This is a genomic window from Streptomyces sp. CB02414 (assembly GCF_001905385.1).
Classification (GTDB): Bacteria; Actinomycetota; Actinomycetes; order Streptomycetales; family Streptomycetaceae; genus Streptomyces.
Map to the genome: position 1 here is coordinate 1 of NZ_LIPF01000003.1, position 57,080 is coordinate 57,080.

The window sequence follows — 57,080 nt, forward strand, 5'->3', positions numbered from 1 at the left end:
TTTGGCACGCTGTTGAGTTCTCAAGGAACGGTCGCTTCCTTTGTACTCACCCTTTCGGGCTTTCCTCCGGGCGCTTCCCTTCGGTCTTTCGTTTCCGACTCTATCAGATCTTTCCGATCCGATTTCCTCGGTGCTTTCCAGGTTCCCGCTTTCGCGTTTCCCTTTCCGGCGGTTCCGACTCTATCAGATCCTTTCGGGCCCTGATTCCCAGTCAGAGGGGGTTGTCTTCCCGGCTGTTGGGCCGTTCCGACGTCCCAAACCTTAGCGGACTTTCCCGGCGTTTCCCAATCGGTGTCGAGCGGGTCGCCGAGTCCCTTCGGAATTGAATTCGGACATGCCGAAACAGTTCCCAGAGGGAGGTCGTGCTGGTGGTTGGGTGCCGCTTACGCGGCGGAAGGTGTTGCCGCAGAACCGTTACGGCCCGGTGGCAACCCGAAGAACCTTACGGATCGCCCAGGGGGCTGTCAAGCGTCCCTGTCAAGATCTTTTATTCGAGGTCGCTGAGCCGGCCGCCGGCATCGGGCTGGGCGTGCTCGACCCTGCGCAGCAGGCGGGTCAGCACCTCACCGAGGGCCGACCGCTCGTCCGCCGAGAGGTCCTGGAGGAGGTCCTCCTCGAAGACCGTGGCGAGGCGCATGGCCTCCAGCCACTTCTCCCGTCCCTCCGCCGTGAGCTCGACGATGACGCGTACCCGGTTGGACTCGTCCCGGTCCCGGGTTACGAGCCCCTCTCCCACCATGCGGTCGATGCGGTGCGTCATCGCGGCCGGGGTGAGACCGAGGCGCTTGGCGAGGTCGCCCGGGCCCAGGCGGTAGGGGGCGCCGGAGAGGACGAGCGCCTTCAGCACCTCCCAGTCGGTGTTGCTGATGCCCAGGTCGGCGGTCTGACGGCCGTACGCCACGTTCATGCGGCGGTTCAGGCGGGAGAGCGCCGAGACGATCTTCTCGACCTGGGGGTCGAGGTCCTGGAACTCGCGCTGGTAGGCGGCGATCTGTTCTTCGAGTGTCGGCTCGCCGGCGCCGGAGGTGTCGCCCATGGCCCGCAGTATGGCACGGGACTCCTTTGCCTCGAAGTCCTTCGCTGTGTACTCTTTATCTTCGAACTTTAGCTTCTAAGTCTTCAGCTTTAACGGCTGGAGCATCGACCCAGAGAGGGTGAACGTGACCAGGGCAATGGGCGCAGCGATGCGCCGGATCCATGTGGGCAACGCACTCAGCGCGTTCGGGCTCGGCTTCACCGTCCCCTACCTGTACGTCTATGTGGCGCAGGTACGGGGACTCGGTTCTGTGACGGCGGGTCTCGTACTCGCCGTCTTCGCCGTGGCCGCGCTGATAGTGCTGCCGTTCGCCGGGCGGGCCATCGTCCGGCGGGGCCCGCTGCCGGTACTGCTGGTCGCCCTGGTCACCGCCGCGCTCGGTGCGCTGAGCCTCGGCCTCTCGGCCTCGGCCACCACCGTGCTGCTGTCCGCCGCCGCGCTGGGGGCGGGGCAGGCCGTGATGCAGCCGGCGCTCGCGACGATGATCGTGGACTGCTCGACGACCGAGACCCGGTCGCGGGCGTTCGCGATGCAGTTCTTCCTCCAGAACCTGGGTCTGGGTGTCGGCGGGCTCATCGGCGGGCATCTGGTCGACACCTCGAAAGCCTCGTCGTTCACGCTGCTGTTCGCCATCGAGGCGGCGATGTTCCTGGTGCTGGTCGCCGTGATGGCGACGGTGCGCGCGCCGCGCGCGCCGCGTGTCGAGGAGGCCCCGGGACAGTCCGCCGGTGGCAGCTGGAAGCAGCTGCTCGGCAACCGGGCCATGGTGCAGCTGTGCGTCCTGGGCTTCGTGCTGTTCTTCGCCTGCTACGGGCAGTTCGAGTCGGGGCTGAGCGCGTACGGCGTCGAGGCGGCCCGGATCTCCACGTCCGCGCTGGGGACCGCGCTGGCGGCGAACACGCTGATAATCGTGGTCGCGCAGTTCGCGGTGCTGAAGTTCGTGGAGCGCCGGAAGCGGTCGCGCGTGATCGCCTCGGTGGGGCTGATCTGGGCCGTGGCGTGGGCCGTGGCCGGGTATGCCGGGCTCGGGCACGGCAGCCAGGCGATGGCGACGGCCGCCTTCATCTCGACGTACGCGCTCTTCGGGCTGGGTGAGGCGCTGCTGTCGCCGACACTGGCGCCGCTGGTGGCGGACCTGGCGCCGACCGGTCTCGCCGGGCAGTACAACTCGGCCTTCGCCCTGGTCAAGCAGCTCGCGCTGGCGATCGGGCCGGCGGTGGGCGGGCCGCTCGGGGCCTCGCTGCACGCGCCGTACATCGTGGCCTTCACGCTGATCTCGCTGGGCATCACGGTGCTGGCGGTGCGGCTGGGGCGGCAGCTCACGGACGTACAGAACCAGCCGTCGCTCGCGCGGAGCCGGGTGGTCACGCAGGGCAGGGCGCCGGCCGACGCGGTGGCGGCCGCGGAGGCGTGACCCGAGCGGTCGGGTCGAGGCGGTGAGGCCGTGACGGGCGGGTGCCCGTCACGGCCTCACCGTCTTACTGCCTTCTGCCTTCTGCCTCCTGCCTCACGGCTTCGGCAGGAGGAATTCGCACCAGACCGCCTTGCCGCCGCCGGGCGTGCGCCTGGACCCCCAGTTGGAGGCGATCGTCGCGACGATGGCGATGCCCCGGCCGGACTCGTCGCCGGGTTCCGCGCGGCGGCGTCTGGGCAGGTGGTCGTCGCCGTCGGTGACCTCGATGATCAGGCGGCGGTCGGTGCGGCGCAGGCGCAGCCGCATGGGGGGCGTGCCGTGCTGGAGGGAGTTGGCGACCAGTTCGCTGGTGGCCAGGACGCCCAGGTCGTGCAGGTCGGTGGGGAAGCGCCAGCTGGTGAGGACGCCGGAGGCGAAGGCACGCGCGCGTGGGGCCGCTTCGACGCCGCCGAGCAGTTCCAGGGCGGCGTTGCGGAAGCGTTCGGCCTCGGCGCCCTTGCGGGCGGGGTGCTGAAGGACGAGGACGGCGACGTCGTCGTCGTGGTCCGGGGTGACGCCGGCCGAGCGGACCAGGCGGTCGCAGACGACCTGGGGGCTGCCGGTGGCGCCGGACAGGGCGCGTTCCAGGGCGGCGATGCCCTCGTCCAGGTCCTCGTCGCGGCGCTCCACCAGGCCGTCGGTGTAGAGGACGGCGGTGGAGCCGGGGGTGAGGGCGATCGAGCCGGACGTGTGCATCCAGCCGCCGGTGCCGAGCGGGGGGCCGGTGGGTTCGTCGGCGCGCTGGACGGTGCCGTTGTGGTCGCGGACCAGGATGGGGAGGTGGCCGGCGGACGCGTAGACCAGGCGACCCTCGTTGGGGTCGTGGATGGCGTAGACGCAGGTGGCGATCTGGTTGGCGTCGATCTCGGTGGCGAGGCCGTCGAGGAGCTGGAGGACCTCGTGCGGGGGCAGGTCGAGGCGGGCGTAGGCCCTGACCGCCGTACGGAGCTGGCCCATGACGGCCGCCGCGCGGACGCCGCGTCCCATGACGTCGCCGATGACGAGGGCGGTGCGGCCGCCGCCGAGGGTGATCACGTCGTACCAGTCGCCGCCGACGGCGGCCTCGGTGCCGCCGGGGTGGTAGGTGGCGGCGACGCGCAGGTCGTCGGGTTCCTCCAGTTCCTGCGGGAGCAGGGAGCGCTGGAGGGTGACGGCGGTCTCGCGCTGGCGGCCTTCGCTCGCGCGGAGGCGGGCGGCGGCCTCGGCGTGGTCGGTGACGTCGGTGGCGAAGACGAGGACACCGCGGTCGCCGTCGCCGGCGTGGGGCTCGGTGACCGGGGTGCAGGTGAAGGTGTAGGAGCGGCCGTCGGGGGCCTTGCGGGACTTGAGGGTGCGAGGTCTGCCGCTGCGCTGGACCTGGTCCAGGAGGGGGAAGAGGCCCAGTTCGGAGAGTTCGGGCAGGGCCTCGCGGGCTCGTTCGCCCAGGGTGCGGGGGCCGAAGGCGCCGACGTAGGCGTCGTTGACGTAGGCGAGGCGGTGGTGAGGGCCGTGGACGAGGGCGACGAGGGCCGGGACACGGTCGAGGACGTCGCGTACGGGCAGTTCGTCGACGGCGGGTACGGGCGGGGCCTCGTCGGTCAGCTGTTCGGCGCGGGCGGCGGGTACGGAGCCGTCCGGCCGGCGGTCCGGGGTGAGCGGCGGGTCGGTCCGCGCTGCGGCGCGGCGCTGCGTTCCGGGGAGCCGGGCGCTCCAGCGCGTGAAGTTCACGAATCCTTGCCTCGTGTCCTTGCCTCGTGTAGTTGTCGGCCGCAGTCTGGCAGGGTGCGGGCCGGACCGACATCCGTCAGACGCCGGACCTGCCGGGGGAGTTCCTCAGTCCGGTCAGGACGACCCCTTCGGGTTGTCCGGGGGCTCCTGAGAAGGCTTTCCACCGGCCGCGAGTTCGAACTCGGCTCGCGGATGTTCGAGTGAGCCCAGGGAGACGATCTCCCGTTTGAAGAGTCCGGCGAGGGCCCATTCGGCCAGCACGCGCGCCTTGCGGTTGACGGTGGGGACGCGGCTGAGGTGATAGGCGCGGTGCATGAACCACGCGGGGTAGCCCTTCAGCCGGCGCCCGTAGACGTGGGCCACGCCCTTGTGGAAGCCGAGGGAGGCGACGGAGCCCGCGTATGTGTGCTCGTACGTCTCCAGGGGCTCGCCGCGCAGGGTGTGCGTGATGTTGTCGCCGAGGACCTTGGCCTGGCGGACGGCGTGCTGGGCGTTGGGGGCGCATTCCGCACCGGGCGCGGCGGCGGTGACGTCGGGGACGGCGGCGGCGTCTCCCGCGGCCCACGCGTGCGGGGCGCCGTCGACGGAGAGGTGGGGGGTGCACCTGAGCCGGCCGCGTTCGTTCAGGGGGAGGTCGGTGGCGGCGAGGACGGGGTGGGGTTTGACGCCGGCCGTCCAGACGACCGTACGGGTCGGGAAGCGGGAGCCGTCGCTGAGGACGGCGACGCGGTCGGCGCAGGACTCCAGGCGAGTCTGGAGGCGTACGTCGATGTTGCGGCGGCGCAGTTCGGTGACCGTGTAGCGGCCGAGTTCCTCGCCGACCTCGGGCAGGATGCGGCCGGAGGCCTCGACGAGGATCCACTTCATGTCGTCGGGCGTGACGTTGTGGTAGTACCGCGCGGCGTAGCGGGCCATGTCCTCCAGCTCGCCGAGCGCCTCGACGCCCGCATAGCCGCCGCCGACGAAGACGAAGGTGAGGGCGGCGTCGCGCAGGGCGGGGTCGCGGGTGGAGGAGGCGATGTCCAGCTGTTCGAGGACGTGGTTGCGCAGGCCGATGGCCTCCTCGACGGTCTTGAAGCCGACGCCGTGGTCGGCGAGGCCGGGGACGGGCAGGGTGCGCGAGACCGAGCCGGGCGCGAGGACCAGTTCGTCGTACGTCAGTCTGCGGACGCCGGCGCCCTCCTCGGTGGCGAGGGTGGAGACGGTGGCGGTGCGGGTGGTGTGGTCGACGGAGCGGGCCTCGCCGATGACGACGTCGCACTGGTCGAGGACGCGGCGCAGCGGCACGACGACGTGCCGGGGGGAGATGGAGCCGGCCGCCGCCTCGGGGAGGAACGGCTGGTACGTCATGTAGGGGTCGGGTGTGACGACCGTGATCTCGGCTTCGCCGCGACGCAGTTCGCCTCTCAGGTTCCGCTGGAGGCGCAGGGCCGTGTACATCCCGACGTAGCCGCCGCCGACAACGAGAATGCGCGCACGTTCCTTCACCATCCCATGACGCACCCGGCGCTTGCGTTTGTCCACAGGCTCGTCGATTTGTGTGACCGGAGACGGTGGCGGCGGGTGTTCGGCGCAATGGCTTCGGTGTGGAGAGGACGCGCAGGTCAGTGGGGGTGGGAGCGGGGCCGGAGGGCGAGGTGTACCGGACGTATACGATCCGTGCTCCGGTCGGGGGACCCACCGTGCGGAACCTGCCCCTTCTGAATTGACCCCCGCTCAACTATGTTCTTTCCCACGGAGCGTAGGGGGATGTGCTCATCGGGTCCGCGACGGGCGGACCGGAAACCGAGCCTGTTCCGCCGCACTCCGGCTTTCGATGGCGGGGAGAGTCTCCGGGGGGAGACGTCATTACCGGGGGATTGGCTATGCATGTTCAGGGCTCTCATTGGTCGTCCACGTCCGCTGTCGCGCCCGGTGGCGCGATGAGCGCGGCACCGGGCGGCGGACGTGGGGACGGAGCGCGGACCGCGCCGTTGCGCGTGGACGCCCAGCGCAATCTGGAGCACGTGCTGCGCGCGGCTCGTGAGGTGTTCGGCGAGCTGGGTTACGGCGCGCCGATGGAGGACGTGGCGCGGCGCGCGCGGGTCGGTGTCGGCACGGTGTACCGGCGCTTTCCCAGCAAGGACGTCCTGGTGCGGCGAATAGCCGAGGAGGAGACGGCCCGGCTGACCGATCAGGCCCGGGCGGCGCTCGGGCAGGAGGACGAGCCGTGGTCGGCGCTCTCGCGCTTCCTGCGGACGTCGGTGGCCTCGGGTGCGGGCCGGCTGCTGCCCCCGCAGGTGCTGCGGGTCGGGGTGTCCGACGAAGGCGACGGCGGTGACGGCGGTGCCGTGAGCGGCGAGCCGCGGGTGCCTCAGCAGCGGATGCAGCCGGGCTCCGGCGAGCTGCGGCTGGTGCCCGAGAGCACGGCGTCCGCGGGGTCGGCCGGTGCGTCGGTTTCCATGGTGGACGACGACGGGGCGGCGGCGCTGCTCGAGGTGGTGGGGCGGCTCGTCGAGCGGGCGCGGGCGGCGGGCGAGCTGCGGCCGGACGTGTCGGTGTCGGACGTACTGCTGGTGATCGCCACGGCGGCGCCCTCGCTGCCGGACGCGGCACACCAGGCGGCCGCCTCGGCCCGGCTGCTGGACATCCTGCTGGAGGGCCTGCGGTCGCGTCCCGCGTCGTGACGCGGAAGTGCGGTCGGTCCGGGGGGGTGACCCCTCCCTGCCCGAACAACTGATCGTCATTACCGGGTTTCGGGAAGTCCCCACAGACGAGTGATGGCGTGCACTGCGGTGTCCTGGCCAATGGCCGATATGGCACGCTGACCCGATGTTCGGGACTGGGCGGGCAGGTGGCGGGGGCTATCCGCGATGAGCGTTGACGGGCGGGACGGATCACTCGGCGAGGACGGCACCGGACCCGGCGAGCCGCCACCGCAGGTGCCGGGCCAGGCCGGGCCGTCCCGGATCCCGGACGAGCCGAATGAGGATGCCGGAACCGCTGAGGACACTGGACCGGCCGCAGCGGCCGTCCCCGCTCAGCGGGAGCTGCACGAGGACACCGTTCTTCCGGCGTCGCGCGAGGTGCGTGACGGGGGAATCCTTCCGTCGCCGCGGGACGTGTACGACGGAGGTGTCCTGCCGCCGCCGCGGGAGGTGCCGGAATCCGACGCGGAGCTGATCGGGCGGATGCGCTCGGGCGACGACACGGCCTACGAGGAGCTGTACCGGCGCCACGCGGACGCGGTCCGCCGGTACGCGCGCACCTGCTGCCGCGACGCCCACACCGCGGACGACCTCACGGCCGAGGTCTTCGCCCGCATGCTCCAGGCGGTGCGCGGCGGCTCGGGCCCCGAGCACGCCGTACGCGCCTACCTGCTCACCGCAGTCCGCCGGGTCGCCGCCGGCTGGACGCGGTCGGCCGGGCGGGAGCAGCTGGTGGACGACTTCGCGGTGTTCGCCGCGCAGGCCGCGCACTCCGCCAAGGCGCCGGACGACGACACCCTGGAGCTGGGCGCTGACGTCCGGGCCATGCACGAGGCCGAGCAGTCCATGGCCATGCGGGCCTTCCGGTCGCTGCCCGAGCGGTGGCAGGCCGTGCTGTGGCACACCGAGGTCGAGGACGAGTCGCCGAGTGAGGTCGCCGTGCTCTTCGGGCTCGACGCCAACGGCACCCGGGTGCTCGCCAGCCGCGCCCGGGAGGGCCTGAAGCAGGCCTATCTCCAGGCCCACGTCAGCGAAACCCTCGCCGCCGACGAGGAATGCGCCCGCTACGCCGACCAGCTCGGCACCTACGCGCGCGGCAAGCTGCGCATCCGGGCCGAACGAGGGCTGCGCAAGCACTTGGAGGAGTGCGCCCGGTGCCGGCTGGCGGCCGGCCAGATCGCGGAGGTCGCGAGCGGCATCCCCGCCGTGGTGCCCGTCGCGGTCATCGGCTGGTTCGGTGCCGCCGGGTATGCCAAGGCGGCGGGGATCGTCGCCGGCGGCGCGGGCGCCGGTGCGGCGGGCGCGGCGGCCGCCGCGGGCGGAGGTGCGTCCGGTGGGGCGGGGGCCGGGGGTGGCGCGGCCGCCTCCGAGGGGCTGGGCGCCCCGGTGAAGGCCGGCATCGCGGCCGGAGTGGTGGCGGTGGCCGCCGCGGCGGCGCTGGTCTTCGCCCTGGTCGGCGACGACGCGCCCGCGAAGCAGCCGCCGAAGGCGGGCCCGCCCGCCTCCTCGCCGGCTGCCCAGCCCGCCCCGGACACGCCCACGCCCACGCCCCGGCCGCCCCGCCCACGCCCACCGGTGGCCGCCCCCGAGCCGAGCCCGACGCCGACACCCACCCCCAGTCCGACGCCCGAGCCGTCACCGCCCCCTTCCCCCACGCCGACGCCCACTCCGGAACCGACGCCGACCCCGACGCCCACGCCCACGCCGACCCCGCCGCCCGCCCCGGCCGTCTACCGGTGGAGCGAGCTGGCGTACGACGTCACCGGCGACGGCAGCGGCCCGGAGATGCGGCTGGGCGAGAGCGGCTGGGTGTGGCAGCGCTCGGCGCTCTCGATCGGCGGCGAGCGGTACGCGCACGGCGTCACGGTGCACGGGCGCTCCAGCACCGTCATCGACCTCAACCGCTCCTGCTCGTCCTACGACGCCCTGGTCGGCGTGGACGACCTGACGCTGAAGCTGGGCAAGGTCTACTTCGCGGTGTACGCCGACGGCGTCCGGCTGTGGAGGTCGGAGATGGTCAAGGGCGGCGACCCGGCCGTGCCCGTCCACGTGGACCTCACGGGACGCGAGAGCGTGACGCTGGCCGTGGAACCCCACAACCACCTCGACCGCGTGGCACTGGCCGACTGGGCGCAGTCCCGGTTCACGTGCGCGTAGGGATCAACGAGCAGGGCGACCGGGGCGTCCGGGACCACCCGCGGTCCGGTCGAACGGCGCCCCACGCCCCTGCGAAGCCTCCCGCGAAGCCGCAGGTCACCCCCGCCGCACAACCGCCCCCGCCCCGCCCAGCGCCCCCCGCTGCGGCGCGATCCCCGCGGGCACCGCTCGCTGCCGGGCGGGCGTGCCCGTCCAGCAGGTGCCGCGCCGGGCGAGCAGGCGGCCGAGCCACAGCTCCAGGGAGACCAGGTCGGCCAGCCCGTCCAGCGGCAGTGCCTCACCCGCAGCGGCGGCCCGCACCGCCTTGCGCACGACCCGCGCCTCCACCAGCCCCGCCTCCGCGAGCAGCGGCGTGTCGAACAGCCCCATCAGGGAGTCCGCCGCGACCCGCAGCCCGGTCCGCGCGGCCGAGGCGGCCACCGCCTGACTCGGCGTCCCCCACCCGCTCGGCAGCTCGCTCACGCCCGCCCCTTCCAGCACCGTCCGCAGGATCGACGCCCGCGCCCCCGGCTGCACCCGCAGCGCCTCCGGCAGGGCCCGGCATGCGCGGACGACCTGGTTGTCGAGGAACGGCGTGTGCAGCCGCTGGAAGCGGATCTCGGCGGCCTGCTCCAGTACCCGTACGTCGGCCGCCTGCCGCGCCAGCGCCGCCCGCGCCCGGAAGTCACCGGGCCGCTGCCCCGGCCCCACCCCCGATCTCTGGGACGACGTCTGGAGGCGAACCGATACTTCAGCCAGCGCCTCCCCGGTCAGCCACCGTGCCGCCGGCCCCGGCCCGGCCCAGGTCAGCACGGCCAGCGACGCGTCCGTCGCCCCGTCGCCGGGCGCGTCGAAGCGGCGCCGCAGCAGCCGCTCGGAGAGCGCCTCGAGACCGCTGCGGTACGGCGTCCGCGCCAGCCGCCGTGCCGCGGCGTACACCCGCGCGGGCACCAGTACCGAGCCGTCCGCCTTGGCCATCGCGGCGACCGGACGCACGAGGTGGCGCCGTTTGCGGTCCATCAGCAGGTCGGCGAGGCGCGCCGGGTGCGCGTCCAGGACCTGCCGCGCGCCGTACCCGGTGAAGTGGTCGGCGCTGCCCGCCGCGAGCCGCGCCCGGTGCCGTGCCGCCGCGATCAGGGAGGAACCCGGTTCGTCGGTCAGCGGCCCGTCCAGGACGCCGTACGGCAGCATGTCCTCGCCGCCGGTGACGACGACGTGGTGCAGCCGCGGGTTGGCCGCCAGCGCTCCCGCCCGCGCCAGTTCGGCCTCCTGCCCGCCGACGGCGAGGTCGTTGAAGGTGACGGCCAGCAGCCGCTCCCCCGCCCCCGTGCCGTGCCCGAGCACGGTCCCCGGCGTCCCCGGCAGCCCGGCGGCCAGCAGCGCCAGCGTCCCCGAGGCCGGTCCGCCGGACAGGTCGGCGCCGATCCCCGGGACCGGCATCCCGCGCGCGGCACGCCGTTCCGCGGGGCCCATGCCCGGGACCGGTCCGGGGTCGATGCCGTCCCCGGGGACGTGCCGGGGCGCGGCGAGGCGCGTGCGCACGGCCTCCACCAGGGCGTCCCGTACGCCGTCCACCGCGCGGTCGGGGTCGGCGGCGGGCGCCGCGACGGCGAGGGAGGCCACCGGTTCGTACCCGGCGATCTCGCGTGCCCCGGCGCGCAGGATCAGCGCATGCCCCGGCGGAATGCGCTTCACGCCGTCGTACGGGGTGGAGTCGTCCAGCGCGGCCGGCACGTCGGGGGCGGCGAGCAGCGCGGCGAGGTGTCCGAAGTCGAGGTTGGCCTCGACGAGGTCGGCCAGGGGCAGCGCGGCGGTCGCGTAGGCGGTGCCGCACGCCCAGGGGGTGTGGAACACCGGTCGCACGCCCGCGAGATCGCCGCAGACGGTGATCCGCCGCCCGACCTGGACCACGGCCGTGTAACTCCCCGGCCACGCGGTCAGGTGCCGCAGGGCCCCGCCCCGCGCGGCGAACAGGCCGACCCGCAGCTGCTCGTCGCTCGCCCCGCAGATGCCGAGCACGGCGATGCGGGTCTGGGGGTCGGCGGAGACGACGCGGACCTCGTCGGGGCGCCAGTCACCGACCGCCCACAGGGGATCGGGGTCGCCCCACAACAGCTGCGAACCGACGGGCTGCACGGTCTCACCGTCGTACCCGGTGGCCCCCGCCGAGCCGGCCGCACCGGCGATTCCACCGGCCCCCACGGCGGCGCTGCTCCACCCCACCAACCACCGCATCGACGCCTCCACAGGCTGGGGACAACCAGTGCACCGTACGAACTGGTCCCATGCTGCCATGAAGGGCGCGCCGCAGAGCAGCGGCGGAGCCGCATGTGCTCCCATGAATGCGCCCCCGCGGGTGTCCACCCGCGAAGGCCGACGGCCTGGTCGGAGGGCGTGAAGACGACGCGAATGCGCCCCCGCAACGCGCCCCTTGGCTACCCAACGCGCCCTCAATTTCCATGGTGAGGGCGGTGACACCCCGGAAACGCCGGGGTCGATTTTCAGCCAATTCGACGTTACGAAAGCACGCTCGGACACGCTCCGTACAGGCTTTGCGCACCGTCCGGCGGCGCGCAGTCCGGGAGGCGAGGCACACCCCCCGGACCGGTCCGCCGCCCGCGGGGATGTAGGCGGCGGTGTCCCCCAGCCCACTGGATCCAGTACAGCGGGCCGACCCACGCACCGCCCATGGAACCGCTCCCCGTATGGCCGGAGAAGAGCGCACGGCCGGGCGCACGGCCACACAGCGGGAGCACGCGGCAACGGACCGTGCTGAAGCCGCACTTGAGTACGGGCCACAATCCCGCCATCCGGAACAATGCCTCTTAACGCATGGGATGCGGCGAACTACGCTGGGTTTACGAATGCCGCGTGGTTATGCCAGCGCGGCAGCCGTCTGTGTCGAGGGGTGGCGCATGTCCAGGGAGCAACGCGGGCCGAACGAAAAGCTCGGCGCCGTTCTCGCCCTCGCGGGAATCAGCAACGCAGGTCTCGCCCGGCGCGTCAACGACCTCGGCGCCCAGCGCGGGTTGACGCTTCGCTACGACAAGACGTCGGTGGCGCGGTGGGTGTCGAAGGGCATGGTGCCGCAGGGTGCGGCGCCGCACCTCATCGCCGCCGCCATCGGCCAGAAGCTCGGCCGCCCGGTGCCGCTGCACGAGATCGGCCTGGCGGACGCGGACCCCGCTCCCGAAGTGGGCCTCGCCTTCCCCCGGGACGTCGGCCAGGCGGTCAGGTCGGCCACCGAGCTGTACCGTCTCGACCTCGCCGGCCGCCGCTCCGGCGCCGGTGGCATCTGGCAGTCGCTGGCCGGGTCGTTCGCGGTGAGCGCGTACGCGACGCCCGCCTCTCGGTGGCTGATAACCCCGGCCGACAGCTCGGTGGCGCGCGAGGCGGGCCCGGCCGAGGGCTCCGGCGCACCGCTCAAAGTCGGCCACAGCGATGTGCAGAAGCTGCGCGAGGCCGCCGAGGACGCGCGGCGCTGGGACTCCAAGTACGGCGGTGGCGACTGGCGTTCGTCGATGGTCCCCGAGTGTTTACGCGTCGAGGCGGCGCCGCTGCTCCTCGGCTCCTACTCCGACGAGGTCGGCCGCGCCCTGTTCGGCGCCTCGGCCGAACTGACCCGCCTGGCGGGCTGGATGGCCTTCGACACCGGCCAGCAGGAGGCGGCGCAGCGGTACTACATCCAGGCGCTGCGCCTGGCCCGCGCGGCGGCCGACGTCCCGCTGGGCGGCTACGTGCTGGCCTCCATGTCCCTCCAGGCGACCTACCGCGGCTTCGGCGACGAGGGCGTGGACCTCGCCCAGGCCGCGCTCGAACGGAACCGGGGCCTGGCCACGGCCCGCACCTTGAGCTTCTTCCGGCTGGTCGAGGCGCGCGCCCACGCGCGCGCGGGTGACGCCCCGGCGGCCGGCGCCGCCCTGAAGGCCGCGGAGAGCTGGCTGGAGCGTTCCCGGCCGGGCGACAGCGACCCGACGTGGCTGGGTTTCTACTCCTACGACCGGTTCGCCGCCGACGCGGCCGAGTGCTACCGCGACCTGAAGGCACCACGCCAGGTCCGCCGCTTCACCGAGCAGGCCCTGTCGAAGCCGACGGAGGAGTTCGTACGCTCGCACGGGCTCAGGCTCGTCGTCTCGGCGGTGGCCGAGCTGGAGTCCGGCAACCTGGACGCGGCCTGCGAGCAGGGTGTGCGGGCGGTCGAGGTGGCCGGCCGCATCTCCTCGGCCCGCACCACCGAGTACGTCAAGGACCTCCTGCACCGCCTGGAGCCGTACGGCGACGAGCCGCGCGTGGTCGAGCTGCGCGAGCGCGCCCGCCCGCTGCTGATGACCACGGCCTGATCACCGCCGCCTCCCGGGTTTGAAGGCATTGTCAGTGGCGCAGTGCACTATCGGAACCGGGAGGTGGGCCGGGAGATGGCACAAGTACGGACCGTGACCGGGCACGACTGCGACGTGCTGGTGATCGGCGGCGGGATCGTCGGCCTGTCGACGGCGTACGCGATCACGCGCGCGGCGCCGGGCACGCGGGTGACGGTGCTGGAGAAGGAGCCGGGACCGGCCCGGCACCAGACGGGGCGCAACAGCGGCGTCATCCACAGCGGCGTCTACTACCGCCCGGGCTCGCTGAAGGCGCGCTTCGCGGTGCGGGGCGGGGCGGAGATGGTGAAGTTCTGCGCGGAGTACGGCATCCCGCACGCCGTCACCGGCAAGCTGATCGTCGCCACCGACCGCGCCGAGCTGCCCCGCCTGCACGCCCTGGTACAGCGCGCCCGGGAGAACGGCATACCGGTGCGCGAGCTGGGCGCCGCCCAGATCCCGGAGTACGAGCCGGAGGTCACGGGCCTGGCCGCCATACACGTCGGCACGACCGGCGTCTGCGACTACGTGGCCGTGGCCCGGCAGCTGGCGCACGCCTCCGGCGCGGAGATCCGCTACGGAGCGCAGGTCCAGCAGGTCGACCGCCGCCCCGGCCGCGGAATCGCCGTCCGCACCCGCTCCGGAGACGTGCTCCGCGCCCGCGTCATGGTCAACTGCGCGGGACTGCACTGCGACGAGCTCGCCCGCCTGACCGGCGACGACCCCGGCATGCGGATCGTGCCCTTCCGGGGCGAGTACTACGAGCTGGCGCGCCCCGAGCTGGTGCGGGGCCTGGTGTATCCGGTGCCGGACCCGGCGTTCCCGTTCCTCGGGGTGCATCTGACCCGGGGGATCGACGGCGGTGTGCACGTCGGGCCCAACGCGGTGCCGGCCCTCGCCCGGGAGGGGTACGGCTGGGGCGTGGTGCGGCCCCGCGAGCTGGGCGGGACACTGGCCTGGCCGGGCTCGTGGCGGATAGCCCGGCGGCACTGGAGGTACGGGGCGGGCGAGCTGCGGCGGTCGCTGTCCAAGGCGGCGTTCACCACGGCCGTGCGCAGGCTGCTGCCCGCGGTGACGGAGGACGACCTGGTGGCGGCGCCCGCGGGAGTGCGGGCACAGGCGGTGCTGGCGGACGGGACGCTGGTGGACGACTTCCTGATCCAAGAGGGCGCCCACGCGGTACACGTCCTCAACGCCCCGTCCCCCGCGGCGACGGCCTCCCTCCCGATCGGCCGCGAGGTGGGCCGACGGGCCCTGGCCATGCTGGGGTCCACCTGACGGGGTGACGCCGGGCCTGCCGGGGGCGGCACGCGGGGCCCGGCACGACTGGCACCCTTGACGGGGCCTCCGGCCGGGGACACCCGAGCCGAAGCAACCCACAGGCCGAAGAAGTACGCCGGCCCCACAGGCCCCGGTAGGGGGCAGGGGGGCACGCCCGAGCCGGGGCCGCTAAGGCCAAGGCGTGGCAGGCTCGGGGGCGGGCGCGCGGAGGGCACCGCCCCCGGGCCGCCCGGCCAGGACGCGTGCGGCCGTAAAATCGAAGGCACTGTGTCTGATTTCCGCAGCGCCTCCGACGCCCCCCAGCCAGCCGCACCGCATCCCGGCGACTCCGTCCGGCACACCCGGGCCAAGGGTGAGCCCCGGTTCCCCGACGGGCCGAAGGCCGACCCGGCCGGGTCGCACTTCGAGCGGCGGATCCGGAGTTTCCAGCCCCGCCGGAGCAGGGTGACCGCCGGGCAGGCGGACGCGCTGCAGCGGCTGTGGCCGCTGTGGGGGCTGGACATCGACGGGCAGCGGGTCATCGACCTCGGTGAGCTGTTCGGCAACGACCACCCCGTCGTCCTGGAGATCGGCTTCGGCATGGGCGAGGCCACCGCGCAGATGGCGGCCGCCGACCCGGGTACCGACATCCTCGCCGTGGACGTCCACACCCCCGGCCAGGGCAACCTGCTGGGCCTCGCGGAGCGGAACGACCTGTCCAACATCCGGGTGGGCAACGGCGACGCGATCATCCTCCTGCGCGAGATGCTCGCCCCCGACTCGCTCTCCGGACTGCGCGTCTACTTCCCCGACCCCTGGCCCAAGAAGCGGCACCACAAGCGCCGCCTGATCCAGCCGGAGTTCCTGACGCTGGCCGCGACCCGGCTCGCACCGGGGGCAGTCCTGCACTGCGCCACCGACTGGGAGCCGTACGCCGAGCAGATGCTCGACGTGCTCACCGCCCACCCCGACTTCGAGAACACCGCGCCCGGCGGCGGATACGCGCCGCGTCCCGCCCACCGCCCGCTGACCCGTTTCGAGGGCCAGGGACTGGACAAGGGTCATGTGGTGAACGACTTGCTCTTCCGCCGCGTACAGCACACCGGGTAGCACGCGTACCGCCCGCGACCAGCACCCGGAGCAGCCCCCACCGGTTAGGGTCCATGCCGTGGCCACCTGTCCCCCGTATCCGACGAATCCGCCGCGTCCGCACTGGTGGCAGCGCGCCTGGGTGCGTTACGGGGCAGTGGCCACGTTGCTGGCGATATCCGGCCTGGTGATCCTGGCCCTGGTGCGCGAACAGACCGGCACCCAGGGCTTCCTGGTCGGACTCGGCCTCGCGGTGCTGCCCGTGCCGCTGCTCGTCGCCGCGTTCCGCTGGCTGGACCGGGTCGAGCCCGGCCCCTGGCAGAACCTGCTGTTCTGCTTCGCCTGGGGCGCCTGCGCCGCCGCCCTGATAGCGATCATCGCCAACAGTTTCGCGACGAGATGGATCGCCACGGCCACCGCCGATCCGGCCGGGGCCGACACCCTGGGCGCCACGGTCATAGCGCCCGTCGTCGAGGAGTCCGCCAAGGCCGCCGCCGTTCTCCTGGTCTTCCTCTTCCGCAGGCGCCACTTCACCGGCATCGTCGACGGCGTGGTCGTCGCCGGCGTCACCGCCACCGGCTTCGCCTTCACCGAGAACATCCTCTACCTGGGCAACGCCTTCGGCACCGACCAGCTCACCGGCGACAGCGGCTTCGCCTCCGTCACCGCCGCGACCTTCTTCGTCCGCGTCGTGATGTCGCCCTTCGCCCACCCGCTGTTCACCGTGCTCACCGGCATCGGCTTCGGCATCGCCGCCCTCTCCACCGGCCGGCACCGCCTGCGCCGCGCCCTGCTCCCGCCGGCCGGCCTGCTGCTCGCGATGGGCATGCACGCGCTGTGGAACGGGTCGGCCGCGTTCGGCGAGTACGGCTTCTTCGCCGTGTACGGGGCGTTCATGGTGCCCTGCTTCGGCCTGCTGACATGGCTGGTGATCTGGACCCGGCAGCGCGAACTGCGCACCGTGCGCACCGAGCTGCCCGCCTACGTCATGGCCGGCTGGCTGGCCCCGGCGGAGCCGTACGCGCTCGGCTCGATGCACGCCCGCCGCCTCGCCCGGCAGTACGCCCGCCGGCACGCCGGGAAGGAGGCCGCGCGGGCGGTGGCGCAGTACGAGGCGTACGCGACCTCGCTGGCGTTCCTGCGGCAGCGGGGGCGAGAGGGCCGCGCGGGCGCAGGCTTCGCCGCACGGGAACGGGAACTGCTGGGCGCCCTGTGGCAACGCCGCGAGGTGGCGCGTCCGGCGCTGGACCACGCGGCCCGCGCCACGGCTCCGCCGCCCGTCGCCCCGATCGGTTACGCCACGTACTACGCGGGCCCCTGGGCTCCGGCCTTCGCGCCGGCCCCGTACCCCGTGCCGGCCCGGCCCCGGTACGGCCCGTACGCGTACGCGCCGTACCCCCGGCCCCACCCCCACCGGCCGTAGCCCGCCTCAGGCCGACGCCTCCGTCAGCCGCCCGGTCTCGTCCTCCGTCAGGGTCAGCTCCGCCACCCCCAGCAGCGCCGGCAGCTGCTCCACCGTGCGCGCGGACGCGATCGGCGCGGCCACTGTCGGCTGCGCGGCCAGCCAGGCCAGGGCGACCGTGGCGACGGGGGCGGAGCGGGTCTCGGCGATCTCGTCCAGGACCGCGAGAACCCGCTGCCCGCGCTCGCTCTCCAGGTGCTGGGCGGCGCCGCCCGCGCGCGGGCTGTCGACGGTCGCGCCGGGCCGGTACTTGCCGGTGAGGAAGCCGGACGCCAGGGCGTAGTAGGGCACGGCGGCCAGCCCGGCCCGCTCGGCGAGGTCGCGCAGTCCGCCCTCGTAGGTGTCGCGGGAGACCAGGTTGTAGTGGGGCTGGAGCGCCACGTACCGGGCGAGGCCCTCGCGGTCGGAGAAGTCCAGGGAAGCGGCGAGCCGCTCGGCGGAGATGTTGGAGGCGGCGATGTGCCGGACCTTGCCCGCCCGCACCAGTGCGTCGAGCGCGCCGATGATCTCCTCGACCGGCACCTCGGGCTTGTCGAAGTGGGTGTAGTAGAGGTCGATGTGGTCGGTGCCCAGGCGGCGCAGCGAGGCGTCGGCGGCCGCCTTGATGTTCGCGGCGCTCAGTCCGGGGTATTCGGGGTGCTGGCTGACCTTGGTGGCGAGGACGACGTCGTCACGGTTGCCGCGGGCCGCGAGCCACTTGCCGAGGACGGTCTCGGACTCGCCGCCGCTGTTGCCGTCGACCCACGCGGAGTAGGAGTCGGCGGTGTCGATGAAGTTGCCGCCCGCCGCGGTGTAGGCGTCGAGGACGGCGAAGGAGGTGTCCTGGTCGGCGGTCCAGCCGAAGACGTTGCCGCCGAGGGCGAGGGGGAAGACCTCCAGGTCGGAGGAGCCGAGCTTGCGCAGAGAAGTCATGTACTGCGTCAACGAGCCCGACGGATCCCGGGATTCCGGCCGCGGGGCAAAGATCCCGCAAACCGGCAGCCCTGACGTCGGGGGGTCGCCGTCAGGACCGCCGGGGATCAGGAGTGCCGACCGGCGTGTGCGGCGTGGCTCAGGGGGTGAGGCCCTTGCTCTGCAGCCATGCCATCGGGTCGAGGCTGCCGCCGCCGGCCGTGTGGACCTCCATGTGGAGGTGGGCGCCGGTGACGTTGCCGGTGGCGCCGACGCGGCCGATGACGTCGCCGGTGGTGACCTCCTGGCCGACGCTGACGTTGATCGAGGACTGGTGGGCGTACCAGATCTCGGTGCCGTCGTCGAGGGTGAGCACGGTCTTGTAGCCGTACGACCCGTCCCAGCCGGCCGACGTGATCGTGCCGCTGTGCACCGCCTTGAGCAGCGTGCCCGTGGGGGCGGCGAAGTCGAGGCCGGTGTGGTGGCCGGAGGACCAGTAGGGGCCCGCCTGCCCGAAGGTGGAGGAGATCGTGTACGAGGAGGTGGGCAGCGTGTACTGCTTGGCCAGCTTCGCGAGCCGCTCGGCCTCGGCCTTCTTCGCGGCTTCCTCCTCCGCCTTCTTCTTGGCGGCGGCGGCCTTGGCCTCGGCCTCCTCGGCCGCCTTGGCGGCGGCTTCCGCGGCCTTCTTCTCGGCGGCGGCCGCGGCCTCGGCGGCGGCCTTGCTCTCGACCTGGGCCTGCTGCTGCTCGGCCTGCGCCATGATCCGCGCCCGCAGCGACTCACCCGCGTCGGAGGCGCCGCTTTCCTCCGCCGTGCCGGCGGAGGCGGCGGCGATGCCGCTGAGCGGGGTGGCGGAACCCTCGGGCTCGGGCTCCTCGTCGGAGAGGATCGAGCCGACGTTCGGCAGGTCCGGCATGGAGATGGAGACGGGCGGCTTGCCGGTCTGCGCGCTGGCCATGCCGCCGGCGCCGACGGCGGCTATGACACCGACGCCGAGGACGGTGGAGCTGCGGGCGAGTCCGCCGCGCTGCTTGGCGACGCGGTGCCGGCCGCGCACGGGGCGGATGGACTCCGCGGTGGGGTTCCACTCCTCCCAGGGGCCCTCTTCGGCGCGGTGGACGTCGTAGCCGAAGGTTTCGGTGTCGTGCCCGCTGGGCACGAACGGGGCCTCGGGGGCAGGCCGGTTGGACGCCACGTGGGCGTACTCCTTTCCTTCCTTTCGCCTACCGGGTTAGCTGACGGGTTCGGAGCAGGAAGGTCTCCTACGCGCGTATATCCGCCGTGCCTGGCACGGCGTCATACGCCCGATTCACCCCAAGTGGTGGTTCCCCGGTTCCCTCGCGGGATTCGGCGCGTGCGCACGGAGCCGCCTTCTGTGACGGCTGGGACGACCGCGCTGCGTTATCGAACGTTAATAGACGCGGGCCTCGGATTCCAAGCCGTTCCGCTTGATCATTAACAAATCCCGGGGTGACACAGGCCTCATGAGCGGTGAAATCCGGGCGAGTTGACCCCTCTTCGGCGCCCCTTCGGCACCACTTTCCGCAAGCACCCCACCTGACGGTGTATCAATTGTTATGCGGAGGGCGCTCACTCCATCACCCGCCGTGATCAGGGTCGTCGTACGGCGAGCAGGGCCATGTCGTCGGCCATGCCTCCCCCGGAGTGCCTGCGCACGTCCTCGGCGAGGGTGCCGAGCAGGTCTTCCGGGTGCCGGAACACACAGCCGGCCAGCCGCTCGTGCGGGTCGTAGAACTCGCCCCGGCCGTCCCGGGCTTCCGACAGTCCGTCGGTGTACAGCAGCAGCGTGGCCCCGCCGGGGAACGGGGCCTCCTCCGCCCGGTCGGGCCACACGCCCAGTTCCCCCATCCCGAGCGGCAGCGCCGACTCCCGGGCGGGCAGGAGGCGCAGGGTGCCGTCGGCGTAGAGCAGCAGCGGTGGCGGATGCCCCCGGTTGAGGACGCGGACGACCCCGTCGCCGTGCGGGAGTTCGGCGAGTACGGCGGTGGTGAACCCCTCGAAGGCGTCCAGCCCGTCGCGCCGGGTGCCCTCGCGCGCCAGCGCCCGTTCCAGCCGCTGGGCCACCGCCTCCAGCGTCGCCTCCTGTTCGGCGGCCTCCCGGAACGCGCCGATCACGACGGCGACGGCGGCGACCGCGCCCATGCCCTTGCCGCGCACGTCGCCGACGATGAGCCGGATGCCGCGCGGGCTGTCCTGCACCGCGTACAGGTCGCCGCCGATGAACGCGTCGGCCTGCGCCGCCTCGTAGCAGGCGGCGATCTCGAAGCCGCCGATCCGCTCGGCGGGCTCGGGCAGCACGGCCCGCTGGGCGGCCTCGGCGATCTCGCGGACGGAGACGAGCCGCTCGCCGGCGCGGCGGACGAAGGCGTTGACGAGGACGGCGAGCGCGGCCACCGTCGTGATGGTGATCAGCTCCGTGAGGGAGTCGACGTAGTGGATGACGTCCTTGCTCAGCTGGAGCCCGACGACGGCGGCGACCACGGCGGCACTGGTGAGCGCCGTGCCGCGCCGCGAGTACACCGCGGCGGCGACCAGGGGCGCGGCCGTGTAGAGGGGGCCCGCGGTGAAGTAGCGGGGGGTGAAGATGTCGTACAGGACGGCGACGACGATCAGCAGGACGGGCAGGGCACGTACGAGCACTCGCCCGTACCGGGTCCTGCGGCGCGGCTCGGCCTCGGGCGGCAGCGCTTCGGCGGTGGCGCCCAGTCCGGGGTCGGGCACGGGATCGATGGGGAGCCGGCCGCCGGCCCTGGCGTACGCCCCCTCGTCGTCCACGTCACCTGGCCGCACCACTCGTCTCCCGCCACCCCGCACGTCCACGCCGCTTGCCGCCTGGTCCTCCAGGTTTCCGGGAGTGGAGGCGGGGGGCGAGTCGTGAGGGCCGACCGGGTGAACGCACCGAGGGCCGGAATCCTCATGGATTCCGGCCCTCGGCCTTCAGTAGCGGGGACAGGATTTGAACCTGCGACCTCTGGGTTATGAGCCCAGCGAGCTACCGAGCTGCTCCACCCCGCGTCGTTGTGTCTCCACTGTACGTCATCCGGGGGGTGAAATGCACATCCGTATCTCCCTACCCCTCCAGATGGCGGTTCGGCGCCTTCGCCCGCCCCTCGTACTCCGGCAGTACGACGACGGTGGCGCCCTGCGCGGCGAGCACCCCGCTGCCGTCCGCGCCCGGCACGAAGGTGTCCGGCTCACGCCAGGCCGTGACCACCCGGCGCACCCCCGCGTCGAGGATCAGCCGGGCGCACGGGGCCGGCCGGGAGGCGCGGCGGGCGCACGGTTCCAGGCTGGAGTACACGGTGGCCGTCGCCAGCCGCGGATCGCCCGGGCCGGTCTTGGCCAGCGCGGCCTCCTCCGCGTGCACCACGGCGTCCCCGCCCTCCCGCGAGTGGCCCCGCGCCAGCTCCGTGCCGTCGGCGGCGACCACGACCGCCCCCACGCTGAACGCCGTCTGAGACGGCGGGCACAGCTCGGCCAGCTCGCAGGCGAGCGCCAGCCAGTGCCGGTCGGCGGCACTCACCCGGTCGCCGGTGCCGGGCGCCGTCGGCAGGTACCGCGTCAGTACGACGTCCTCGATGCGCCGCGTTTCCACCAGCCTGAGCCGCCCGCTCTGGTACCCGCCGGGCCCGAACAGCCGGGGCGCGTCCGGGTCGCCCACGAGGAGCGGCGCGAGGACGAGCTGAAGTTCGTCGGCGAGCTCCTGCCGCAGCAGCTGGGTGTGCACGGTCCCCCCGCCCTCGACCATGAGCCGCCCCACCCCCCGCCGGTCGTGCAGGTACTCCAGCGCCGTCCGCCAGTCGAGCACGGCGCCGAGCGGCACGGCCTCGGCGGCGATCCCGAGCGCGTGGGCCCGCCGGGCGCCCTCGTCCGTGGTCAGCAGCACCTTCTCCCCGCCCGTGTGCCAGAACCGGGCCGCCGGGTCCAGCTCGCCGGTGGCGCTGACGGCGACCTTGAGGGGGTACTCCGCCCGCCCCGCCGCTACCCGGGCGGCCCGCCGCTCGGCGGAGTTCACCAGCAGCCGCGGATTGTCGGCCCGGATCGTGCCGGCCCCGACGAGGATCGCGTCGACCGACGCCCGCACCTCGTCGACCCGGTCGAAGTCGGCGGGCGAGGAGAGCAGGAGCCGTTCGGGGCCGGTGTCGTCCAGGCAGCCGTCCAGGGAGACGGCGGCGGAGAGGAGGACGTAGGGGAGGGGCATGGCTGGCGCTCCGATGGGCGGGCGGACGGATGGACCGGGAGGGACGGCCGAGGACCGCTACGTGCCCGTGAGACGGACGAACCGCACCGGCTCCGCCAGGACCTCGCCGGCATGGGGCACGTCCGCGGTACGCGCGGCGAGCGTCGCCACCGCGAGCCGGACCGGCAGTGCCTCGGCGAACTTCAGACCGCGCACGGCCCGCTCGTCCACCTCGGGCAAGCACAGCCCCGAGGGAACTCCGGCGACGGCAGCGCGCCAACTTGCGGGGGTGGCGTTGGCCCGGTGGTGGCCCGCCCAATCTCCGGCTTGTTGGACGGACCCATCTCCACATCCGTGAAGCGCAGCAGCAGGCGCTTCGTCGCCTTAGCGAAATGATCCTCTTGTAAGGTCTCCGGCACATCCGGATCCTATCGGTGACCATCACCCGCCCTCCGAGATCCGTCGTCGCCGATCCCGGCCCGCGCCGACAGCTGTCGGTGGTCCCTGCAAGCAATAGACCTCTTTCAACGCTTTGCGGCCAAAGGGCCAACAGCGGCTTGAAACCTCCCTTGTTCCCCCCGAACGGATCATGTTGGGCTGTACGCGGCCCTGGACCAAGGGCCGACAACCGTGCCTCCGCTGACCACGGAGGCCATCGTCACAAGGGGGAAAGCTTGCCTCGCCTCGCTTTCAACACTGCCGGCGCAGCACTGGTGACCGCTGTCGCCGCCTCTGCTCTGCTGGTACCGGCCACCTCCGCGTCCGCCGCGCCCGACCCGGACGGCCGGGCCGTCGGCATCGCCGTCGACAGCATCGACGCCACGTGCAGGAGCCACAGCCGGAACTACGTGGTCCGCAAGTACTACCGTGGCCCGCAGTTCTACACGCTGCGCTGCGGCACCAAGACGTGGGGGTGGAAGCACATCAAGGCCCGCCACGGCTGGAACGCGACCATGGACAAGAAGATAAGCACGGCCATCTGGTCCGGCAGCGCCAACGGCCGGGGCGGGTACTCCACCTACACCAACTCCTGCCCGCGCATCGAGAAGTTCCGGACGATCATCGGCACCCCGGCCGGAACCAACGACCTGCTGACGGCGTACAAAGTGAACCAGTCGGCGGCAGCCGCCACGGCCGCCAAGTGCTGAGCGCCGATTGAGCGCGAGATACACGCTGGCCCGTGCTCACGGGCCGGAAACGTGAAGGGGCACGCATGACCGCGCAGACACCGGCCGAGCGGGCACTGGCCCGCCCGTACACCACCGGTGACGGCAGTGTGCGGTTCGGCATCACCGGACTGTCGGTCGAGCGGCATCCGGGAGGCCACGCTCTGCTGACGTACGACCTGACGGTGGAGCAGCCGGGCCGGCCGGACGAACGCTGGACCGTCGGTCTGCCCTGGGAGGACAGCTCCTTCACCGACGTCCTCGACTCGCCGGCCCCGGACCCCGTTCGCCTCCAGCAGCTCGTGCACCTGGTGCGTGCGCTGCTGGAGGAGTGGTGGGACACCAAGGGGTACAACCGGCAGTCGGCGAAGCTGGGACGCCGGCTGTCCTGAGCTCCCTGCTGCGGAAGGCCGGCCCGTCGCGCAGCAACGGGCCGGCCTCTCGGCAACGCGTCAGCCCCGTCCCGCCGACAGGTCAGCGGCAGCGTCCCGGGCCTTCAGCTCCATGGGGACCAGGAGCCACAGCCCATGAGGGACGTCGGCCGGTCGGCGGGCGAAGTCCTGGAGCTTAGACCCACACGCCTTCGGGGTGCGGACGCGGGCGTGTGAGCGCTGCCGGTGGCCGCGCCGACCTCGCTCGGCGACGGCCTCACCCGCCTCCGCGCCGGTCGGTCGCTCACGGGCCGGGCCCCGAGGCGCCGCGGTCACTCCAAGTCGCCGTTGACCCACGCGACGAGGCGGGCGCGCATTTTGAAGGAGCAGAGGGTGTAGTCCGCGCCGGACGTCACGTATGTTCCGGTCTCGTTCCGCACCTGGTGGCCGTACTCGCTGGGGCCGTACTCGCCGTCGCGGCGGCCGTCCAGTTCGTCGGCCCAGTCGAGGAGACCGAAGTCCAGGTCGAGGCCCGCATTCTCGAGGTAACGACCGGGGTCGGCCGGCTCCACCGGTGCGGGAAGGACGTCGCCCCCGGCGGTGGCCCGGTCCTCGAGGCAGCCGTCGGACCGCACGGGCTGGCCGAACCACCATCCGGCCAGGAACACGGCGTACAGAGTGGTCACGGCGCCGAGGCGGCGGAGGGTTATCCAGGTGGGCATCGCGTCTACCCCCACTCGCCCCCGAACCACGCCCGGAGGCGTGGGCGTTCGCTCGTGTCGTTGGTGCAGGCGACGGCGTAGGAGGTGATCGCGATGCTCATCGTGGCACGGCCGGCCTCGACCGAGAAGTCCGGGGGGATGCCGGTGGGGCCGGCTGTGGGCGTGGGCGTGGGGGACGGTTCCGGGCCGTACCGTTCGGCGGCCCGGTCGAGGGCGGCCTGGTCCACGTGGCACTCGGGGATCACCGGCTGCCCCAGGTACCAGCCCGCGACGAAGACGCCGTAGACCACGGCGGCGGCGCCGAGGCGGCGCGGGGTGACCCTGCTCGGGCGGAGGCCAACCCCGCCCGAGCCGGGGGGAGTTGTACGCATGACGAGGGACTCTACAGCTGGGCGACGGTGACCATGACAAAGACCCCAGCTCGTTGACTCTGTGAGCTGGGGTCCGGCCGGTAGGCCCTGTGGGACTCGAACCCACAACCAATGGATTAAAAGTCCACTGCTCTGCCAATTGAGCTAAGGGCCCAGGGGGTGCCGCGCGGTGTTGCGTGATGTTGCCATACCGAGCATAGCCCGACACGGCCGGGTCTCCGATCGGGTATCCCGGTCCCGGCCGCGTCGTGCTCGTCGTGCGCGTCGTGCGCGGCGGTGTTACGGGTCCACCGGCTCCGGCGCGTTCGTGCGGGCCGCCGTGCGGGTCCGGGTGCGTTCGTGGTCCGGGTTGAGGAACCAGTGGCGGGCCGAGGCCAGCCACCAGGTCGCGGCGAAGCCGAGGACGGCCAGGACGGCGACCGGCGCGTAGTTGAAGGTCTCCCAGGTCACCGGCGAGACCTGCGGCAGCATGAACAGGACCGTGATGACGCAGACCCACGTCACGGCGACCACGCCCACCGCCTGCGACCAGCGGCCCAGGTGCCACGGCCCCCGCTCGAAGGCGGCGCCCTTGCGCACCCGCAGCAGGGTCGGGATGACGTAGGCGATGTAGAGGCCGATGACGGCGATCGACGTCACCGCCGCGTACGCCGTGACGTTGATCAGGTAGGGCAGGCCCAGGGCGAGTGCGCCCAGGGCGGCCAGCCAGACGGCCGCGACCGGTGTGCGGGTGCGCGGGTTCACCGTGTGCCAGACGTGCGAGAAGGGCAGCGCGCCGTCGCGCGAGAAGGCGTAAATCATGCGGCTGTTGGCCGTCACCGAGGCCATCCCGCAGAACAGCTGGGCCCCGATGACGACGAGGAGGAGCAGCTTGCCCGCGGTGGCGCCGAGTGCGTCGAGCAGGATCTGCGCAGGCGGCGCGCCGGTCGGGGACGTCAGGGCGCCCTCGTAGGACTGGATGGCGAAGGTGAAGCCGAGGAGGAGGACGAAACCGGCGATCCAGGACGTCCAGATGGAGCGGACGATGCCCTTGGGGCCCGCCGTCGACGCGTCGTGCGTCTCCTCGGTCATGTGGGCGGAGGCGTCGTAGCCCGTGAACGTGTACTGGGCCATCAGGAGACCGATGAGGACGACGTAGACGCCGCTGCCCCAGCCCGTGTTGTTGACGAACTCGCCGAAGACGAAGGACGCCGACTGGTGCTGGTCCGGCGCGAAGGTCAGCGCGCCGACGATGACCGCCACGCCGACGACGTGCCACCAGACGCTGATGCTGTTCAGAAGGCCGACGATGCGGACGCCGAAGGTGTTCAGCAGGCCGTGGAGGACCAGGATGGCCGCGAAGAGGAGGATGGTGCGGCCGGGGGTGACCTCGAAGCCGAACTGGAGGTTCAGGTAGGCGCCCAGGAAGGACGCGGCGCCGAAGTCGATGCCGGCGGTGACCGCGACCTGGCCGAGCACGTTGAACCAGCCCGTGAACCAGGCCCAGGCGGCGGCCGTACGGGGCGGTGCCAGGCGGTGCGCCCAGAAGTACAGGCCCGCCGAGGTCGGGTACGCCGAGCAGATCTCGGCCATCGCCAGTCCGACGAAGAGGGTCATCAGGCCGACGGCGACCCAGCCCCACGTGATGACCGCGGGACCGCCCGTGTTCATGCCGAAGAGGTAGAGGGTCAGGCAGCCGGAGAGGACCGAGATGATGGTGAAGGAGACCGCGTAGTTGGAGAACGCCGACATGCGGCGGGCCAGAACCTGGGTGTAGCCGAGCTGGGCCAGCCGTTCCTCGTCCGAGAGCCCGCTCGCCTTGGCGTCATCTGTCATGCCCCCAGCAATTCCCTTGCGGAGGACGTGACATGCGTCACTCTGTGGCCGAAAACCAGTCCGGAGAGCGGGCAGCAGAAAGCGCCGCGGCCCCCGCCCGGTGAGGGACGGGGGCCACGGCGCTCGGTACTACTCGGCGTCAGCCGTCGCGTCAGCCGTTGCGCTTCCAGCGCGGCTTGTCGTCACGGCGACCGAAGGAGGAACCGCGGTGGTCGTCGCGGCGGCCGTACGGGCGGTCGTGCCCGCCGGAGCGGAAGCCGGGACGGTCGCCCTGGCGGTCGCGGTTGAACGGACGGTCGCTGCCGCGGTGGCCGCCGCGGTCGTCACGGCGGTCGAACGAGCGGCCGCCACGGTCGTCGCGACGCTCGAAGGAGCGGCCACCACGGTCGTCACGGCGGTCGTTCCGGTCGTCACGGCGGAAGCCGCCACGGTCACCACGGTCGTCACGGCGGTCGTCGCGCCGGAAGCCGCCACGGTCGTCACGGCGGTCGAACGAACGGCCACCACGGTCGTCGCGACGCTCGAAGGAGCGGCCACCACGGTCGTCGCGACGCTCGAAGGAGCGGCCACCACGGTCGTCACGACGGTCGTCACGGCGGAAACCGCCACGGTCGTCACGACGCTCGAACGAACGGCCACCACGGTCATCACGACGCTCGAAGGAACGGCCACCACGGTCGTCACGACGGTCGTCACGGCGGAAACCGCCACGGTCGTCACGACGCTCGAACGAACGGCCACCACGGTCATCACGACGGTCGTTCCGGTCGTCGCGGCGGTCGTCACGGCGGTCGAAGGAACGGTCCCGGCCGTTGCCGCCGCTCCGCTCCGGCCTCTCCGTCTTCTCCACGTCCCGCGCGCCCGGCTGCTCCGGCACCACGGCCTCGGCCTGGGCCTCGGTCGCGGAGGCCACCTCGGCCAGGACCGTCTCCGGGTCCTCGCCGCGCTCCCGCGCGACCCTGGCGACCAGGCGGTCCGCCTCCTCGCGCAGCTCGGTGGCGCGGCGCTGGGCCCGCTCCAGTTCCTTGGTGAGCTGGGTGACCTCGCGCTCGGCCTGCTGCGCCGCGTTGCCCGCGGACTCGGCCTGGACCTCGGTCATCGACCGGGCGCCGGTGATCTCGGCGACCTCCGGGTCGAAGGCCGCGCCGCCCTGGATGATGTGGCGCGTGGCGTCGACGCCCGCATCCTCCATCAGCCGGAAGATCTGGCGGCGCTGGTGCGGCAGGGACAGGGACACGACGGTGCCGGTGCGACCCGCGCGCGCCGTACGGCCGGCGCGGTGCAGGTAGTCCTTGTGGTCGCCGGCCGGGTCCACGTTCAGGACCAGGTCGATGCCGTCGACGTGGATGCCGCGCGCGGCGACGTCGGTGGCGACGAGGACGTTGACGTAGCCGTCCTTGAAGTCGGCCAGCGTGCGGGTGCGCGCGCCCTGGGTCATGCCGCCGTGCAGCGCGTCCGCCTTGGCGCCGGCGTCCCGCAGCTGCTCGGCGACGCGGTCGGCGCCCAGCTGGGTGCGGACGAAGATGATGGTGCGGCCCTTGCGGGAGGCGATGGCCGCGGTGACCGGCGCCTTGTCCTTGGGCTTCACGACCAGGATGTGGTGCGACATGGTCGTCACCGCGCCCTGGGCCGCGTCGACCTCGTGGCTGACCGGGTTCTTCAGGTACCGGTCGACGAGGGTCTTGATCTCGTTCTCCATCGTGGCGGAGAACAGCATCCGCTGACCGCCCGCCGGGACCTGGTCGAGCAGCTCGGTGACCTCGGGCATGAAGCCCAGGTCCGACATCTGGTCGGCCTCGTCGAGGACCGCGATCTGCACGTTCTCCAGGGAGCAGGCGCCGCGGTTGATGATGTCGCGCAGCCGGCCCGGGGTGGCGACCAGGATGTCGACGCCCTTCTCCAGGGCGTAGATCTGGTTGCCCATCGAGGTGCCGCCGCAGACGACCTTCATCCGCAGGCCGACGACGTCGCCGTACGGCTGGAGCGCGTCGGCCACCTGCATGGCCAGCTCGCGGGTGGGGGTGAGGATGACGGCGCGGGGCTTGTGCTTCTCGGTGCGACCGCCGGCGAGCTGCGCCAGCGTCGGCAGACCGAAGGAGAGGGTCTTGCCGGAGCCGGTGCGGCCCCGGCCGAGGATGTCCTTGCCGGCCAGGGCGTCCGGGATGGTCGCGGCCTGGATCGGGAAGGGGGTGGTCACGCCGTTCTGCGCGAGCTTGCGCACGACGCCCTCGGGGAGACCGAGGTCCGCGAAGGTGACCTCGGGGGCCTGCGGGGTCTCGGGGGGCGTGGAGGCCTCGACGGCCTCCGGGGTGCCCGCTGCGCCCTCGGCGTTCTCGGGCACGACGACGTGATCAGTACTGGTCATGGACATGCGAATGCGAAACCTTCCGGAGTCTCTCGTCGGCACGCGCCCGTCAACTCCGTGAATCGCGATTCGCAATACGACCGCCTCGATGCGGTCCACCACGGCAGGGGGAGAGTACGCGCCACACGGCGCGCTCTGCGGTGGCGCCGGGCAAATGGGATCAAACGATCTACCACCATACGCACCCCCCACCCCAGAAGGCAAACCGATCAGCGGCCGAGTAGCACATGCCCAGCTCAGCCCGGCTGCCGGGCCCCGTCCACTACGCCGGTACCCCGGCCGTCGGCGCCGGCTCCCGTTGCGCCAGCTGCGTTCCCGGCGGCTCGTGCGCCGACGACGACGGCTCCGCCGTCGAGGGCTCCGGCGACGGCGAGGCGGGCGGCTCCTCGGTCGGCGTCGGCTCGGGCTCGGGCGTCCGCGACGGCTCCGCGGGCGGCGTCCGCGTCGGCGCGGGCTCGTCGTCCCCGTCCTTCACCGGCGGCGGCTGCGTCACACCGGCGGGCGGCTCGGCGGCGGGGGACTCGCCCTTCCGCTCCCCGCCCTCACCACCACCCTTGCCCGCGCCCTTGGCGTCGTCCTCGTCCTTGCCCTTCTTCCCCTTGCCGCGCCCGCGCTTCTCGTCGGCCGCCGCCGCGCCGTAACCGACGTTGCCGCCCGACACGGCGGGCCCGCCGTCCGGCACCGCACCGCCCTGCTCCCCGGCGGAGTGCGACGGCCTGGCGCCCCCGCCGGTCGCGTCGTCGCCGACGCTCATACAGCCGGCGGCAGCGGCGACGGCCACGGCGGTGGCGGCCAGACGGACGGGTACGTACAAGGGGCGCACGGGCGGCCACCTCCGGGGCTCAGGAGTCGCCGTGCCCAACTCCCGTCACCCACAAGAGGACACGCGCCGCGCCCCGCGGACCTTGACCCGAGCGCGTCAGCCGTACCCGAGCCGGGCGACGGCGCTCACCCGTACCCGAGGGCGTGCAGCCGCGCGTCGTCGATGCCGAAGTGGTGCGCGATCTCGTGCACCACCGTGACCTCGGTCTCCGCGACCACGTCCTCGCGCGTCTCGCAGAACCGCAGCGTCGGCCCCCGGTAGATGGTGATCCGGTCCGGCAGCACGCCCGCGTACCACTCCCCGCGCTCCGTCAGCGGCGTCCCCTCGTACAGCCCGAGCAGCTCGGGATCGTCGGCCGGCGGCTCGTCCTCGACGAACACCGCGACGTTGTCCATCAGCCGCGTCAGCTCCGGCGGAATCCGGTCCAGGGCCTCTGCGACGAGTTCCTCGAACTCCTCGCGCGTCATCTCCAGCACAGGCCCATTGTCGGGTACGACCGTGGGGTACGACACAGACCGCACCGAAGCCCGCCGCATACCCGCCCCGGGCCTTGGGCATACGGGACCAATGGCCCGCGTCCCCGCCGCAGTCCAGCACGTCCTGGCCGAGGTGATGAACCCCATCCGCAACGCGCCGCGCGCCCTCATCCACCGCCACCGCCACCGCACCAGCCGGACGTCCACGGCGGTCGAGCTCGCCCCCCGGTCACGCCCCCGGTCGAGCCCCTGGACCCGCGCCGCCGGCCTCGTCTCCGTCGTCCTGCTCGGGGCCTGGCTCGGCCTGCTGGTCGTGGGCGACGTCCGTGTGCCCGTCGGTCCCATGGACACCACGATGACCCTGCGCCCGTCCGTCAGCGGCGGCACGAAGATCAACGTTTCCCCGCTGGGCGCCCTCCGGCTCGACAGCCACGTGGCCCCCGTCCGCCTCGACGTCAACGTCGACCAGCTCGACCCCGAGCGCGCCACCGCACTGGTCGACCACCCCGAACGTCTCTCCGGCCTCCAGGACGAGGTCGCCCGGGACGTCGAACGCGGCACCCTCGATCTCGCCGTCCGCTCCTGCGTCGCCGTCGTCACCGGCGCCACCGCCCTCGGCCTCGCCGTCTACCGCCGCCCCCGGCGCGCCCTCGCCGCCGGCGGACTCGCCCTCACCCTCCTGGTCGCCTCCGGCTGCACCGCCTACGCCACCTGGAACCCCGACTCCGTCCTGGAGCCGAAGTTCTCCGGCCTGCTCTCCTCCGCGCCCTCCCTGGTCGGCGACGCACGCAGCATCGTCACCGAGTTCGACGTCTACCAGAAGGAGCTGGCCCGCCTGGTCACGAACGTGACCAAGCTCTACGACGCCACCTCCACGCTCCCCGCCTACCAGCCCGACCCGACCACGATCCGCGTCCTGCACGTGTCCGACATCCACCTGAACCCGGCGAGCTGGAAGATCATCGCCTCGCTGGTGGAGCAGTACCAGGTGAACGTGATCGTCGACTCCGGCGACACCATGGACCACGGCACGGCCGCGGAGAACGGCTTCCTGGACCCCATCGAGGACCTCGGCGCCCCCTACGTCTGGGTCCGCGGCAACCACGACTCCCGCGTCACCCAGAAGTACCTCCAGGGCCTGGAGAACGTGCACGTCCTGGACGACGGCCGCGCCCGGACGGTCGCGGGCCTGCGCTTCGCCGGCATCGGCGATCCGCAGTACACCCCCGACCGCTCCAAGCCGGACGGCGCCGAGGCGTCCCAGGAACTGGCCGGTGCCCGCCTCGCCTCCGCCCTGCGCGACCAGCGCGCGGCGGGCACGCCGGTCGACATCGCCGTCGCCCACGAGCCGTCCGCCGCCCGCGAGGTCGACGGCGAGGTGCCGCTGGTCCTCGCCGGCCACCTGCACCGCGAGGACATGGAGGTCATGGAGTACGGCACCCGGCTGCGCATCGAGGGCTCCACCGGCGGCAGCGGCCTGCGCGCGGTCGAGGGCGAGTACCCCGACCCCATCCAGGCGTCGATCCTCTACTTCGACCGCGACAGCCGGCGCCTCCAGGCGTGGGACGAGATCGAGCTCGGTGGCCTGGGTCTGACGACGGCCGAGGTCAGCCGCCATCTCCCCAAGGAGAACCAGCCCGGCGCGACCCCGTCCCCGACCGGTTCCGGCCCTTCGTCCACGGCAAGCACCCCCACGCCCGCCGCCCCTTCCCCGTCCTCTCCGTAAACCGTTTTGGCGATACCTCCCGCCATCCCATATGCTTCTCACGTCCCCGACGCGCTGAGAAGCGCCCAGGCGGGCCGATAGCCCTCATCGTCTAGCGGCCTAGGACGCCGCCCTTTCAAGGCGGTAGCACGGGTTCGAATCCCGTTGGGGGCACGCAGTACATGTGCGACACTGTCGTACGAAGCTTGGTCCTGTGGAGCAGTTTGGAGTGCTCGCCACCCTGTCAAGGTGGAGGCCGCGGGTTCAAATCCCGTCAGGACCGCTGAGGTTTCACGTGAAACCTCGCGGCTGGGTAGCTCAGTTGGTACGAGCGATCGCCTGAAAAGCGATAGGTCGCCGGTTCGACCCCGGCCCCAGCCACAGCAAAGGCCCCGATCCTCGGATCGGGGCCTTGTTGTGTACCACCCATGTGCCGCCCGCTGTCCGGCGGACAAAAGCGTTCGCCAGGTTTTTCCGTCGGATGAGATCCTGGAAGCCGTATGTCTACGCATCCCGCCCCCACTCTCGGCACTCTCGCCCCTCGGCTGACCGAGCTGTCGCTGCGCGACGCGCACCGGCTCGGCCGGAGGCTGGAGGGTGCGCGGAAGATCCGTAAGCCGGAGGCCCGGGCCGCCGTTCTCGCCGAGATCGAGGCGGAGGTGGCCAAGGCCGAGCAGCGCGTCGGTGAGCGTCGGGCGCGGGTGCCCGCCGTCAGCTATCCCGAGCAGCTGCCCGTCAGCCAGAAGAAGGACGAGATCGCGGCGGCCATCCGTGATCATCAGGTCGTCATCGTCGCCGGTGAGACCGGGTCCGGCAAGACCACGCAGATCCCGAAGATCTGCGTGGAGCTGGGGCGCGGCGTGCGCGGCATGATCGGGCACACCCAGCCCCGGCGGATCGCCGCCCGCACCGTCGCCGAGCGGGTGGCGGACGAGCTGGACACGCCGCTCGGTGAGGCCGTGGGCTGGAAGGTGCGGTTCACCGACCAGGTCAATCCGGACGCCACCTTCATCAAGCTGATGACGGACGGCATCCTGCTCGCCGAGATCCAGACCGACCGCGAGCTGCGCGCCTACGACACGATCATCATCGACGAGGCGCACGAGCGGTCCCTCAACATCGACTTCCTGCTGGGGTACCTGGCGCAGCTGCTGCCGAAGCGCCCGGACCTGAAGGTCGTCATCACCTCGGCGACCATCGACCCGGAGCGGTTCTCCCGGCACTTCGGTGACGCGCCGATCGTCGAGGTCAGCGGGCGGACGTACCCCGTGGAGGTGCGGTACCGGCCGCTCCTCGAAGAGGACGGGGACGACGCCGACCGGGACCAGATCACCGCGATCACCGATGCCGTCGAGGAGCTGATGGGCGAGGGGAAGGGCGACATCCTCGTCTTCCTCTCCGGTGAGCGCGAGATCCGGGACACGGCGGACGCGCTGGAGAAGAAGAAATACAGATTCACGGAAGTACTGCCGCTGTACGCGCGGCTCTCGCACGCCGAGCAGCACCGGGTCTTCCAGCAGCACACCGGGCGCAGGATCGTTCTGGCGACCAACGTCGCCGAGACCTCGCTGACCGTGCCCGGCATCAAGTACGTCATCGACCCCGGCTTCGCCCGGATCTCCCGCTACAGCCACCGCACCAAGGTGCAGCGGCTGCCGATCGAGCCGGTCTCGCAGGCCAGCGCCAACCAGCGCAAGGGCCGCTGCGGCCGTACGTCCGACGGCATCTGCATCCGGCTGTACTCCGAGGACGACTTCGAGGCGCGGCCGGAGTTCACGGACGCGGAGATCCTGCGGACCAACCTGGCCTCCGTCATCCTCCAGATGACCGCGGCCGGTCTCGGCGACATCGAGAAGTTCCCGTTCATCGACCCGCCGGACCACCGCAACATCCGGGACGGCGTGCAGCTCCTCCAGGAGCTGGGCGCGCTCGACCCCGCGCAGAAGGACGTACGCAAGCGGCTCACCGACACCGGCCGCAAGCTGGCGCAGCTGCCCGTGGACCCGCGGCTGGCCCGGATGGTGCTGGAGGCCGACAAGAACGGCTGTGTCCGCGAGGTCATGGTCATAGCGGCGGCGCTGTCCATCCAGGACCCCCGGGAGCGGCCGGCGGAGAAGCAGGCGCAGGCGGACCAGCAGCACGCCCGCTTCAAGGACGAGACCAGCGACTTCCTGGCGTTCCTGAACCTGTGGCGGTACGTGCGCGAGCAGCAGAAGGAGCGCGGTTCGTCGTCCTTCCGCCGGATGTGCAAGCAGGAGTACCTCAACTTCCTGCGCATCCGCGAGTGGCAGGACATCTACACGCAGCTGCGCACGGTCGCCAAGCAGATGGGCATCCACCTCGACGAGCAAGACGCCCCCGAGGACCGCATCCACGTGTCGCTGCTGGCGGGCCTGCTCTCCCACATCGGCATGAAGGACGTGAAGGAGGGCGCGAAGAACGAGTACCTGGGGGCACGGAACGCCAAGTTCGCGATCTTCCCGGGTTCCGCGCTCTTCAAGAAGCCCCCGCGGTTCGTGATGTCGGCCGAGCTGGTGGAGACCTCCCGGCTCTGGGCCCGCGTCAACGCGAAGATCGAACCGGAGTGGGTCGAGCCGCTCGCGGGGCACCTGCTCAAGCGGACGTACAGCGAGCCGCACTGGGAGAAGGACCAGGCGGCCGTGATGGCGTACGAGAAGGTGACGCTGTACGGCGTGCCGATCGTGGCGCAGCGCAAGGTGAACTACGGGCGGATCGACCCGGAGGTCAGCCGCGAGCTGTTCATCCGCAACGCCCTGGTCGAGGGCGACTGGCGTACGCACCACAAGTTCTTCGCGGACAACCGCAGGCTGCTGACCGAGGTCGAGGAGCTGGAGCACCGCGCCCGCCGCCGGGACATCCTGGTCGACGACGAGACGCTGTACGACTTCTACGACCAGCGGGTGCCCGAACACGTCGTCTCGGGCGCCCACTTCGACTCGTGGTGGAAGCACAAGCGGCACGAGCAGCCCGACTTTCTCGACTTCGAGCGCGAGATGCTCATCAACGAGAAGGCGGGCGCGGTCACCAAGGACGACTACCCGGACTCCTGGCGGCAGGGGCCGCTGAAGCTCCGGGTGACGTACCAGTTCGAGCCGGGCGCGGACGCGGACGGCGTGACCGTCCACGTGCCGCTCCAGGTGCTGAACCAGGTGACGGACGAGGGCTTCGACTGGCAGATCCCGGGGCTCAGGGAGCAGGTGGTCACGGAGCTGATCCGGTCGCTGCCGAAGCCGATCCGCCGCAACTACGTCCCGGCCCCGAACTACGCGCAGAAGTTCCTTCAGCGGGCGGTACCGCTCCAGGAGCCGCTGACGGTGACCATGGCGCGGGAGCTGAAGCGCATGGTGGGGGTGCCCTTCGACGCGGAGGACTTCGACTGGGCGAAGGTCCCCGACCACCTCAGGGTCACGTTCCGGATCGTCGACGAGCGGCGGCGCAAGCTGGCCGAGGACAAGGATCTCGAGGCGCTGAAGCTCCGGCTGAAGCCGAAGGCGCGCAAGGCGCTGTCGCAGGCCGCGGCGGCCACCGCCGTGCGCAGTGGCGGCGAGTCGCTGGAGCGCTCCGGTGTGGCCGACTGGACGATCGGCACCCTGTCCCGGGTCTTCGAGACGCGCCGGGCGGGTCAGCCGGTGAAGGCGTACCCGGCGCTGGTCGACGACGGCGACACCGTGTCCGTGCGGCTCTTCGACACCGAGGCCGAGCAGGCGCAGGCGATGTGGAAGGGCACCCGCCGGCTGATCCTGCGCAACATCCCGGTCAATCCGGCGAAGTTCGCGTCCGAGAAGCTGACCAACCAGCAGAAGCTGAACCTGTCCGCGAATCCGCACGGTTCCATCCAGGCGCTGTTCGACGACTGCGCCATGGCGGCGGCGGACAAGCTGATCGCCGACTTCGGCGGCCCGGCGTGGGACGAGGAGTCGTACCGGAAGCTCTACGACAAGGTCCGCGCGGAGATCGTCGACACGACCGTGCGCACGGTGGGGCAGGTGCAGCAGGTGCTGGCGGCCTGGCAGGCGTGCGAGCGGCGCCTGAAGGCCGTCCGGAGCCCCGCGCTGCTGGCGAACCTCCAGGACGTGCGGGGCCAGCTGGACGCGCTGGTGAAGCCGGGCTTCGTGACGGAGGCGGGGATCAGGCGGCTGCCGGACCTGATGCGCTATCTGGTCGCCGCGGACCGGAGGCTGCAGCAGATGCCGACCGGCGTCCAGCGGGACACCTCCCGGATGGAGAAGGTCCACGAGATGCGGGACGAGTACGCGTGGCTGCTGGAGCAGATGCCGCGGGGCCGGCCGGTGCCGCAGCAGGTCCTGGACGTGCGCTGGATGATCGAGGAGCTGCGGGTCAGCTACTTCGCGCACGCCCTGGGCACGGCGTACCCCGTCTCCGACAAGCGGATCGTGAAGGCGATCGACGCGCTGGCGCCGTAGCCAACCGGTGTGACGAGGCGTGCACGGAGGGTGAGTTCGACCCGGGGCTCCCCCTCCTGTACAGTCTCTTCTCGCAGCGCAACGCAAGAAAAGCGCCGCGAAACCTGGTCCTGTGGAGCAGTTTGGAGTGCTCGCCACCCTGTCAAGGTGGAGGCCGCGGGTTCAAATCCCGTCAGGACCGCAGTTACAAGAGGCCCGCACCGAATGGTGCGGGCCTCTTCTCGTGCTCCCCTGACGTGTTCCGCCCCACGCCCCCCAAAAAGCCCTCAGTGCCCCTCTCCCGGCCTTGACGGCGTCACATTCGCTCGGTACTTCAAAGACAGGGAACGTCCCCGCACGGCCCCGGAGGTGGCGTATGGCGGCATCGGTCAGGCACGAGACGCGGGCGCTGCTCCGCGCGCACCTGTCGGCCGCGTCGTCCTACCGTCACCTGACACGCCACTGTCCGATCTGCCACCGGCTGCTGCGGCTGGCGATGGACTCGCCCGCCCCACAGCCCCCGACGGGCCGTCAAGAGGGCGTCGAGGGCGAGACCGCGTCGCCGGCGTGAAGTCCGCCGACCCCAACACCCTTGCCACACCGGCCTTCTGGAGCGCGGGCCTCCATTAACGCACCCGTGCCGCACCCAACAAGCACCGCGCGCTGTGACGGGTGTCACCGCATGAGTTTTTGAAACCGTGGCACTTACGGCTCCCCTACAACTGGTCAATTTAATATGTGCAATTGCACCACTCTCCCCAGTCTCCCCGCAGCCCCCGCACAGCCGTTCCGACACCCCTCCCCAGACTCCGACAAGGGCGCTCACAGAGGGCGGCACACGGCCCCTCACCAGGCACAGGACCGCACAAAAAAGAGATCGCGCTGGACCCGGCGGAGTCCAGCGCGATCCACGACGCACCCCTGTTGGGGCAGGAACGGCGTCGTGTGGAGCTGTGGTTCCGAGCGCCTCGGCAGGTTGGGGGACCTGCCGTTTTGCCCGGTTATTCAGTTGTTCAGGCCTCGCTGCGCTGCTGCGGGATGCCCGCGAGCAGGGCGCGGACCTCGGCCTCGCGGTAGCGGCGATGCCCGCCGAGCGTGCGGATCGACGTGAGCTTGCCGGCCTTCGCCCAGCGCGTGACCGTCTTCGGGTCGACGCGGAACATGGTGGCGACCTCAGCCGGGGTCAGCAGCGGCTCGGCATCAGGGGTGCGAGCGGTCATGAGCGGCCTCCTCGGGAGAACCGAACCTTCTCGGTTCTTTCCTCTAAATTCTGCACCTTGACCCGCGTTGCCCGGAATGAGAGACGCGAGTCGAGTCGGTTATAGGACGAACGGCTTGTCCTCGGCACTACAACTACACCATCTGTCCAGCCGCGTCGGCCAAACCGATGGAATTGCCCTCCCAGGTGTTCATCAGCGACGGAAGCCGATGGACCATGCCATAGCGGACAGTCACGCCACTGTGACGATCAGTCACAGGACGATCAGGCGTCACCAGACCCCCCAAAGCGTGCAAACCCAGGATTCCGCCCACAGTGCATCACAATGGGACGGAACGAGCCCTCCCCGGGCTCCTTGTCCTATTTTGGCATGAGGAGGGGGAACGGGCGCAAGAGTGATGTACGTGCGGTCCGTCACGCTTGACGCATACGCCCGGATCGGGACCTACGTCCCTTGTCGACAAAACATCAGCCCACACCGGGCGAGTGTCGGATCGGAAGACGAAACCTCACATCGGGCGGTACGTCAAACGTCAGTTCGCCGACCGGCGGTCCCGGACCGCGCGCCAACGCTCCACCAGCCGCCCGTACGCCGCCCCCGCCGCGGCCCCGTCGCCGTGCCGCAGCGCCTCGATGCCCTCGGCCACGTCCGCCGCGGAGTGGTCGTCCTCCAACTCACCGGCGGGCACGGCGTGCACGAGCCCTCCGTAGTCCAGCTCGACCAGGGAGCGCGGGTGGAACTCCTCCAGCCAGCGCCCCACGTCCACCAGGCCGTCGATGAGCGGCCCCTCGTCCACCGCCTCCTTGAGCGCCCGCAGCCCCCGCGCCACTCGCCGGCGGGCCTGCACCATCGGCGTCCGGTAGCGCAGCACCGGCGCGGCACCACCGTCCCCGTCGCCGCCCTTGTCGTACTCCCGCTCGGCGTCGGAGACCAGCACGAACCAGTTGATCGGCACCTGCCAGGTGGCGGTGCGGATCCAGGGGCGGGCGTCCGGGTTGCGCTCCAGCCACCGCTCGTAGTCCTGGGCGCTCTGGCGGCGTACGACCGGGGGCAGCAGGGCGTCCAGCACCGGCTCCGGGAAGTCCTCGGCCAGCTCGCCCAGGGCCTGCCAGCCGCGCAGCCGGGTCCGCCACGGGCAGACGCAGACCACGCCGTCCACCTCGGTCACGAAGGCGTCGGCGCTCTCGTGCACCGGCACCGCGACGGGCGGGGTGGGCAGCAGGTCGGCCAGGGAGCGGCGCAGCTCGTCCTGGTAGGAGGGCAGGTCGGTGCGGCGGGCGTAACGGGTCCAGTGGGCGCGCTCGTCGTCGGGGAACGCGGCCAGCGGCTCGTACACGCGCAGGTACGCCGCGTAGGGGACGATCACCGAGGACACCTTGGGCACGCCTGCTCCCTCCCCCGCGCACCGCCCCGAAAACCTGCCGGAACCGATCACAAACGCGCGGGAACCTCGGCAAATCGTCGCACGCCCGTACTCCGTGCGGAGGTGATCCTGAGCACTGTGCGGCGGGGGGACGCCTCCAGGCTCTAATCTCGTGCCACAGTCCCCGCCACCCCTTGGGGACAGGTCTCCACCCGCCGCAACTACACAGGAGTCACCACCGTGACCGACGTAACCGGCGCACCTGCTGATGTACTGCACACCCTGTTCCACTCGGACCAGGGGGGACATGAGCAAGTCGTGCTCTGCCAGGACCGCGCCAGCGGCCTCAAGGCCGTCATCGCCATCCACTCCACCGCCCTGGGCCCCGCGCTCGGCGGTACGCGCTTCTACCCGTACGCGAACGAGGCGGACGCCGTCGCCGACGCGCTGAACCTCGCGCGCGGGATGTCGTACAAGAACGCCATGGCCGGCCTCGAGCACGGCGGCGGCAAGGCCGTGATCATCGGCGACCCGGAGCAGATCAAGAGCGAGGAACTGCTGCTCGCCTACGGCCGGTTCGTCGCCTCGCTCGGCGGGCGCTACGTCACCGCCTGCGACGTCGGCACATACGTCGCCGACATGGACGTCGTGGCCCGCGAGTGCCGCTGGACGACCGGCCGCTCCCCCGAGAACGGCGGCGCCGGCGACTCATCCGTCCTGACCTCCTTCGGCGTCTACCAGGGCATGCGGGCCGCCGCCCAGCACCTGTGGGGCGATCCGACGCTGCGCGACCGCACCGTCGGCATCGCGGGCGTCGGCAAGGTCGGCCACCACCTGGTCGAGCACCTGCTCGCCGAGGGGGCGCACGTCGTCATCACCGACGTGCGCAAGGACGTGGTGCGCTCCATCACCGAGCGGCACCCGTCGGTGGTCGCCGTCGCCGACACGGACGCGCTGATCCGGGTGGAGAACCTGGACATCTACGCCCCGTGCGCGCTCGGCGGTGCGCTGAACGACGACACCGTGCCGGTCCTGACCGCCAAGGTGGTGTGCGGCGCCGCCAACAACCAGCTCGCCCACCCGGGTGTGGAGAAGGACCTCGCCGACCGCGGCATCCTCTACGCGCCGGACTACGTGGTGAACGCCGGCGGGGTCATCCAGGTCGCCGACGAGCTGCACGGCTTCGACTTCGACCGGTGCAAGGCGAAGGCAGCGAAGATCTACGACACCACGCTGGCCATATTCGCACGTGCGAAGGAAGACGGTATCCCGCCGGCCGCCGCGGCCGACCGGATCGCCGAGCAGCGGATGGCGGAGGCACGGACCCGTCGGTGACCGGGCGGTGACCGCGGGGCACCTCGACGGTGCTCCGCGCGGCCGGTATTCGAATGTATGAGCGGTACCCGCCGGGGAGCGGTTGGAGAGAACTCTCACTTATCCCGGCGGGTCGACCGTCGAAAGGTGGTTAAAATCGCCCTTGACCAGCGAGGACGGGGCGCCTCGACGGTCCTGGACGTGGTCACGTCCTGTGGGCGACGTACCGTATGGGCGTGGGCTCAGGTACCGTGGAAGCCCTACGGACCGGTCTCTCCACGGAGAGCCCGTTCCGGACCATGAACGCGTGTCAAGACTCTGGGGCCGTCGAGCCCCGTCGTTGAGGGGGTCGAGCCATGGGGCGCGGCCGGGCCAAGGCCAAGCAGACGAAGGTCGCCCGCCAGCTGAAGTACAACAGCGGTGGGACTGATCTCTCCCGCCTGGCCGAGGAGCTGGGCGCATCGCCGTCGAATGCACAACCGCCGAATGGCGAGCATTTCGAGGACGATGAGCAAGAGGATGACGTGTACGCGAAGTACGCCGACCTCTACGAGGACGACGACGAGGACGAGGACGGCCAGTCCCCGCAGCAACGTCGCGGCGCTTGACCTCGCACTGAACACCCGCCCGGTCGGTGACTCAGGTCACCGACCGGGTTCTGTGCTACCCGCGGGTACCGCAGCGGCTCAGGCGGCGTAGTCGCCGACGAGGGCCGCGCCGGTCCCGTGGTCGCCGCGGTCGGTGATCTCGCCGGCCACCCAGGCGTCCACGCCGCGGTCGGCCAGGGTCGCCAGTGCCACGTCCGTCGACTCCTCGGGCACGATCGCGATCATGCCCACACCCATGTTCAGGGTCTTCTCCAGCTCCAGGCGCTCGACCTTGCCCGTCGTACCGACGAGATCGAAGATCGCGCCCGGGGTCCAGGTGGAGCGGTCGACGGTCGCGTGCAGGCCGTCGGGGATCACACGGGCCAGGTTGGCGGCGAGGCCGCCGCCGGTGACGTGGCTGAAGGCGTGGACCTCGGTGGTGCGGGTGAGGGCCAGGCAGTCCAGGGAGTAGATCTTGGTGGGCTCCAGCAGCTCCTCGCCGAGGGTGCGGCCGAGGCCGTCCAGGTGGGCGTCGAGCGACAGGCCCGCCTCGTTCAGCAGGACGTGGCGGACGAGCGAGTACCCGTTCGAGTGAAGACCGGAGGCGGCCATGGCAACGACCGCGTCACCCTTGCGGATGCGGTCGGGGCCGAGCAGCCGGTCGGCCTCCACGACGCCCGTACCGGCGCCGGCGACGTCGAAGTCGTCCGCGCCGAGCAGGCCCGGGTGCTCGGCCGTCTCGCCGCCGACCAGGGCGCACCCGGCCAGGACACAGCCCTCGGCGATGCCCTTCACGATCGCGGCGACGCGCTCGGGGTGGACCTTGCCGACGCAGATGTAGTCGGTCATGAACAGCGGCTCGGCGCCGCAGACCACGATGTCGTCCATGACCATGGCGACCAGGTCGTGGCCGATGGTGTCGTAGACGCCCAGCTGCCGGGCGATGTCCACCTTGGTGCCGACGCCGTCGGTGGCGGAGGCGAGCAGGGGACGCTCGTAGTTCTTGAGGGCGGAGGCGTCGAAGAGGCCGGCGAAGCCGCCGAGGCCGCCGAGGACCTCGGGGCGCCGGGTCTTCTTCACCCATTCCTTCATGAGCTCGACGGCGCGGTCGCCCGCCTCGATGTCGACGCCCGCGGCTGCGTAGCTGGCACCAGTTGTGTCAGACATGACGATGAGAACCTTTGTGTCGTACGGCAGGTGGTGCGGGCGGCGCTACGGGCGACGGATGGCGTCGGCGGCGGCCGTCGCGGCGGGCCCGGCGGCCAGCTCGGTCTCCAGGAGCTGCTTGCCGAGCAGCTCGGGGTCGGGGAGCTCCATCGGGTACTCGCCGTCGAAGCAGGCGCGGCACAGGTTCGGCTTGGCGATGGTGGTCGCCTCGATCATGCCGTCGATGGAGATGTACGCCAGGGAGTCGGCGCCGAGCGAGGTGCCGATCTCGTCGATGCTCATGCCGTTGGCGATGAGCTCGGCGCGGGTGGCGAAGTCGATGCCGAAGAAGCAGGGCCACTTCACCGGCGGGGAGGAGATCCGGATGTGGACCTCGGCGGCGCCGGCCTCGCGGAGCATGCGGACCAGGGCCCGCTGGGTGTTGCCGCGGACGATGGAGTCGTCGACGACGACCAGCCGCTTGCCCTTGATGACTTCCTTCAGGGGGTTCAGCTTCAGGCGGATGCCGAGCTGGCGGATGGTCTGCGAGGGCTGGATGAAGGTGCGGCCGACGTAGGCGTTCTTCACCAGGCCGTTGCCGAAGGGGATGCCGGAGGCCTCGGCGTACCCGATCGCGGCGGGCGTGCCGGACTCCGGGGTCGCTATGACCAGGTCGGCCTCGGCGGGGGCCTCCTTGGCCAGCTTGCGGCCCATCTCGACGCGCGAGAGGTACACGTTCCGCCCGGCGATGTCGGTGTCGGGGCGGGCCAGGTACACGTACTCGAAGACACAGCCCTTGGGCTTCGCTTCCGCGAATCGCGAAGTGCGCAGGCCGTTCTCGTCGATGGCGACGAACTCGCCCGGCTCGATCTCGCGGACGTACGCGGCACCGCAGATGTCCAGGGCGGCGGACTCGGAGGCGACCACCCAGCCGCGCTCCAGCCGGCCGAGGACCAGCGGGCGGATGCCCTGCGGGTCGCGGGCGGCGTAGAGGGTGTGCTCGTCCATGAAGACGAGGGAGAAGGCGCCCATGACCTGGGGAAGCACCCGGTGGGCGGCCTCCTCGATGGTCAGCGGCTTGCCGTCGTCGTCGACCTGGGCCGCGAGCAGCGCGGTCAGCAGGTCGGTGTCGTTGGTCGCCGCGACCCGCGTGGAGCGGCCGTCCTGCTTGGGCAGGTCGGCGACCAGCTCGGCGAGCTGGGCGGTGTTGACGAGGTTGCCGTTGTGCCCGAGCGCGATGGAGCCCTGCGCGGTGGCGCGGAACGTCGGCTGGGCGTTCTCCCACACGGAGGCGCCGGTGGTCGAGTAGCGGGCGTGACCGACCGCGATGTGACCCTGGAGCGAACCGAGCGAGGTCTCGTCGAAGACCTGGGACACCAGGCCCATGTCCTTGAAGACGAGGATCTGGGAGCCGTTGCTGACCGCGATTCCCGCGGATTCCTGACCCCGATGCTGGAGGGCGTAGAGCCCGAAGTACGTGAGCTTTGCGACCTCTTCACCCGGAGCCCAGACACCGAAGACGCCGCAAGCGTCCTGGGGGCCCTTCTCGCCGGGAAGCAGATCGTGATTGAGTCGACCGTCACCACGTGGCACGCCTCCGAGTGTAGGCGAGGTCGACCACTGGTCCGAATTGGGGACAACGGCTCACGAGTGGATCACTGATCGGCCCAGGCCTCGAGACTCTTTCCGTCTTCCCTGGTCAGCGTCAGGCTTCCATGATCGATGCGGTATTCGACCCGGCCCTCGAAGAAGCCCAGGATCCGCTTCTCGGCGTCCATGAGTGAGCCTTCGCACATCATTCGGGTCGTCGCCGGGGCGCCCAGGGTGATCCGGCCGTCGCCGACCGTGGCCTTCGCGTTGACGTGGTTGCAGGGGAGGCGGCCCGCGACGGTCTGCGCGTCCTTGTCGAAGGTGAGGTGGGCGCTGCCCTGCCGGCCGGGGACCGAGAAGGCCCACTTCGTGCCGTACAGGGAGGCGTCCTTCGGTTTGCTGAGGCGGACGGTGTCGCCGTCGGCGGTGGTGAGGGTCAGGCGGTCGCCCTCGGTCTCGGCGGTGAGGTCGGCGGCGAGGGCCCGTCCCAGGCTCTTCTCGAAGTCCGGGGGCGTGTCCGTGCAGCCCTTCTCGGTGAACATGGCGTCGCGGAGCCGGACGCGCTCGCCGTCGACGTCGGCGCGGGCGCTGAAGGTGTTGCAGCCGGTGCTGCCGGACGCCTCACCGCCGTCGTCCATACGGACCCGCGCGGAGTCGGGGGCCTTGTGGGTGGCGCCGTCCACGGTGACGGAGTCGATGCTCCACTGGACGCCGGTGACGGATGTGCCGGCGCCGACGGAGCCGCTGCCGCCGTCGGCCTTCTCGGTGCCGCAGGCCGCGGCGAGCGGCACGAGCACGGCGACGGCGGCCACGGTCAGGGGCTTGGTGCGCCCGGTCAGGGAAACGCTGCGCTGCTGCTTCTGCCTGTACATGCCGATTCGACGGAGGCGCGGAGGATCTGGTTCCCCTCTTCCGCTCACCTGAGCAAGGGCAGCAGGCCTCCCAGGTCGGCCCGCTCCCCGCTCGCGCTCACCTTCGCGTCGGCCACGGCGTCCTTCCAGGCCAGCCGCCCGGCCGCCAGCCGCACCCAGGTCAGCGGGTCGGTCTCGACGACGTTCGGCGGGGTGCCCCGGGTGTGCCGCGGACCCTCCACGCACTGCACGACGGCGTACGGCGGGACGCGCACCTCGGTCGAGCCGCCGGGCGCCTTCACGGCGAGCGCGTCCGCGAGCAGCCGGGTCGCGGCGGCCAGCGCCTGCCGGTCGTACGCGATGTCGAGGCCGGGCACGGCGGCGTTCAGGTCGTCGGTGTGGACGACCAGCTCGACGGTGCGGGTGACCACGTAGTCGGCCAGCGGGAGGGCGCCGGCGCTGGTGGGCAGCAGCCGGGTGCCGGGGTGGGTGTCGAGGCGGTCGGTGAAGCGGCGCTCGACGTCGGCGAGGTGGGCGTCGAGGTCGGGGTGCTCGGCCGCGAGGCGCCGGGCGGTGGCGGCGATGGCGTCCGCGTCGGCGGCGATCGCGAACGGCCAGTCGAGCAGCCGCCCGTCCTGCCGCGCGGGCTCGGGCTCCCCGAGCAGCCGGTCCACGGCCGTCAGCGCCATCCCGGCGTGCGCCACCAGCTCCCGCACGGTCCAGTCGCCGAGCCGGGTCGGCAGGGCCAGCTGTTCGGGGGTGAGGGCGCGGACGGCCGCCCGTACGTTGCCGAACTGGGCCAGCACGGCGGTGCGGGTGCGGGCGGGGTCGTAGGCGCGGGCACGCTTCTTGGCTGCGGGCATGCGGGGAGCTTATGCGGGGGTGCGGGCGCACAGTCACCCGTACGTGTGTCCGGGAGCGAAAACCGCACGCGAAGCGCCGGGCCCCCGAAACACTGGTCCGCGCCTGGAAGGAGGTGCAGCATGACGGCTATGGCCGAGCACACGTCTCAGATGACGGTGGACGAGTTCGAAACGATCGCGTCCGCCGCTCCCGAGACCGTCACGTTGGAGTTCATCGACGGACGGATCGAGGTCAAGCCGGTGACGGACGGGGACCACAACAGCATCGTGTCCTGGCTGGCCAAGCGCTGTATGCAGGCCAGGCCCGATTTGGATCTGTACGGCACGCAAGGCCTTCGGATCGACGCGTACGGGCAGAGCAGGGCACGGCCGGACGCCGTGCTCGCGCCCGAGGCCCACTTCGCGGGGCACGGTGAGTGGGCCGACCCTGCCGGAGCGCTCATGGTCGTCGAGGTCACCTCGTACGACTCGGACACGGACCGACGGGACCGGCACGAGAAGCCGGCCGCGTACGGGCAGGCCGGTATCCCCGTGTACCTCTTGATCGACCCGGAAGCCTGCACCCTCTCGGTGCACAGTCACCCGGACCGGCAGGTCGGTGGCTACCGCCACGTCCGAGTCGCCAAGTTCGGCGAGACGGTGATCCTCCCCGACCCGGTCGGCATCCAACTCGACACCGAGGTCCTCAAGACCTACGTGCGATGAGACGACGAGGTCCCGCCCGGAAGCGGACGGGACCTCGGCCGTGCGGAACTGCTACGCGAGCAGCGCCGGGATCGTCCCCTCGTGCGCCGTGCGCAGCTGATCCAGGGGCAGCGTGAACTCGCCCTGGACCTCCACCGCGTCCCCGTCCACCACGCCGATGCGGGTGGCCGGCAGGCCCCGCGCACCGCACATGTCGTTGAAGCGGACCTCCTCCGAGCGCGGGACGGCGACGACCGCGCGGCCCGCCGACTCCGAGAAGAGGAAGGTGAAGGCGTCCAGCCCGTCCGGTACGACCAGCCGCGCGCCCTTGCCGCCGAGCAGCGCCGACTCGACGACCGCCTGGACCAGGCCGCCGTCGGACAGGTCGTGCGCGGAGTCGATCATGCCGTCGCGGGAGGCGGAGATCAGGATCTCGCCGAGGAGGCGTTCGCGCTCCAGGTCGACCTTCGGGGGCAGACCGCCGAGGTGGTCGTGGACGACCTGGGACCAGGCCGAGCCGCCGAACTCCTCACGCGTGTCGCCGAGGAGGTACAGCAGCTGGCCCTCCTCCTGGAAGGCCACCGGCGTGCGGCGGGCCACGTCGTCGATGACGCCGAGGACCGCGACCACCGGGGTGGGGTGGATGGCGGCCTCGCCGGTCTGGTTGTAGAGCGAGACGTTGCCGCCCGTGACCGGGGTGCCGAGCTGCTGGCAGCCGTCGGCCAGGCCGCGCACGGCCTCCGCGAACTGCCACATCACCGCCGGGTCCTCCGGCGAGCCGAAGTTCAGGCAGTCGGAGACCGCGAGGGGCTTGGCACCGGTCGTCGCCACGTTGCGGTACGCCTCCGCCAAGGCCAGCTGCGCGCCCGTGTACGGGTCGAGCTTGGCGTAGCGGCCGTTGCCGTCGGTGGCGATGGCGACGCCGAGGCCGCTCTCCTCGTCCACGCGGATCATGCCCGAGTCCTCGGGCTGGGCGAGGACGGTGTTGCCCTGCACGAAGTGGTCGTACTGCTGGGTGATCCACTGCTTGGACGCCTGGTTGGGCGAGCCGACCAGCTTCAGGACCTGGTCCTTCAGCTCGTCGGACGTCTGCGGGCGCGGCAGCTTGTTCGCGTCGTCCGCCTGGAGCTCGTCCTGCCAGGACGGGCGGGCGTAGGGGCGCTCGTAGACCGGGCCCTCGTGCGCGACCGTGCGCGGGTCCACGTCGACGATCTTGCCGCCGTGCCAGTAGATCTCCAGCCGGTCGCCGTCGGTCACCTCACCGATGACGGTGGCGATGACGTCCCACTTCTCGCAGATCTCCAGGAAGCGGTCGACCTTGCCGGGCTCGACGACCGCGCACATGCGTTCCTGCGACTCGCTCATGAGGATTTCCTCGGGCGAGAGGGTCGAGTCGCGCAGCGGGACGTCGTCCAGGGTGACGCGCATGCCGCCGGAGCCGTTCGACGCCAGCTCGGACGTGGCGCAGGACAGGCCCGCCGCGCCCAGGTCCTGGATGCCGACGACCAGCTTCTCCTTGAACGCCTCCAGGGTGCACTCGATGAGGAGCTTCTCCTGGAAGGGGTCGCCGACCTGGACGGCGGGGCGCTTGGAGGGCTTCGCGTCGTCGAAGGTCTCGGAGGCCAGGATCGACGCGCCGCCGATGCCGTCGCCGCCCGTGCGGGCCCCGTACAGGATGACCTTGTTGCCCGCGCCGGACGCCTTGGCGAGGTGGATGTCCTCGTGCCGCATGACGCCGATGGCACCGGCGTTGACCAGCGGGTTGCCCTGGTAGCAGGCGTCGAAGACGACCTCGCCGCCGATGTTGGGCAGGCCCAGGCAGTTGCCGTAGCCGCCGATGCCGGCGACGACGCCCGGGAGGACGCGCTTGGTGTCGGGGTGGTCCGCGGCGCCGAAGCGCAGGGGGTCCACGACCGCGACCGGACGCGCGCCCATCGCGATGATGTCGCGGACGATGCCGCCGACACCCGTGGCCGCGCCCTGGTAGGGCTCCACGTAGGAGGGGTGGTTGTGCGACTCGACCTTGAAGGTGACCGCGTAGCCCTGGCCGACGTCGACGACACCGGCGTTCTCGCCGATGCCGACGAGCATCGCGTCGGACTCGGGGGCCTTCTCGCCGAACTGGCGCAGGTGGACCTTGCTGCTCTTGTACGAGCAGTGCTCGGACCACATCACCGAGTACATGGCCAGCTCCGCGCCGGTGGGGCGGCGGCCGAGGATCTCCACGACCCTCTCGTACTCGTCCTTCTTCAGGCCCAGCTCGGCCCAGGGCAGCTCGACGTCGGGGGTCTCGGCCGCGTGCTCGACCGTGTCCAGAGGCGTCCGGCTCATGCGTTGACCAGCTTCTTGAGGATCGAGGTGAAGAACGGGAGGCCGTCGGTGCGGCCGGTGCCGATCAGCGGCTCGACGGCGTGCTCGGGGTGCGGCATGAGGCCGACGACGTTCCCGGCGGCGTTGGTGATGCCGGCGATGTCGTTGAGCGAGCCGTTGGGGTTCATGTCCAGGTACCGGAAGGCGACGCGCCCTTCGGCCTCCAGCTCGTCCAGCGTCCGCTGGTCGGCGACGTACCGGCCGTCCATGTTCTTCAGCGGGATGTGGATCTCCTGGCCGGCGGTGTAGTCGCTGGTCCAGGCGGTGCCCGCGTTCTCCACCCGCAGCTTCTGGTCGCGGCAGATGAAGTGCAGGTGGTCGTTGCCCAGCATGCCGCCGGGGAGCAGGTGCGCCTCGGTGAGGATCTGGAAGCCGTTGCAGATGCCGAGGACCGGAAGCCCGGCCCTGGCCTGGTCGATGACGGTGTCCATCACCGGCGAGAAGCGCGCGATGGCGCCGGCGCGCAGATAGTCGCCGTACGAGAAACCACCGCAGAGCACCACGGCGTCGACCTGCTTGAGGTCCTTGTCCTTGTGCCAGAGGGCGACGGGTTCCGCGCCGGCGACGCGGATCGCGCGCTGCGTGTCGCGGTCGTCGAGAGAGCCGGGGAAAGTGACGACGCCAATACGAGCGGTCACTTCGCGGCCTCCGCGACTACGTCCTCGGACTCGACCTTGACGGTGAAGTCCTCGATCACGGTGTTGGCGAGGAAGGATTCCGCAAGATCATGGATGCGGGCGAGGGCGGCGTCGTCGACCGGCCCGTCCACTTCCAGTTCGAATCGCTTTCCCTGACGGACGTCCGAGATCCCTTCGAAACCCAGTCGCGGCAGTGCGCGCTGCACCGCCTGGCCCTGGGGGTCGAGGATCTCCGGCTTGAGCATGACGTCGACTACGACGCGTGCCACTGGCACTCCCGGTGTGTGGTGCTGAGCAGGTTCCTTCAGACTACCCGTACAAAATTTCTACGCGCGTAGCCTTGGAGGAAAGTACGTGACCCCAGTCACGATCGGGTATCGGAACGGGGCCGCCACGAAAAGCTTCGGGAAAGATCCCGGATCAACCTCCGCCATCTATTGCGCACAGACACGCTGAGAGATTTAGTCGGGCTTCCCATTGCAATGCCGGGCACTGTACAAATGAAATGTCATTAGCCGATACTTTGCCCAATTACAGGCGAACAGTCGGCATCATCGCGGCGTCTTGGCACGTTCGGGCACGTCATCGCGGAGATGCCGCACGAAGGGACCGATATTCGTGGCGCAGCGTGTCGTGGTCACTCTCTTTGACGACATCGACGGCTCGGAAGCGGCGGAGACGATCGCCTTCGGAGTCGACGGCCGGATGTACGAGATCGACCTGAACGAAGCGAATGCCCGGAAACTGCGGACGGCCCTCGAGCCGTACGTGTCGGCCGGCCGCAAGCGGTCCCGGTCCGGCAAGGCGTACCGGCAGACGGAGGTCGCCCCCGACCCGGCGGCGGTCCGCGCGTGGGCGCAGGCGAACAAGATGGACGTGCCCGCGCGGGGCCGGATCCCGAAGCGGGTGTACGAGGCGTTCGCCGCGGCGCAGTGAGCCGCGACGCAGTGAGCCGCCCCCGGCCAGGAGGGGCCGACGGGCGCTCAGCCGCCCCTCGCGTCAACCGACTTGCGCGGCACCCCGGGTGATCAGCTAAAGTCTGGAGCACGCCGAGGGGCGAGGCCGAAAGGCCCAGCTCACGGAACATGCGGGTGTAGTTCAGTAGTAGAACATCCCCCTTCCAGGGGGAAGGCGCAGTGTGCAATTCCTGTCACCCGCTCTGCATCGCCGTACCGGCCACTCGATTGGATCAGGTAGGCTGGTGCTCGCACCGATCGGTGAAGGCCGGTCGGGGGCAATGCGGACGTAGCTCAGTTGGTAGAGCGCAACCTTGCCAAGGTTGAGGTCGCGAGTTCGAGCCTCGTCGTCCGCTCGGGAATCAGACCCCGGTCCTCTGTGGACCGGGGTCTTCTCGTGTGTCCGGTACGACTCCCGCGAGCGGCCTCCGTCTGACATTTGTCATGCCCGGTGGTGACGGCCCGCACTGTTCCGAGCCCCGGCGCCCCGGGATGCTTGAGGCATGCAATCAAACGGACACGAACACGTGATTGAGGTCACCGACCTGCGGCGTGTGTACGGGGGCGGGTTCGAGGCCGTACGGGGGATCGACTTCTCCGTGCGCCGCGGTGAGGTCTTCGCACTGCTCGGCACCAACGGCGCCGGCAAGACGTCCACGGTCGAACTGCTGGAGGGCCTCGCCGCTCCGGCCGGCGGGCGGGTGCGTGTCCTCGGGCACGACCCGTACACCGAGCGGGCCGCCGTACGCCCCCGCACCGGGGTCATGCTCCAGGAGGGCGGCTTCCCGTCCGAGCTGACCGTCACGGAGACCGCGCGGATGTGGGCGGGGTGCGTGAGCGGGGCCCGTCCGCCGGCCGAAGTGCTTTCCCTGGTCGGACTGGAGTCGAAGGCCAACGTCCGCGTGAAGCAGCTCTCCGGGGGCCAGCGGCGCCGCCTGGATCTGGCGCTCGCGCTGCTCGGCGACCCCGAGGTGCTCTTCCTCGACGAGCCCAGCACCGGACTGGACGCCGAAGGCCGCCGGGCGACCTGGGAGTTGGTGAGCGCGCTGCGCGACGCCGGTACGACGGTACTGCTGACCACGCACTACCTGGAGGAGGCCGAGAACCTCGCCGACCGGCTCGCGATCATGCACGAGGGCCGGATCGCCGCCACCGGCACCCCGGCGGAGGTGACCGCCTCGCAGCCGTCCCGGATCACCTTCGAACTGCCCGACGGCTACTTCGTGGGCGACCTGCCGCCGCTCGGCGAGCTGGGCGTGAGCGACCACGAGGTGGACGGCCGGCTGATCCGGCTCCGCACCCGCGAGCTCCAGCGCGCGGCCACCGGGCTGCTGACCTGGGCCGAACGGACCGGCGTCGAGCTGCGCCGCCTGGACGTGCGGTCCGCGTCCCTGGAGGAGGCGTTCCTCAGGATCGCGAAGGAGGCCTCCGGGACGGACGCCTCCGCGCGGAGCGCTTCCGCGCAGGCCTCCGACGCCACGACGAAGAAGGAGTACGCGGCATGAGCGCCACGGAGACCAAGGCCCCCGGGGCGCGCGCCGCCAAGGGCCCGGCCACCACGCCGATCAGCCGGATGACGGCGCTCGCCCGTGCCGAAATGACCCTGATGGGACGGAACAAGGGCACCGTCTTCGCTTCGCTGTTCGTGCCGCTGGTGCTGCCGCTCAGCGTGCACTCGGCGTCCCAGGAGATGGACCTCGCCGAGGCCGGGCTGACCCCCGGCATGCTGGTGCTGCCCGCCGCGGTCGGCTTCTCCCTGCTGTTCGCCGTCTACTCCTCCCTCGTCGGCGTCTTCGTCGTCCGGCGCGAGGAGCTCGTCCTCAAGCGGCTGCGCACCGGCGAACTGCGGGACGTCGAGATCCTCAGCGGCTCCGCGATGCCGGCCGTGCTCGCCGGACTCGTGCAGAGCCTGCTGCTCGCCGTGGGCTGTGCCGTCCTGCTGGACCTGTCCGCGCCGTCCGCGCCCCACCTCGCCGTCCTCGGCCTGCTGCTGGGCCTCGTGATGTGCGCCGCGCTCGCCGCCGTCACCGCGAGTTTCACCCGCACCGGCGAGAGCGCGCAGGTCACACCGCTGCCGTTCACGTTCGTCTCGATGATCGGCTCCGGCATGTTCGTGCCGCTGGACCTCTTCCCCGACCAGGTGGCCTCCGTCTGCGAGCTGCTGCCGCTGACGCCCGTCGTCACCCTGGTCCGCGGCGGCTGGGCGGGTGACCTCTCGGCCTACGAGGCGCTGGGCGCCGTGGCGACGGCGGTGGCCTGGACCGTGGTCGCGGTGTTTGCTGTACGGCGGCGGTTCCGGTGGGAGCCGCGGCACTGACGAGCGGGGCGAACGGGATGAGCGAGGGCATGCGCAGGCCGAGGCGCTGGTGGGGGCGGAAGAGCACGCCGGCGAAGGTGGAGACGTACACGCGGTGGTCGTTCCACTTCTTCGGGCTCGCGGAGATAGCCGCCGCAGGGGTGTCCGCGTTCAGTCAGGTCGACGCGCGGCTCGCGGCCGTGCTCCTCCTGGCGGTCACCGCGCACGCCGTCGTCCTCATGGTGGTCGCGTCCCGGACCCTGGACTGGGAGCTCGGCCTGCGGAAGAAGCCCGTGCGGCTGCTGTGGATCCTCGCCGTCCTCACCCTGGTGATCGCCGCCGCCGCGCTCACCTTCGCCAAGCGCGGGCCGGACAACGACGCCGCCGCCGCGGCGGCGGGTGGCGTCTTCGGGTGTGTCGTGACCATCGGGTCCGGTGTCCTCGCCCTCGGGGTGCGCAGCCACCGGCACACGGCCGCGCTCGTCCTCGGTGTCGCGGCCGGAGCCGGAGCCCTGTCGCTCGTGCTGGGCGTTCCGGGCACCGCCGCGCTGTTCACCGCGGGCGTGGTGCTCGTGGGCGGCGGCTTCATCTCCTTCACCTGCGTGTTCTCCGTGTGGCTGCTCAACGCGGTCTACCAGCTGGACGAGGCGCGGGAGACCCGCACCCGGCTCGCCGTCGCCGAGGAACGGCTGCGGTTCGGCCGGGACCTGCACGACGTGATGGGACGGAACCTGGCGGTGATCGCCCTCAAGAGCGAACTGGCCGTCCAGCTGTCCCGGCGCGGCCGGCCCGAGGCCGTGGAGCAGATGATCGAGGTGCAGCGCATCGCCCAGGAGTCCCAGCGGGAGGTCCGGGACGTCGTGCGCGGCTACCGGGAGGCCGCCCTGGAGGTCGAGCTGGCCGGTGCCCGGGGCGTGCTCTCGGCGGCCGGCATCGACTCGGAGGTCACCGGCGAGACGGCCGGGCTGCCCGCGGAAGTGCAGTCGGCGCTCGGCTGGGTGGTGCGGGAGGCGACGACCAATGTGCTGCGGCACGGGAACGCGCAGAAGTGTGCCGTGGCGGTACGAGTTTCGGAGGGACGTGCGGTGCTGACGGTGGAGAACGACGGCGTGGCGGAGGTGACCGAGGCCGGCGGCGCCGCGCGGCCGGGCGGCTCCGGGCTCGCGGGACTGCGGGAGCGGCTGGCCGCCGTGGACGGCACGCTGGAGGCCGGGAGCGTCGGCAAGGGCGTGTTCCGGCTCACCGCCGAGGTGCCGCTGCCGCCGGCTGCCGGGGCGGCCGTGCTGGAGGCCGCGTCGTGACGACTCCCGTACGGGTACTGCTCGCGGACGACGAGCACCTCATCCGCGGGGCGCTGGCCGCCCTGCTCTCGCTGGAGGAGGACCTCACCGTGGTCGCCGAGGCGGCCACCGGGCCGGAGGCGCTGGCGATGGCGCGGGCCCACGAACCGGACGTCGCCGTGCTCGATCTCCAGATGCCCGGCGCGGACGGTGTGAAGGTCGCCACATCCCTGCGGGCCGAGCTGCCCGCCTGCCGGGTGCTGATCGTGACCAGTCACGGGCGGCCCGGCCATCTGAAGCGGGCGCTCGCGGCGGGGGTGCGCGGCTTCGTGCCCAAGACGGTCAGCGCCCAGCGGCTCGCCGAGCTGATCCGCACCGTGCACGCCGGAAACCGTTACGTCGACCCCGAGTTGGCGGCCGACGCGATCTCCGCCGGGGACTCGCCGCTGACCGCGCGGGAGGCCGAGGTGCTGGAGCACGCCGCCGACGGGGCGCCCGTCGCGGAGATCGCCGAGCGGGCCGCGCTCGCCGAGGGGACCGTGCGGAACTACCTGTCGTCGGCCGCGAGCAAACTCGGCGCGGAGAACCGGCACGCGGCGGTGCGGCTCGCGAGGGAGCGGGGTTGGGTATAGTGGCTGTCGCGCCACGGAGAAATCCACGGCGCGGAGTGCGAACGTAGCTCAGTTGGTAGAGCGCAACCTTGCCAAGGTTGAGGTCGCGAGTTCGAACCTCGTCGTTCGCTCCACATGAGGAAGCCCCCGGTCCCGGCCGGGGGCTTCTTCGTGCCTGCGGTCCGTCCTACGACCAGCCGAGGCCGGTCAGACGCTCGTAGGCCTCCACGTACTTGGCGCGGGTCGCGTCCACGACCTGCCGGGGCAGCGGCGGCGGGGGCTGCTCGCTCTTCCGGTCCCAGCCGGACTCCGCCGAGGTCAGCCAGTCCCGGACGAACTGCTTGTCGTACGACGGCTGCGCGCGGCCCGGCTGCCACTGGTCGGCCGGCCAGAAGCGGGAGGAGTCCGGGGTGAGCACCTCGTCGGCGAGGATCAGGTCGTCGCCGTCGAGGCCGAACTCGAACTTGGTGTCGGCCAGCACGATGCCACGTTCGCGGGCGACGTCCCGGGCGCGGGAGTAGACGGCGAGGGTGGCCTGGCGGAGGCGGGCCGCGGTGTCCGCGCCGACCTGGCGGGCCACCTCCTCGTAGGAGACGTTCTCGTCGTGCTCGCCGACCTCGGCCTTGGTGGCCGGGGTGAAGATCGGGGCGGGCAGCTCCGAGCCGTCGACGAGGCCCTCGGGGAGGGCGAGGCCGCAGACGGTACGGGTCTCGTCGTACTCGGCCAGCCCGGAGCCGGTGAGGTAGCCGCGGGCCACGCACTCCACGGGGACCATCCGCAGGGACTTGCAGACCAGGGCGCGGCCCTCCCAGTCGGCGGGGGCGCCCGGGGGGAGCTCGGTGCTCAGGACGTGGTTCGGGGCCAGGTCGGCGAGCTGCTCGAACCACCACAGGGAGAGCTGGGTGAGGACCCGGCCCTTGTCGGGGATCTCGGTCGGCAGCACCCAGTCGTAGGCGGAGATGCGGTCGCTGGCGACCATCACGAGGTCGCCCGCCTCGTTCCGGTACAGCTCGCGCACCTTGCCGGTGTGCAGATGCACCAGACCCGGAACCTGGAGCGGCTCGGGCTTTTCGACGAATCCGGACACGGTTCCTCCCCGTGGTTCTGTCCAATGCTCCGATTGTCCCGTACGTCGTGGGGAGGGGGGACGGTGGGGCGGTGGGGGGGGTGCCTGGGTCAGTCCCGTTTGCAGATGCGGTCCAGGAGGTTGGCGGTGGCCCGCTGGACGCGCGGGTCGACGTGGCCCGGGCGGTCCAGGGCCGGGGACCAGGCGAACGTCCCGGACGCGAAGACCCAGGCGCCCGACGGTGCCCGGTACAGCGACGTCTCCTGGTGGCGGCGGGCGCCGTCCGCGTCGGTGTAGGGGCTGTGCGCCAGCAGGACCCGCTCGTCGTGCTCGGGGAGCGGGGCGCGCGGGAAGTAGCGGTCGGCCTCGCCGGCGACCATGTCCTGGATCTCGTCGCCCTCGTGGGCGCCGGTCGCCTCCCACAGCCAGTGGCCGGCGTTGCGGACGATCATCGGGTGGGGTTCGGGGACGCGGCCGGCGTACTGGATGCCGAGGAGCTGCTGCTCGGGACGGTCGACCTCCCGCCACAGCACCGGCTTGCCCGGCCCCTTGCGCTTGCGGCAGGTCAGCAGGCGGTCGGGGGCGCCGGACGGGGACGGGCCGAGCTCCACCTGCCAGTACATGGTGTTGGCGGAGAGGAAGACCAGGGAGGTGCCGTGCTCGCGGGCGAGCTCCGTGGTGCGGCGCATCGGGACGGACCAGTACTCGTCGTGCCCGGGGAAGACCAGGCCCCGGTAGCGGGTGGGGTCGATGCGGCCGGAGTGCAGGTCGCGGGCGTCGGCGTAGGCGAGGTCGTAGCCGTAGCGCTCGGCGAAGCGGATGAAATCGTAGGCGTGGCCGACGTGCAGGGGGAGGCCGGCGCCCGCGTACGGGCGGTCGAAGGAGACGGTCGTCGCGGCGTCCGCCTCGCCCAGCAGACGGCCCTGCTCGTCCCAGGCGTGGTAGAGGCTGGCGCCGGTGCGGCCGTCCTCCGGGTAGAGGTTGTACGCCTGCCAGGTGATGTCCGGCAGCAGGAGCAGCAGGTCGGCGGGGTGGCTGTCGCGGACCGTGAAGGGCACGTGGGAACGGTGGCCGTCGGCGGTGGTCAGGACGGCGACGTACGCGCCGATGTTCCAGTACGACGGGATCTGCAACCGCCAGGACAGCCACCAGTGGTGGCAGGAGACCGTGCGGTCGGCGGTGAGCGGCGGGGGCTGGACGATGCCGGACAGGCGGGGGCTGGTGGTGATCTTGGCGGCGCCGTCACCGCCGTAGTGGCCGATGCGGTAGACGTCGACGCTGAACTCCTGCGGCGGGTCGACGGTGATGTGGAAGTCGATGGCCTCGCCGGGGGCGGCGGCTCCGGTGGCGGTGAAGCCCTTGATCTGGCGGCGGACGTCGTCGGCGGCGCGCGGGCCGCCGCCGTCGGTGCGGCGTTCGCGGGACCTCGTGCCGGGCGAGCCCGGTGTGCCGCCCTGGTCCGGTGCGGCGTCCGGCTCCGCGTACCAGGGGACGACCTGGCCGGTGTCGCCGAAGTACGTCTCGCCGCCGCGCAGCCAGGGGACGGGCCCCTGTCCGAAGGGATCCGTGACGGCGTGCGCGAGTGCGCCGGACTCCCAGCGGCGGATCTGCTCGGGCCCCATGGGACAGTCCCCTCCCTCGTGCCCCCGTGGTCGTGCGTATGACGAACGCCTTTGCCATGTGCGCGATCGGTCCCAGCACATCACATTTCGCGCGCGCGCTGTCAC

46 protein-coding genes, 9 tRNA genes and 1 riboswitch are annotated in these 57,080 nt (G+C 71.7%); of the genes, 27 read left to right on the plus strand and 28 right to left on the minus strand.

Translation table 11 applies throughout. The features are described from left to right. Positions 1–487 precede the first annotated feature (487 nt). Entirely contained in the window at positions 488–1,036 is a 549-nt protein-coding gene (locus AMK11_RS10965; RefSeq protein WP_073725791.1) for a MarR family winged helix-turn-helix transcriptional regulator, read from the minus strand. A 136-nt stretch (positions 1,037–1,172) separates the two neighbouring features. On the opposite strand from AMK11_RS10965, the gene AMK11_RS10970 reads away from it, so the two are divergent. Continuing rightward, complete coding sequence (locus tag AMK11_RS10970) at positions 1,173–2,450, plus strand: MDR family MFS transporter (RefSeq protein ID WP_073725793.1); 1,278 nt, start codon at positions 1,173–1,175, stop codon at positions 2,448–2,450. A 93-nt stretch (positions 2,451–2,543) separates the two neighbouring features. Here AMK11_RS10970 and AMK11_RS10975 read toward each other — a convergent pair whose 3' ends face one another. Together AMK11_RS10975 and AMK11_RS10980 are read right to left on the minus strand one after the other, a co-directional pair. Next, a complete protein-coding gene (locus AMK11_RS10975) occupies positions 2,544–4,196 on the minus strand; it encodes an ATP-binding SpoIIE family protein phosphatase (RefSeq protein ID WP_073725795.1) in 1,653 nt (550 codons plus the stop codon). Positions 4,197–4,310: 114 nt separating this feature from the next. Further along, on the minus strand, positions 4,311–5,687 hold the full coding sequence (locus AMK11_RS10980) for an NAD(P)/FAD-dependent oxidoreductase (RefSeq protein WP_073725797.1): 1,377 nt from the start codon (positions 5,685–5,687) through the stop codon (positions 4,311–4,313). 374 nt (positions 5,688–6,061) lie between these two features. Between AMK11_RS10980 and AMK11_RS10985 the strand changes: the two genes are divergently transcribed. Beyond that, entirely contained in the window at positions 6,062–6,862 is an 801-nt protein-coding gene (locus AMK11_RS10985; RefSeq protein WP_073725799.1) for a TetR/AcrR family transcriptional regulator, read from the plus strand. 186 nt (positions 6,863–7,048) lie between these two features. Then, positions 7,049–9,040, plus strand: a complete 1,992-nt coding sequence (locus AMK11_RS10990; protein WP_073725801.1) for a sigma-70 family RNA polymerase sigma factor — start codon at positions 7,049–7,051, stop codon at positions 9,038–9,040. A 96-nt stretch (positions 9,041–9,136) separates the two neighbouring features. On the opposite strand, the gene AMK11_RS10995 is transcribed toward AMK11_RS10990, so the two are convergent. After that, positions 9,137–11,254 (minus strand): asparagine synthase-related protein, encoded by a 2,118-nt coding sequence (locus AMK11_RS10995; protein WP_073725803.1) that lies wholly within the window; start codon positions 11,252–11,254, stop codon positions 9,137–9,139. 680 nt (positions 11,255–11,934) lie between these two features. Between AMK11_RS10995 and AMK11_RS11000 the strand changes: the two genes are divergently transcribed. The 4 genes from AMK11_RS11000 to AMK11_RS11015 all read left to right on the plus strand — a co-directional run bounded on the left by AMK11_RS11000 (position 11,935) and on the right by AMK11_RS11015 (position 17,149). Continuing rightward, positions 11,935–13,359, plus strand: a complete 1,425-nt coding sequence (locus AMK11_RS11000) for an MFS transporter (protein WP_073725805.1) — start codon at positions 11,935–11,937, stop codon at positions 13,357–13,359. Between the two features lie 75 nt (positions 13,360–13,434). Further along, on the plus strand, positions 13,435–14,655 hold the full coding sequence (lhgO, locus tag AMK11_RS11005) for an L-2-hydroxyglutarate oxidase (protein WP_073725807.1): 1,221 nt from the start codon (positions 13,435–13,437) through the stop codon (positions 14,653–14,655). Between the two features lie 270 nt (positions 14,656–14,925). After that, positions 14,926–15,747 (plus strand): tRNA (guanosine(46)-N7)-methyltransferase TrmB, encoded by an 822-nt coding sequence (gene trmB, locus AMK11_RS11010; RefSeq protein WP_073725809.1) that lies wholly within the window; start codon positions 14,926–14,928, stop codon positions 15,745–15,747. Positions 15,748–15,805: 58 nt separating this feature from the next. Beyond that, complete coding sequence (locus AMK11_RS11015; RefSeq protein WP_073725811.1) at positions 15,806–17,149, plus strand: PrsW family intramembrane metalloprotease; 1,344 nt, start codon at positions 15,806–15,808, stop codon at positions 17,147–17,149. 6 nt (positions 17,150–17,155) lie between these two features. Here AMK11_RS11015 and AMK11_RS11020 read toward each other — a convergent pair whose 3' ends face one another. From AMK11_RS11020 to AMK11_RS37925, 6 genes are all read right to left on the minus strand, one after another. After that, a complete protein-coding gene (locus tag AMK11_RS11020; protein ID WP_073725813.1) occupies positions 17,156–18,100 on the minus strand; it encodes an aldo/keto reductase in 945 nt (314 codons plus the stop codon). Between the two features lie 139 nt (positions 18,101–18,239). Then, positions 18,240–19,274 (minus strand): M23 family metallopeptidase, encoded by a 1,035-nt coding sequence (locus AMK11_RS11025; protein ID WP_073725815.1) that lies wholly within the window; start codon positions 19,272–19,274, stop codon positions 18,240–18,242. Positions 19,275–19,284: 10 nt separating this feature from the next. Then, positions 19,285–19,442, minus strand: a riboswitch (cyclic di-AMP (ydaO/yuaA leader). A 248-nt stretch (positions 19,443–19,690) separates the two neighbouring features. Beyond that, positions 19,691–20,890 carry a PP2C family protein-serine/threonine phosphatase gene (locus AMK11_RS11030; RefSeq protein ID WP_073726779.1) on the minus strand — a complete coding sequence of 400 codons (1,200 nt, stop codon included), beginning with the start codon at positions 20,888–20,890 and terminating at the stop codon, positions 19,691–19,693. A gap of 151 nt (positions 20,891–21,041) precedes the next feature. After that, positions 21,042–21,115 (minus strand) — tRNA-Met (locus AMK11_RS11035). 55 nt (positions 21,116–21,170) lie between these two features. After that, positions 21,171–22,301, minus strand: a complete 1,131-nt coding sequence (locus tag AMK11_RS11040; RefSeq protein WP_073725817.1) for a dihydrofolate reductase family protein — start codon at positions 22,299–22,301, stop codon at positions 21,171–21,173. A 57-nt stretch (positions 22,302–22,358) separates the two neighbouring features. Continuing rightward, positions 22,359–22,520, minus strand: a complete 162-nt coding sequence (locus tag AMK11_RS37925; RefSeq protein ID WP_158070971.1) for a hypothetical protein — start codon at positions 22,518–22,520, stop codon at positions 22,359–22,361. A 434-nt stretch (positions 22,521–22,954) separates the two neighbouring features. On the opposite strand from AMK11_RS37925, the gene AMK11_RS38450 reads away from it, so the two are divergent. Both AMK11_RS38450 and AMK11_RS11050 read left to right on the plus strand, forming a co-directional pair. Then, positions 22,955–23,428: a hypothetical protein gene (locus AMK11_RS38450; protein WP_241846945.1), complete on the plus strand. Its 474-nt coding sequence runs from the start codon at positions 22,955–22,957 to the stop codon at positions 23,426–23,428. A 65-nt stretch (positions 23,429–23,493) separates the two neighbouring features. Further along, on the plus strand, positions 23,494–23,838 hold the full coding sequence (locus AMK11_RS11050) for a hypothetical protein (RefSeq protein ID WP_073725819.1): 345 nt from the start codon (positions 23,494–23,496) through the stop codon (positions 23,836–23,838). 311 nt (positions 23,839–24,149) lie between these two features. Here AMK11_RS11050 and AMK11_RS38455 read toward each other — a convergent pair whose 3' ends face one another. The 7 genes from AMK11_RS38455 to AMK11_RS11085 form a co-directional block, all read right to left on the minus strand. Further along, positions 24,150–24,539, minus strand: coding sequence for a hypothetical protein (locus AMK11_RS38455; protein ID WP_241846946.1), 390 nt, complete (start codon positions 24,537–24,539; stop codon positions 24,150–24,152). A 5-nt stretch (positions 24,540–24,544) separates the two neighbouring features. Next, the gene (locus AMK11_RS11060) at positions 24,545–24,910 is read right to left on the minus strand and encodes a hypothetical protein (protein WP_073725821.1); all 366 of its coding nucleotides are present in this window, start codon (positions 24,908–24,910) and stop codon (positions 24,545–24,547) included. An 81-nt stretch (positions 24,911–24,991) separates the two neighbouring features. Further along, positions 24,992–25,064, minus strand: a tRNA-Lys gene (locus AMK11_RS11065). Between the two features lie 125 nt (positions 25,065–25,189). After that, on the minus strand, positions 25,190–26,725 hold the full coding sequence (locus AMK11_RS11070; RefSeq protein ID WP_073725823.1) for an amino acid permease: 1,536 nt from the start codon (positions 26,723–26,725) through the stop codon (positions 25,190–25,192). 151 nt (positions 26,726–26,876) lie between these two features. Next, the gene (locus AMK11_RS11075; protein WP_073725825.1) at positions 26,877–29,096 is read right to left on the minus strand and encodes a DEAD/DEAH box helicase; all 2,220 of its coding nucleotides are present in this window, start codon (positions 29,094–29,096) and stop codon (positions 26,877–26,879) included. A 256-nt stretch (positions 29,097–29,352) separates the two neighbouring features. Continuing rightward, entirely contained in the window at positions 29,353–29,913 is a 561-nt protein-coding gene (locus tag AMK11_RS11080) for a hypothetical protein (RefSeq protein WP_073725827.1), read from the minus strand. A 125-nt stretch (positions 29,914–30,038) separates the two neighbouring features. Further along, on the minus strand, positions 30,039–30,389 hold the full coding sequence (locus tag AMK11_RS11085) for a metallopeptidase family protein (RefSeq protein ID WP_043383624.1): 351 nt from the start codon (positions 30,387–30,389) through the stop codon (positions 30,039–30,041). Positions 30,390–30,480: 91 nt separating this feature from the next. Between AMK11_RS11085 and AMK11_RS11090 the strand changes: the two genes are divergently transcribed. The 7 genes from AMK11_RS11090 to AMK11_RS11120 all read left to right on the plus strand — a co-directional run bounded on the left by AMK11_RS11090 (position 30,481) and on the right by AMK11_RS11120 (position 37,089). Further along, positions 30,481–32,115, plus strand: a complete 1,635-nt coding sequence (locus AMK11_RS11090; RefSeq protein ID WP_073725829.1) for a metallophosphoesterase family protein — start codon at positions 30,481–30,483, stop codon at positions 32,113–32,115. 80 nt (positions 32,116–32,195) lie between these two features. Then, positions 32,196–32,268, plus strand: a tRNA-Glu gene (locus AMK11_RS11095). A 34-nt stretch (positions 32,269–32,302) separates the two neighbouring features. After that, positions 32,303–32,377: transfer RNA gene (locus AMK11_RS11100), tRNA-Asp, on the plus strand. Between the two features lie 24 nt (positions 32,378–32,401). Further along, a tRNA-Phe gene (locus AMK11_RS11105) sits at positions 32,402–32,475 on the plus strand. A 119-nt stretch (positions 32,476–32,594) separates the two neighbouring features. After that, positions 32,595–36,539 (plus strand): ATP-dependent RNA helicase HrpA, encoded by a 3,945-nt coding sequence (hrpA, locus tag AMK11_RS11110; RefSeq protein WP_073725831.1) that lies wholly within the window; start codon positions 32,595–32,597, stop codon positions 36,537–36,539. A gap of 106 nt (positions 36,540–36,645) precedes the next feature. Next, positions 36,646–36,720 (plus strand) — tRNA-Asp (locus AMK11_RS11115). Positions 36,721–36,894: 174 nt separating this feature from the next. Beyond that, positions 36,895–37,089 (plus strand): DUF6274 family protein, encoded by a 195-nt coding sequence (locus tag AMK11_RS11120; protein ID WP_073725833.1) that lies wholly within the window; start codon positions 36,895–36,897, stop codon positions 37,087–37,089. Between the two features lie 442 nt (positions 37,090–37,531). Here AMK11_RS11120 and bldC read toward each other — a convergent pair whose 3' ends face one another. Further along, a complete protein-coding gene (gene bldC, locus AMK11_RS11125; protein ID WP_003949541.1) occupies positions 37,532–37,738 on the minus strand; it encodes a developmental transcriptional regulator BldC in 207 nt (68 codons plus the stop codon). A 532-nt stretch (positions 37,739–38,270) separates the two neighbouring features. Then, a complete protein-coding gene (locus AMK11_RS11130; RefSeq protein WP_073725835.1) occupies positions 38,271–39,122 on the minus strand; it encodes a hypothetical protein in 852 nt (283 codons plus the stop codon). A 219-nt stretch (positions 39,123–39,341) separates the two neighbouring features. Here AMK11_RS11130 and AMK11_RS11135 point away from each other — a divergent pair, with 219 nt between their 5' ends. Both AMK11_RS11135 and AMK11_RS11140 read left to right on the plus strand, forming a co-directional pair. Continuing rightward, on the plus strand, positions 39,342–40,436 hold the full coding sequence (locus AMK11_RS11135) for a Leu/Phe/Val dehydrogenase (RefSeq protein ID WP_073725837.1): 1,095 nt from the start codon (positions 39,342–39,344) through the stop codon (positions 40,434–40,436). Between the two features lie 335 nt (positions 40,437–40,771). Then, a complete protein-coding gene (locus AMK11_RS11140) occupies positions 40,772–41,023 on the plus strand; it encodes a DUF3073 domain-containing protein (RefSeq protein WP_073725839.1) in 252 nt (83 codons plus the stop codon). A gap of 78 nt (positions 41,024–41,101) precedes the next feature. Here the strand turns inward: AMK11_RS11140 and purM are convergent, their stop codons facing one another. The 4 genes from purM to AMK11_RS11160 form a co-directional block, all read right to left on the minus strand. Beyond that, complete coding sequence (purM, locus tag AMK11_RS11145; protein ID WP_073725841.1) at positions 41,102–42,169, minus strand: phosphoribosylformylglycinamidine cyclo-ligase; 1,068 nt, start codon at positions 42,167–42,169, stop codon at positions 41,102–41,104. 45 nt (positions 42,170–42,214) lie between these two features. Then, on the minus strand, positions 42,215–43,741 hold the full coding sequence (gene purF / locus AMK11_RS11150) for an amidophosphoribosyltransferase (RefSeq protein ID WP_073725843.1): 1,527 nt from the start codon (positions 43,739–43,741) through the stop codon (positions 42,215–42,217). A 62-nt stretch (positions 43,742–43,803) separates the two neighbouring features. After that, positions 43,804–44,610 carry an META domain-containing protein gene (locus AMK11_RS11155; RefSeq protein WP_073725845.1) on the minus strand — a complete coding sequence of 269 codons (807 nt, stop codon included), beginning with the start codon at positions 44,608–44,610 and terminating at the stop codon, positions 43,804–43,806. 44 nt (positions 44,611–44,654) lie between these two features. Then, the gene (locus tag AMK11_RS11160) at positions 44,655–45,452 is read right to left on the minus strand and encodes a maleylpyruvate isomerase family mycothiol-dependent enzyme (RefSeq protein ID WP_073725847.1); all 798 of its coding nucleotides are present in this window, start codon (positions 45,450–45,452) and stop codon (positions 44,655–44,657) included. 120 nt (positions 45,453–45,572) lie between these two features. Here AMK11_RS11160 and AMK11_RS11165 point away from each other — a divergent pair, with 120 nt between their 5' ends. Beyond that, entirely contained in the window at positions 45,573–46,157 is a 585-nt protein-coding gene (locus tag AMK11_RS11165) for a Uma2 family endonuclease (protein ID WP_073725849.1), read from the plus strand. A 51-nt stretch (positions 46,158–46,208) separates the two neighbouring features. On the opposite strand, the gene purL is transcribed toward AMK11_RS11165, so the two are convergent. The 3 genes from purL to purS are packed head-to-tail and all read right to left on the minus strand — an operon-like array spanning position 46,209 to position 49,413. After that, a complete protein-coding gene (gene purL, locus AMK11_RS11170) occupies positions 46,209–48,467 on the minus strand; it encodes a phosphoribosylformylglycinamidine synthase subunit PurL (protein WP_073725851.1) in 2,259 nt (752 codons plus the stop codon). Further along, the gene (purQ, locus tag AMK11_RS11175) at positions 48,464–49,144 is read right to left on the minus strand and encodes a phosphoribosylformylglycinamidine synthase subunit PurQ (RefSeq protein WP_073725853.1); all 681 of its coding nucleotides are present in this window, start codon (positions 49,142–49,144) and stop codon (positions 48,464–48,466) included. The genes purL and purQ overlap by 4 nt, the downstream gene beginning before the upstream one ends. Beyond that, a complete protein-coding gene (gene purS, locus AMK11_RS11180) occupies positions 49,141–49,413 on the minus strand; it encodes a phosphoribosylformylglycinamidine synthase subunit PurS (RefSeq protein WP_073725854.1) in 273 nt (90 codons plus the stop codon). The genes purQ and purS overlap by 4 nt, the downstream gene beginning before the upstream one ends. Before the next feature lie 349 nt (positions 49,414–49,762). Here purS and AMK11_RS11185 point away from each other — a divergent pair, with 349 nt between their 5' ends. The 8 genes from AMK11_RS11185 (at position 49,763) to AMK11_RS11220 (ending at position 54,421) form a co-directional block, all read left to right on the plus strand. Further along, on the plus strand, positions 49,763–50,080 hold the full coding sequence (locus tag AMK11_RS11185; protein ID WP_073725856.1) for a histone-like nucleoid-structuring protein Lsr2: 318 nt from the start codon (positions 49,763–49,765) through the stop codon (positions 50,078–50,080). 151 nt (positions 50,081–50,231) lie between these two features. Next, positions 50,232–50,303: transfer RNA gene (locus AMK11_RS11190), tRNA-Gly, on the plus strand. A gap of 80 nt (positions 50,304–50,383) precedes the next feature. Beyond that, positions 50,384–50,456 (plus strand) — tRNA-Gly (locus AMK11_RS11195). 147 nt (positions 50,457–50,603) lie between these two features. After that, on the plus strand, positions 50,604–51,605 hold the full coding sequence (locus tag AMK11_RS11200; RefSeq protein ID WP_073725858.1) for an ABC transporter ATP-binding protein: 1,002 nt from the start codon (positions 50,604–50,606) through the stop codon (positions 51,603–51,605). Beyond that, positions 51,602–52,417, plus strand: coding sequence for an ABC transporter permease (locus tag AMK11_RS11205; protein WP_073725860.1), 816 nt, complete (start codon positions 51,602–51,604; stop codon positions 52,415–52,417). The genes AMK11_RS11200 and AMK11_RS11205 overlap by 4 nt, the downstream gene beginning before the upstream one ends. A gap of 29 nt (positions 52,418–52,446) precedes the next feature. Beyond that, on the plus strand, positions 52,447–53,697 hold the full coding sequence (locus AMK11_RS11210; RefSeq protein WP_073726783.1) for a sensor histidine kinase: 1,251 nt from the start codon (positions 52,447–52,449) through the stop codon (positions 53,695–53,697). Then, on the plus strand, positions 53,694–54,308 hold the full coding sequence (locus AMK11_RS11215; RefSeq protein WP_073725862.1) for a response regulator transcription factor: 615 nt from the start codon (positions 53,694–53,696) through the stop codon (positions 54,306–54,308). Before AMK11_RS11210 ends, AMK11_RS11215 begins: the two co-directional genes overlap by 4 nt. A 37-nt stretch (positions 54,309–54,345) precedes the next feature. Continuing rightward, a tRNA-Gly gene (locus AMK11_RS11220) sits at positions 54,346–54,421 on the plus strand. A gap of 53 nt (positions 54,422–54,474) precedes the next feature. On the opposite strand, the gene AMK11_RS11225 is transcribed toward AMK11_RS11220, so the two are convergent. Continuing rightward, positions 54,475–55,374 (minus strand): phosphoribosylaminoimidazolesuccinocarboxamide synthase, encoded by a 900-nt coding sequence (locus AMK11_RS11225; protein ID WP_073725864.1) that lies wholly within the window; start codon positions 55,372–55,374, stop codon positions 54,475–54,477. Between the two features lie 89 nt (positions 55,375–55,463). Then, a complete protein-coding gene (locus AMK11_RS11230) occupies positions 55,464–56,975 on the minus strand; it encodes a N,N-dimethylformamidase beta subunit family domain-containing protein (protein ID WP_073725866.1) in 1,512 nt (503 codons plus the stop codon). Positions 56,976–57,080: the final 105 nt, after the last annotated feature.

What these genes read in the sequence shown, in the direction of transcription:
- AMK11_RS11060 (WP_073725821.1), bottom strand. Translation starts at nt 24,910, where the DNA reads ATGCGTACAACTCCCCCCGGCTCGGGCGGGGTTGGCCTCCGCCCGAGC.
- AMK11_RS11140 (WP_073725839.1), top strand. Translation starts at nt 40,772, where the DNA reads ATGGGGCGCGGCCGGGCCAAGGCCAAGCAGACGAAGGTCGCCCGCCAG.
- AMK11_RS10965 (WP_073725791.1), bottom strand. Translation starts at nt 1,036, where the DNA reads ATGGGCGACACCTCCGGCGCCGGCGAGCCGACACTCGAAGAACAGATC.
- hrpA (WP_073725831.1), top strand. Translation starts at nt 32,595, where the DNA reads ATGTCTACGCATCCCGCCCCCACTCTCGGCACTCTCGCCCCTCGGCTG.
- bldC (WP_003949541.1), bottom strand. Translation starts at nt 37,738, where the DNA reads ATGACCGCTCGCACCCCTGATGCCGAGCCGCTGCTGACCCCGGCTGAG.
- AMK11_RS11000 (WP_073725805.1), top strand. Translation starts at nt 11,935, where the DNA reads ATGTCCAGGGAGCAACGCGGGCCGAACGAAAAGCTCGGCGCCGTTCTC.
- AMK11_RS10980 (WP_073725797.1), bottom strand. Translation starts at nt 5,687, where the DNA reads ATGGTGAAGGAACGTGCGCGCATTCTCGTTGTCGGCGGCGGCTACGTC.
- AMK11_RS11155 (WP_073725845.1), bottom strand. Translation starts at nt 44,610, where the DNA reads ATGTACAGGCAGAAGCAGCAGCGCAGCGTTTCCCTGACCGGGCGCACC.
- AMK11_RS11070 (WP_073725823.1), bottom strand. Translation starts at nt 26,725, where the DNA reads ATGACAGATGACGCCAAGGCGAGCGGGCTCTCGGACGAGGAACGGCTG.
- lhgO (WP_073725807.1), top strand. Translation starts at nt 13,435, where the DNA reads ATGGCACAAGTACGGACCGTGACCGGGCACGACTGCGACGTGCTGGTG.
- AMK11_RS11160 (WP_073725847.1), bottom strand. Translation starts at nt 45,452, where the DNA reads ATGCCCGCAGCCAAGAAGCGTGCCCGCGCCTACGACCCCGCCCGCACC.
- AMK11_RS11020 (WP_073725813.1), bottom strand. Translation starts at nt 18,100, where the DNA reads ATGACTTCTCTGCGCAAGCTCGGCTCCTCCGACCTGGAGGTCTTCCCC.
- AMK11_RS11090 (WP_073725829.1), top strand. Translation starts at nt 30,481, where the DNA reads ATGGCCCGCGTCCCCGCCGCAGTCCAGCACGTCCTGGCCGAGGTGATG.
- AMK11_RS11050 (WP_073725819.1), top strand. Translation starts at nt 23,494, where the DNA reads ATGACCGCGCAGACACCGGCCGAGCGGGCACTGGCCCGCCCGTACACC.
- AMK11_RS38455 (WP_241846946.1), bottom strand. Translation starts at nt 24,539, where the DNA reads ATGCCCACCTGGATAACCCTCCGCCGCCTCGGCGCCGTGACCACTCTG.
- AMK11_RS11200 (WP_073725858.1), top strand. Translation starts at nt 50,604, where the DNA reads ATGCAATCAAACGGACACGAACACGTGATTGAGGTCACCGACCTGCGG.
- purM (WP_073725841.1), bottom strand. Translation starts at nt 42,169, where the DNA reads ATGTCTGACACAACTGGTGCCAGCTACGCAGCCGCGGGCGTCGACATC.
- AMK11_RS10995 (WP_073725803.1), bottom strand. Translation starts at nt 11,254, where the DNA reads ATGCGGTGGTTGGTGGGGTGGAGCAGCGCCGCCGTGGGGGCCGGTGGA.
- AMK11_RS11120 (WP_073725833.1), top strand. Translation starts at nt 36,895, where the DNA reads ATGGCGGCATCGGTCAGGCACGAGACGCGGGCGCTGCTCCGCGCGCAC.
- purL (WP_073725851.1), bottom strand. Translation starts at nt 48,467, where the DNA reads ATGAGCCGGACGCCTCTGGACACGGTCGAGCACGCGGCCGAGACCCCC.
- AMK11_RS10970 (WP_073725793.1), top strand. Translation starts at nt 1,173, where the DNA reads ATGGGCGCAGCGATGCGCCGGATCCATGTGGGCAACGCACTCAGCGCG.
- AMK11_RS11165 (WP_073725849.1), top strand. Translation starts at nt 45,573, where the DNA reads ATGACGGCTATGGCCGAGCACACGTCTCAGATGACGGTGGACGAGTTC.
- AMK11_RS11205 (WP_073725860.1), top strand. Translation starts at nt 51,602, where the DNA reads ATGAGCGCCACGGAGACCAAGGCCCCCGGGGCGCGCGCCGCCAAGGGC.
- AMK11_RS11210 (WP_073726783.1), top strand. Translation starts at nt 52,447, where the DNA reads ATGCGCAGGCCGAGGCGCTGGTGGGGGCGGAAGAGCACGCCGGCGAAG.
- AMK11_RS11040 (WP_073725817.1), bottom strand. Translation starts at nt 22,301, where the DNA reads ATGCCCCTCCCCTACGTCCTCCTCTCCGCCGCCGTCTCCCTGGACGGC.
- AMK11_RS11230 (WP_073725866.1), bottom strand. Translation starts at nt 56,975, where the DNA reads ATGGGGCCCGAGCAGATCCGCCGCTGGGAGTCCGGCGCACTCGCGCAC.
- AMK11_RS10985 (WP_073725799.1), top strand. Translation starts at nt 6,062, where the DNA reads ATGCATGTTCAGGGCTCTCATTGGTCGTCCACGTCCGCTGTCGCGCCC.
- AMK11_RS10990 (WP_073725801.1), top strand. Translation starts at nt 7,049, where the DNA reads ATGAGCGTTGACGGGCGGGACGGATCACTCGGCGAGGACGGCACCGGA.
- AMK11_RS11075 (WP_073725825.1), bottom strand. Translation starts at nt 29,096, where the DNA reads ATGTCCATGACCAGTACTGATCACGTCGTCGTGCCCGAGAACGCCGAG.